This window comes from Gemmatimonadales bacterium (assembly GCA_036265815.1).
GTDB lineage: Bacteria > Gemmatimonadota > Gemmatimonadetes > Gemmatimonadales > GWC2-71-9 > CAVVWJ01.
Genome location: DATAOI010000092.1, coordinates 1 through 57,671, shown reverse-complemented (window position 1 = coordinate 57,671; position 57,671 = coordinate 1). Strand labels below are relative to the sequence as shown.

At 68.4% G+C, this 57,671-nt stretch carries 49 protein-coding genes and 2 tRNA genes (1 of these 51 running past the window's edge); 17 read left to right on the top strand and 34 right to left on the bottom strand.

Going from position 1 to position 57,671, the window contains the following annotated elements; genetic code table 11:
- Nucleotides 1–185 carry the start of a YceI family protein gene (locus tag VHR41_18520; protein ID HEX3236193.1) on the bottom strand. Its footprint begins 463 nt before the window's first position, so the window shows 185 of its 648 coding nt (coding positions 1–185); it begins with the start codon at nt 183–185; the stop codon falls past the left edge of the window.
- A gap of 58 nt (nt 186–243) precedes the next feature.
- Entirely contained in the window at nt 244–522 is a 279-nt protein-coding gene (locus VHR41_18515) for a hypothetical protein (protein HEX3236192.1), read from the bottom strand.
- 152 nt (nt 523–674) lie between these two features.
- Here VHR41_18515 and VHR41_18510 point away from each other — a divergent pair, with 152 nt between their 5' ends.
- Both VHR41_18510 and VHR41_18505 read left to right on the top strand, forming a co-directional pair.
- Entirely contained in the window at nt 675–1,190 is a 516-nt protein-coding gene (locus tag VHR41_18510) for a histidine phosphatase family protein (protein HEX3236191.1), read from the top strand.
- Nucleotides 1,187–2,653 (top strand): CHAD domain-containing protein, encoded by a 1,467-nt coding sequence (locus VHR41_18505; GenBank protein ID HEX3236190.1) that lies wholly within the window; start codon nt 1,187–1,189, stop codon nt 2,651–2,653. The genes VHR41_18510 and VHR41_18505 overlap by 4 nt, the downstream gene beginning before the upstream one ends.
- A gap of 212 nt (nt 2,654–2,865) precedes the next feature.
- Here VHR41_18505 and VHR41_18500 read toward each other — a convergent pair whose 3' ends face one another.
- The 10 genes from VHR41_18500 to VHR41_18455 all read right to left on the bottom strand — a co-directional run bounded on the left by VHR41_18500 (nt 2,866) and on the right by VHR41_18455 (nt 18,617).
- Entirely contained in the window at nt 2,866–3,549 is a 684-nt protein-coding gene (locus VHR41_18500; protein ID HEX3236189.1) for a hypothetical protein, read from the bottom strand.
- Entirely contained in the window at nt 3,546–5,504 is a 1,959-nt protein-coding gene (gene asnB / locus VHR41_18495; GenBank protein ID HEX3236188.1) for an asparagine synthase (glutamine-hydrolyzing), read from the bottom strand. The genes VHR41_18500 and asnB overlap by 4 nt, the downstream gene beginning before the upstream one ends.
- A 1-nt stretch (nt 5,505) precedes the next feature.
- A complete protein-coding gene (locus VHR41_18490) occupies nt 5,506–6,312 on the bottom strand; it encodes a class I SAM-dependent methyltransferase (protein HEX3236187.1) in 807 nt (268 codons plus the stop codon).
- A gap of 75 nt (nt 6,313–6,387) precedes the next feature.
- Complete coding sequence (locus tag VHR41_18485; protein HEX3236186.1) at nt 6,388–7,386, bottom strand: NAD(P)-dependent oxidoreductase; 999 nt, start codon at nt 7,384–7,386, stop codon at nt 6,388–6,390.
- Complete coding sequence (wecB, locus tag VHR41_18480) at nt 7,383–8,495, bottom strand: UDP-N-acetylglucosamine 2-epimerase (non-hydrolyzing) (protein HEX3236185.1); 1,113 nt, start codon at nt 8,493–8,495, stop codon at nt 7,383–7,385. The genes VHR41_18485 and wecB overlap by 4 nt, the downstream gene beginning before the upstream one ends.
- Nucleotides 8,492–9,349 carry a hypothetical protein gene (locus tag VHR41_18475; GenBank protein ID HEX3236184.1) on the bottom strand — a complete coding sequence of 286 codons (858 nt, stop codon included), beginning with the start codon at nt 9,347–9,349 and terminating at the stop codon, nt 8,492–8,494. Before VHR41_18475 ends, wecB begins: the two co-directional genes overlap by 4 nt.
- Nucleotides 9,346–10,569, bottom strand: a complete 1,224-nt coding sequence (locus VHR41_18470) for a glycosyltransferase (protein ID HEX3236183.1) — start codon at nt 10,567–10,569, stop codon at nt 9,346–9,348. The genes VHR41_18475 and VHR41_18470 overlap by 4 nt, the downstream gene beginning before the upstream one ends.
- Before the next feature lie 387 nt (nt 10,570–10,956).
- Complete coding sequence (locus VHR41_18465; protein ID HEX3236182.1) at nt 10,957–11,433, bottom strand: response regulator; 477 nt, start codon at nt 11,431–11,433, stop codon at nt 10,957–10,959.
- A 108-nt stretch (nt 11,434–11,541) separates the two neighbouring features.
- Complete coding sequence (locus VHR41_18460) at nt 11,542–12,762, bottom strand: response regulator (protein HEX3236181.1); 1,221 nt, start codon at nt 12,760–12,762, stop codon at nt 11,542–11,544.
- The gene (locus VHR41_18455; GenBank protein ID HEX3236180.1) at nt 12,759–18,617 is read right to left on the bottom strand and encodes a HAMP domain-containing protein; all 5,859 of its coding nucleotides are present in this window, start codon (nt 18,615–18,617) and stop codon (nt 12,759–12,761) included. Before VHR41_18455 ends, VHR41_18460 begins: the two co-directional genes overlap by 4 nt.
- A 225-nt stretch (nt 18,618–18,842) precedes the next feature.
- Between VHR41_18455 and VHR41_18450 the strand changes: the two genes are divergently transcribed.
- Complete coding sequence (locus tag VHR41_18450; GenBank protein ID HEX3236179.1) at nt 18,843–21,152, top strand: PAS domain S-box protein; 2,310 nt, start codon at nt 18,843–18,845, stop codon at nt 21,150–21,152.
- Between the two features lie 144 nt (nt 21,153–21,296).
- On the opposite strand, the gene VHR41_18445 is transcribed toward VHR41_18450, so the two are convergent.
- Entirely contained in the window at nt 21,297–21,524 is a 228-nt protein-coding gene (locus tag VHR41_18445) for a hypothetical protein (GenBank protein HEX3236178.1), read from the bottom strand.
- A gap of 182 nt (nt 21,525–21,706) precedes the next feature.
- Between VHR41_18445 and VHR41_18440 the strand changes: the two genes are divergently transcribed.
- Nucleotides 21,707–21,910, top strand: coding sequence for a hypothetical protein (locus tag VHR41_18440; GenBank protein HEX3236177.1), 204 nt, complete (start codon nt 21,707–21,709; stop codon nt 21,908–21,910).
- Between the two features lie 21 nt (nt 21,911–21,931).
- On the opposite strand, the gene VHR41_18435 is transcribed toward VHR41_18440, so the two are convergent.
- The 5 genes from VHR41_18435 to VHR41_18415 form a co-directional block, all read right to left on the bottom strand.
- Nucleotides 21,932–22,135 carry a hypothetical protein gene (locus VHR41_18435; GenBank protein HEX3236176.1) on the bottom strand — a complete coding sequence of 68 codons (204 nt, stop codon included), beginning with the start codon at nt 22,133–22,135 and terminating at the stop codon, nt 21,932–21,934.
- A 513-nt stretch (nt 22,136–22,648) separates the two neighbouring features.
- Nucleotides 22,649–23,086, bottom strand: a complete 438-nt coding sequence (locus VHR41_18430) for a hypothetical protein (GenBank protein ID HEX3236175.1) — start codon at nt 23,084–23,086, stop codon at nt 22,649–22,651.
- 41 nt (nt 23,087–23,127) lie between these two features.
- Nucleotides 23,128–23,553 (bottom strand): nuclear transport factor 2 family protein, encoded by a 426-nt coding sequence (locus tag VHR41_18425; protein ID HEX3236174.1) that lies wholly within the window; start codon nt 23,551–23,553, stop codon nt 23,128–23,130.
- A gap of 201 nt (nt 23,554–23,754) precedes the next feature.
- Nucleotides 23,755–24,042, bottom strand: a complete 288-nt coding sequence (locus VHR41_18420) for a hypothetical protein (protein HEX3236173.1) — start codon at nt 24,040–24,042, stop codon at nt 23,755–23,757.
- Nucleotides 24,042–24,179, bottom strand: a complete 138-nt coding sequence (locus VHR41_18415) for a hypothetical protein (GenBank protein ID HEX3236172.1) — start codon at nt 24,177–24,179, stop codon at nt 24,042–24,044. Before VHR41_18415 ends, VHR41_18420 begins: the two co-directional genes overlap by 1 nt.
- 180 nt (nt 24,180–24,359) lie before the next feature.
- On the opposite strand from VHR41_18415, the gene VHR41_18410 reads away from it, so the two are divergent.
- The 5 genes from VHR41_18410 (at nt 24,360) to VHR41_18390 (ending at nt 28,664) form a co-directional block, all read left to right on the top strand.
- Nucleotides 24,360–25,082: a hypothetical protein gene (locus tag VHR41_18410; GenBank protein ID HEX3236171.1), complete on the top strand. Its 723-nt coding sequence runs from the start codon at nt 24,360–24,362 to the stop codon at nt 25,080–25,082.
- A 127-nt stretch (nt 25,083–25,209) separates the two neighbouring features.
- Nucleotides 25,210–25,299, top strand: a tRNA-Ser gene (locus VHR41_18405).
- A gap of 67 nt (nt 25,300–25,366) precedes the next feature.
- Entirely contained in the window at nt 25,367–26,812 is a 1,446-nt protein-coding gene (gltX, locus tag VHR41_18400; protein HEX3236170.1) for a glutamate--tRNA ligase, read from the top strand.
- A complete protein-coding gene (locus tag VHR41_18395) occupies nt 26,812–28,026 on the top strand; it encodes a CapA family protein (GenBank protein ID HEX3236169.1) in 1,215 nt (404 codons plus the stop codon). Before gltX ends, VHR41_18395 begins: the two co-directional genes overlap by 1 nt.
- 59 nt (nt 28,027–28,085) lie before the next feature.
- Complete coding sequence (locus VHR41_18390) at nt 28,086–28,664, top strand: hypothetical protein (GenBank protein HEX3236168.1); 579 nt, start codon at nt 28,086–28,088, stop codon at nt 28,662–28,664.
- Here the strand turns inward: VHR41_18390 and VHR41_18385 are convergent.
- The 11 genes from VHR41_18385 to trxA all read right to left on the bottom strand — a co-directional run bounded on the left by VHR41_18385 (nt 28,661) and on the right by trxA (nt 42,519).
- Nucleotides 28,661–29,104, bottom strand: coding sequence for a hypothetical protein (locus VHR41_18385; protein HEX3236167.1), 444 nt, complete (start codon nt 29,102–29,104; stop codon nt 28,661–28,663). The two genes, VHR41_18390 and VHR41_18385, sit on opposite strands and share 4 nt — an antisense overlap.
- Nucleotides 29,105–29,129: 25 nt before the next feature.
- Nucleotides 29,130–30,005: a hypothetical protein gene (locus VHR41_18380; GenBank protein ID HEX3236166.1), complete on the bottom strand. Its 876-nt coding sequence runs from the start codon at nt 30,003–30,005 to the stop codon at nt 29,130–29,132.
- On the bottom strand, nt 29,989–31,185 hold the full coding sequence (locus VHR41_18375) for an aminotransferase class I/II-fold pyridoxal phosphate-dependent enzyme (protein HEX3236165.1): 1,197 nt from the start codon (nt 31,183–31,185) through the stop codon (nt 29,989–29,991). The genes VHR41_18380 and VHR41_18375 overlap by 17 nt, the downstream gene beginning before the upstream one ends.
- Complete coding sequence (locus VHR41_18370) at nt 31,182–31,799, bottom strand: fumarylacetoacetate hydrolase family protein (protein ID HEX3236164.1); 618 nt, start codon at nt 31,797–31,799, stop codon at nt 31,182–31,184. Before VHR41_18370 ends, VHR41_18375 begins: the two co-directional genes overlap by 4 nt.
- A gap of 5 nt (nt 31,800–31,804) precedes the next feature.
- A complete protein-coding gene (locus VHR41_18365) occupies nt 31,805–34,282 on the bottom strand; it encodes a helicase C-terminal domain-containing protein (GenBank protein ID HEX3236163.1) in 2,478 nt (825 codons plus the stop codon).
- Nucleotides 34,283–34,308: 26 nt separating this feature from the next.
- Nucleotides 34,309–35,598, bottom strand: a complete 1,290-nt coding sequence (locus tag VHR41_18360) for a hypothetical protein (protein ID HEX3236162.1) — start codon at nt 35,596–35,598, stop codon at nt 34,309–34,311.
- Nucleotides 35,595–37,325, bottom strand: a complete 1,731-nt coding sequence (locus VHR41_18355) for a hypothetical protein (GenBank protein ID HEX3236161.1) — start codon at nt 37,323–37,325, stop codon at nt 35,595–35,597. The genes VHR41_18360 and VHR41_18355 overlap by 4 nt, the downstream gene beginning before the upstream one ends.
- Before the next feature lies 1 nt (nt 37,326).
- Nucleotides 37,327–40,602, bottom strand: coding sequence for a DUF4175 family protein (locus VHR41_18350; GenBank protein ID HEX3236160.1), 3,276 nt, complete (start codon nt 40,600–40,602; stop codon nt 37,327–37,329).
- Nucleotides 40,599–41,252, bottom strand: coding sequence for a DUF4159 domain-containing protein (locus VHR41_18345; GenBank protein HEX3236159.1), 654 nt, complete (start codon nt 41,250–41,252; stop codon nt 40,599–40,601). Before VHR41_18345 ends, VHR41_18350 begins: the two co-directional genes overlap by 4 nt.
- Complete coding sequence (gene rsmI, locus VHR41_18340; GenBank protein HEX3236158.1) at nt 41,252–42,091, bottom strand: 16S rRNA (cytidine(1402)-2'-O)-methyltransferase; 840 nt, start codon at nt 42,089–42,091, stop codon at nt 41,252–41,254. Before rsmI ends, VHR41_18345 begins: the two co-directional genes overlap by 1 nt.
- A gap of 89 nt (nt 42,092–42,180) precedes the next feature.
- A complete protein-coding gene (gene trxA, locus VHR41_18335; protein ID HEX3236157.1) occupies nt 42,181–42,519 on the bottom strand; it encodes a thioredoxin in 339 nt (112 codons plus the stop codon).
- A gap of 56 nt (nt 42,520–42,575) precedes the next feature.
- Here trxA and mce point away from each other — a divergent pair, with 56 nt between their 5' ends.
- The gene (gene mce, locus VHR41_18330) at nt 42,576–42,971 is read left to right on the top strand and encodes a methylmalonyl-CoA epimerase (GenBank protein HEX3236156.1); all 396 of its coding nucleotides are present in this window, start codon (nt 42,576–42,578) and stop codon (nt 42,969–42,971) included.
- Between the two features lie 32 nt (nt 42,972–43,003).
- Here the strand turns inward: mce and VHR41_18325 are convergent, their stop codons facing one another.
- Nucleotides 43,004–43,474 (bottom strand): hypothetical protein, encoded by a 471-nt coding sequence (locus VHR41_18325; GenBank protein HEX3236155.1) that lies wholly within the window; start codon nt 43,472–43,474, stop codon nt 43,004–43,006.
- A gap of 59 nt (nt 43,475–43,533) precedes the next feature.
- On the opposite strand from VHR41_18325, the gene VHR41_18320 reads away from it, so the two are divergent.
- Genes VHR41_18320 through ispE form a run of 4 tightly spaced genes read left to right on the top strand, consistent with a single transcriptional unit; the run spans nt 43,534 to nt 47,920 of the window.
- A complete protein-coding gene (locus VHR41_18320; protein ID HEX3236154.1) occupies nt 43,534–44,256 on the top strand; it encodes a pyridoxine 5'-phosphate synthase in 723 nt (240 codons plus the stop codon).
- Nucleotides 44,257–44,269: 13 nt separating this feature from the next.
- Nucleotides 44,270–46,027, top strand: a complete 1,758-nt coding sequence (locus VHR41_18315; GenBank protein HEX3236153.1) for a hypothetical protein — start codon at nt 44,270–44,272, stop codon at nt 46,025–46,027.
- The gene (locus VHR41_18310; protein ID HEX3236152.1) at nt 46,014–47,048 is read left to right on the top strand and encodes a lysylphosphatidylglycerol synthase transmembrane domain-containing protein; all 1,035 of its coding nucleotides are present in this window, start codon (nt 46,014–46,016) and stop codon (nt 47,046–47,048) included. The genes VHR41_18315 and VHR41_18310 overlap by 14 nt, the downstream gene beginning before the upstream one ends.
- Nucleotides 47,045–47,920 carry a 4-(cytidine 5'-diphospho)-2-C-methyl-D-erythritol kinase gene (ispE, locus tag VHR41_18305; protein HEX3236151.1) on the top strand — a complete coding sequence of 292 codons (876 nt, stop codon included), beginning with the start codon at nt 47,045–47,047 and terminating at the stop codon, nt 47,918–47,920. Before VHR41_18310 ends, ispE begins: the two co-directional genes overlap by 4 nt.
- Here the strand turns inward: ispE and VHR41_18300 are convergent.
- On the bottom strand, nt 47,907–49,664 hold the full coding sequence (locus VHR41_18300) for a galactose oxidase-like domain-containing protein (GenBank protein HEX3236150.1): 1,758 nt from the start codon (nt 49,662–49,664) through the stop codon (nt 47,907–47,909). The genes ispE and VHR41_18300 overlap by 14 nt on opposite strands.
- Before the next feature lie 238 nt (nt 49,665–49,902).
- Here VHR41_18300 and VHR41_18295 point away from each other — a divergent pair.
- A tRNA-Gln gene (locus VHR41_18295) sits at nt 49,903–49,973 on the top strand.
- 26 nt (nt 49,974–49,999) lie between these two features.
- Here VHR41_18295 and VHR41_18290 read toward each other — a convergent pair.
- Complete coding sequence (locus VHR41_18290) at nt 50,000–52,108, bottom strand: galactose oxidase-like domain-containing protein (GenBank protein ID HEX3236149.1); 2,109 nt, start codon at nt 52,106–52,108, stop codon at nt 50,000–50,002.
- Nucleotides 52,109–52,403: 295 nt separating this feature from the next.
- Between VHR41_18290 and VHR41_18285 the strand changes: the two genes are divergently transcribed.
- Nucleotides 52,404–53,555 carry a glycosyltransferase family 1 protein gene (locus tag VHR41_18285; protein HEX3236148.1) on the top strand — a complete coding sequence of 384 codons (1,152 nt, stop codon included), beginning with the start codon at nt 52,404–52,406 and terminating at the stop codon, nt 53,553–53,555.
- A complete protein-coding gene (locus VHR41_18280; protein HEX3236147.1) occupies nt 53,552–54,685 on the top strand; it encodes a glycosyltransferase family 1 protein in 1,134 nt (377 codons plus the stop codon). The genes VHR41_18285 and VHR41_18280 overlap by 4 nt, the downstream gene beginning before the upstream one ends.
- Nucleotides 54,686–54,771: 86 nt before the next feature.
- Here the strand turns inward: VHR41_18280 and VHR41_18275 are convergent, their stop codons facing one another.
- Nucleotides 54,772–55,773, bottom strand: a complete 1,002-nt coding sequence (locus VHR41_18275) for a PKD domain-containing protein (protein HEX3236146.1) — start codon at nt 55,771–55,773, stop codon at nt 54,772–54,774.
- Nucleotides 55,774–55,988: 215 nt separating this feature from the next.
- Nucleotides 55,989–57,212, bottom strand: a complete 1,224-nt coding sequence (locus VHR41_18270; GenBank protein ID HEX3236145.1) for a PKD domain-containing protein — start codon at nt 57,210–57,212, stop codon at nt 55,989–55,991.
- Nucleotides 57,213–57,671 lie beyond the last annotated feature (459 nt).

Here is a 57,671-nt window from a genome sequence, read left to right as displayed (position 1 = left end):
GCCCGAATCACATGGCTGTGCCCCGCAAAGCCGAACAGCCCCGCCTTCCCGGTCTTGACCTCGAGGCGACTGCCGGGATCGAGGCGGTACACCACCGAGTCGCCCTCCGGCACCTGTTGGCCCTGAGCCAGTGCAGGCCGCACGACCAGGAGTGCCACGCACACCAGGAGCTGGATGTACCCCATATGCTCTTCCGACGAGGACCGAAGTAATCTGTGGATTGAGGGGAGGCCGGCGCCGTGCTCAGTACGAGGGAATGGCTCGGCGCGAGGCGGCCACCGGCGCAGGGTAATCCACCCACCGGGTCCGGGCGCGCCGGCGAAGGGCCATCTCCGGGGCGCCACCCCGAAACTCGAACACATCATCGGCCAGGAGACGCTGCCTCGACTGCGCCATCGCGCCTCCCGCCAGCGCCTGAGCCTCTGCCGCGATGCGGAATGCCGGGACCCATTCGCCGACGGGCACGCCTGGATACCGATCGGCGCCCTCGGGCCGGAGTCGAGCCTCGCGAATGCTCATCATTGCCAGCTCCAGGGAGAAGTCTTTCGAGAAGAAGGGGGCCTCAGTGCCAGGCGTCAAGAGCCGCGCCTGTCACAATCTCCGGCTCCGCCCGAGCGATCCTCAAGTATTTTACCGGTGGGACCAGACGACCAGATCGAGGACTCGAGACAGCCATGATGCGCCTGCTCATCGTGCGACATGCCATCGCGGAAGACCGGAAGACCTTCGCCCGGACCGGGAAGAAGGATGCGCTGAGACCGCTCACCCGATACGGGCGCACCCAGATGCGCCTGGGAGCCAGGGGCCTCTGCCGTATCCTTCCATCAGTCGATGTCGTGGGCACCAGCCCGCTCACGCGCACGGTCCAGACGGCAGAGATCCTTACCGAGGCCTATGACGATCCGCCGCTGATCAGCGTCCCCGCCCTCGACCATGCCCCCGACCCGCTCGAGTTCGTTCACTGGCTGCAGCGTCATCGGCGCGAGGAGGTCGTGGCCGCGGTGGGACACGAGATGCATCTGGTTTCGCTCATCAGCGTGCTGCTGAGCGGGCGGCGCGGCCAGTTCGTGCTCCTCAAAAAGGGCGGCGCGTGCCTCCTGCTGTTCGAAGGGACGGTGCGCCCCGGGCGAGCCAAGCTGATCTGGTCCCTCTCACCTGCGCACCTCCGCGCGCTGGGAGGTAGCCCATGAATCTGCCGGCGAGCGCGCTGCAGCACCCCGCCTCGGAGGTGGCCCGCCAGTTGGCCCTCGGGCTGCTGGCCGAAGCGGGGCAAGCACGCGATCGGCTCAACCAGCCAGGTGATACCGAGGCGCTGCATGATTTCCGGGTCGGCCTCCGCCGGGTGCGGAGCGTGCTGCGGGCCTACCGCCCCTGCGTCGAGGACAGCGTCGGCCGGAAATTGCGTCGCCGGCTCAAGCGGCTGGCGCAGGCCTCCGGTGCCAGCCGGGATCTCCAGGTGCACCTCGCCTGGCTGGCGCAGCAGAAACCCACCCTCCGCTATATGCAACGCGTCGGCCTCGCCTGGCTCATGCGCCGGCTCCGCACCGCCAAGCGTGCGGCCGACGCCGGGTTGTCCGACCAGGTCGCGCGCCGTTTTCCCGCGATCAGGCAGCGCCTGGAGCAACGGCTGACCAAGTATACCGTCACGGTCGGTATCGGCGGACTCGATCGGGAGCCGACCTACGCCGCCGTGACCACCGGACTCCTGCTGGAGCACGCCGAGGAGGTGAAGCGCCGGCTCGGGCAGGTGAAGTCGCTCGCCGATCAGACGGAGGCCCATCAGGCACGGATTCAGGCCAAGCGGTTGCGCTATCTGCTGGAGCCGGTAGTGGGCCTGTTCGCCGATGGCGAGGAGCTGCTGGCTCGGCTCAAGGCGCTGCAGGACACCCTGGGCGAGCTACACGACGCGCACGTCTTCTCTCAGGAGATCGGCAGCGCCATCGGGGACGCCGCCGCGGAGGACGCTCGCCGGCTTTCCGAGGCGGTGCTCGCGGGCGCGTCGACGCCGCAGGCGCTCCGGCGGCTGCGCCGCCGCGATCCCCGATCGGGAATGCTGGAGATCACCACCCGTCTGCGCGACCGCAGCGACCAGGCCTTCGCACGGCTGCAGGAGTCGGGCTGGCTGGCCGACGGCGCGGACGGCTTCTTCGAGCGATTGACGGCATTCGCCCATCGGTTGGCGAGCACGGGAGACGAGCACACCGAGATCGAGCGGAAGTACCTGCTCAGCGGGCTCCCCGCCACAGCGCTGGATCTGCCCTCCGACGAGATGGCGCAGGGCTACCTGCCGGGCGACCGGCTCACCGAACGCCTGCGCCACGTCACCTCGGCCGATGGCGAGCGCTGGTATCGCACCGTGAAGGCGGGAACTGGCGTGCGGCGCATCGAGATCGAGGAGGAGACGTCGCGCGAGCTGTTCGACGGGTTGTGGCCGTTCACGGTCGGGCATCGGCTGATGAAGAAACGGCGGCGGGTGGAGCAGGGCGGCGTGGCCTGGGAGATCGACGAGTTCTGCGACCGGGATCTGGTGCTGGCGGAGATCGAGCTCCCTTCCGAGAGCACGGTGGTGACGCCGCCCGACTGGCTCAAGCCGTACCTGGTGCGCGAAGTGACAGGAGAGCCGGAGTACCAGAACTACACGCTCGCTAGATAGCGAGCTTGATCGAGGGATATGTCGCTGCCGTTTCGAGAGGGCCGGCTTCGGCCGAGGTTCGCCGCGCTCTACCCCGACCTGACGCCAGGCGCGTGGGTGCCGGCGTGTACCTTGAGGGAGTTCGTTCTGGAGCGCGGGCTGTACCAGCGCCGGGTGAGCCGTCCTGGGGAGGACAGGATGACCGGCTCGGCGACCTGCCTCCCTGAGGTTCTCTATTTCTCCGTCCCGAGGGCTCGCCACTCCCGCCTGAGCGCCTCAGCCATCGCCGACGGAATGGGAATCTCCCGGTAGAGCTCCGCCGCGGCCCCCTCGATGGGCATGCCGAGCCGCCGGCGCGCCTCTTCAACCGGCAACTCCCAGAGCTGGTCGACCGGCATGGTGAAGAGATCGGTGAGGCGGGTGCGCTCAGCATAGCGATAGGCGCGGTTGAAGAGGCCCAGCCGGATCCCGCGAAAGACCTGCCGGAAAGACGCGATTCTCCGCGCGCATTCGAGGAACGCGCCCCCGTAGAACAGGACCCAGCCCACCCACCGGGGCACGCCGCGAGAAGCGAAGTAGAGGCCCTGCTCCACCGCTTCCCCGGCGAGCAGCACCAGCGGCGGCTCGTCATGGGTGAAGGTGGTGCCGGTGAGCACGTGCGAGGCGTCGTGGACCAGGTAGATCTGCTCCGGCGGCCGGGACCCGTTGATCAGCCGCCGAAAGACCTTGAGAAACGCCGGCTTGGCGGGAATCGGCAGCCCCACGTACCCGTTCACGTCGCGGAACCGCTGGACGGCCGTGCCGAGCGGCAGCTCGGCGCGATCCGCCTCCCAGGGGTAGGACGACAGCAGCAGCGTCGCAGCCGTGTCCGGACCGGACGCAGCGGTCGGGCGAACCGGCGCGAGCCGGGAGCTCATCCCGCGCTCCTGGCCAGCGCGCCTCCGGGCTCCGGGCGGCGGTCGGACAGCTCCGCCTCGAGATCCGCCGCGGACCGGCCGCCGATGTACCGGCGGTACCACACCTCGGCGCTCAGCAGCAGCCAGATCCGGTTGCCGTGATCCCGCCGGCGATTCAGGTGCTCATCCACCAGCTGCTGGACGCGCGACGCCTGGAGATAGCCGTCCCGCACCAGCTCGCTCCGGAAGAGGAGCCGCGGGGCGAGGGTGCGCACCTCTTCCTCCATGATGTACATGAGCGGCGACGCGAATCCCTGCTTCTTCCGCCGCAGCACCGCGGCCGGCAGATAGCGTTCCGCCAGTCGTCGCTCCAGATAACGAAGCCGGTTGCCCCGGACCTTGAGCTCGGTCGGGACCCGGGCCATGAACTCCGTCATCCGGGGATCGAGGAACGGCGACCGGGACTCCAGGCTGTACGCCATCGTCGCGCGGTCGAGGATCATGAGCGACTGGCCCGGCAGCCGCGACATGGTGTCCACGTACAGCATGCGGTCCAGCGGCGCGTCGGCCTGCGTCGTGGCGTACAGGTCCAGCAGGCAGGCGTCCGGGCGCCGGCTCCCCAAGGTCGCCCGGTACTCGGGCGTGTACAGCTCGGCCCGGTGCGCCTGGTTGAACCAGAAGAACTGCAGGCTCTCGGAGTACCGGTCGCCTCCGGTCTTCCTCGCCATCTGGTCCACCCAGCGCAGCTTGTGGGTCAGGCTCTTGAAGGTGAACTGGTCGGGCAGCCGGCGGAGGACTTGATCGGCCACCAGATCCCGCACCACCTCGGGCACGGCGCCGTAGGCGTCCAGCCAGCGGCCGGCCGCGTACCGGTCGTATCCGCCGAAGAGCTCGTCGCCGCCATCACCGCCCAGGACAACTTTCACCTCCCGCGCGGTCATCTGTGCCAGATGCAGCAGGCAGATCGACAGCGGATCGGCCGGCTCGTCGAGGGCGGAGATGAGGCGTGGGAGATCGTCCACGACGCTGGGGGTGACTTCCTGGGCGAAATGCCTCGTCTCGTAACGCGCCGCCACGGCCGCGGCGGCCGGGAGCTCGTTCAGGTCCCGGTAGGGGATGCCCATCGAGAAGGTGCGGAGCTCGGGCCCCAGGACCTTGGCCGCGTACGAGGCGATCAGCGTCGAGTCCAGCCCGCCGCTGAGGAAGGCCCCGACCGGCACGTCGCTGGTGAGGTGGAGCCGCACCGTCTCCGCCAGCAGTCCGTCGATCCGCTCGAGGATCTCCGCCTCGGAATAGGTCCACTTGGAGCCGTACGGCAGGTCCCAGTAGCGCTCGATGCGTGAGACGCCGTTCTCCCAGACCAGGAAATGCGCCGGCGGGAGCGACCGGACGCGCTGAAAGAACGTGTCCGGCGGCTGCACGAAGCGCAGCGTGAGATACTGGTCCAGCGCGAACGGGTCCAGCGCCGCGAGCCCGGGATCATCGGCCAGGAGCGCCTTGATCTCCGAGGCGAAGGTGATCCGTCCGCCGTCTTCGGTGTAGAACAGCGGTTTCTGGCCGAAGTGGTCCCGGGCGAGCAGCAGTCGGCGCCGGCGGCGGTCCCAGATCGCGAAGGCGAACATGCCGCGAAGCCGCTGCAGCATGCGCTCGCCTTCCTCCTCGTAGAGATGCACCAGCACTTCGGTGTCGGCTCGGCTGCGGAACTGGTGACCCCGTGCCGCGAGCTCCTGGTGCAGGCTCTCGTGGTTGTAGATCTCTCCGTTGAAGACCACCACCACGCTGCCATCCTCGTTGGTCAGCGGCTGGTGCCCGCCGGCGATATCGATGATGCTGAGCCGGCGCATCCCCAGCCCCACGCCGCCCTCGACGAAAGCGCCCCAGTCGTCGGGCCCCCGATGTGCGATCGCGTCGCACATCCGGATGATCTCCGCCTCGACGATGGGGTCCGGGCCGAGTTTGCCGGCGATGCCGCACATATCAGGCGGCCCGCTTGCCCCAGGCTACCATCATGTAGCCCGGGGAGAAGGGGATCAGGTTGTCCAGCAGGGTCCACGCACGGAGGGCCGGGTACACCGCCGAATAAACTTTATAGGCCGTGCCCACCCGATTCAGCGCCTCCGCCGACATCGGCGCGGTGTCGCCGTGGAAATCCTGCTCCTCGCTCTGCTTGCCTTTGGCCGATTTCCGGTGGTAGGCGTAGTTGAGCAGGTCCTCCAGCGACTCGGTAAAGAGGCGGCAGTAGTCGTCCTGGCCCTGGACCACGAGCCCGTGGCGCTGCATCAGGGCCCCGGCCGCCGCGGGCGGATAGCCGTCCCGCGCATGCCCGAATCCCTCCCGATCGGCGGTGAAGCCCAGCATGCGCTTGAGGGCGAATCCGGGGCGGCCGGTCTCTCCCTTGGGTGCCATGAAGAGGAAATCCCCGCCCGGCTTCAGCACCCGTACCATCTCGGCGAAGAAGGTCTCGTCATCCTCGATGTGCTCCAGGAAGTTGATCGCCGCGACCAGATCGAACGCCCCGCTCCGAAAGGGGAGCTCGCGCTCGGTGATCTGGAGCACGCGGTCTCCCACCAACTGGCGGGCGGAGCGGGCATGGTCCCGCTCGAAGTCGCAGCTGACCCAGGTGCCGCCGCGCTCCCGGAGGAAATGCGAGGTGAGCCCCGTCCCGCAGCCGAGCTCCAGGCAGAGCCGCCCCTGCACCGGCGGCAGGTGCCGCAGCAGGGCCTCGACCGTGAGCTTCTTCTTGAGGGACCGGCGGTACAGTTGCAACTGCCAAGGCTCAGCCACGCGCGACCTCTTGGTTGATCTCGAATGATAGCATGCCACCATGGCGGACCCCGCCCCGCCTCCCGAACCGCGCTCCTACCCCAACGCCCCCGATCGCCTGTAGTCCTCCAAGGTTCTCCGCACCCCGTCCGGCAGCTCCACCTTCGGCGCCCAGCCAAGCACTCGTCGCGCGCGCGAGGTGTCGAACTCCGAGTCGGAGCGGAAGAAATCCATGCGCCGCCGGTAGATCGGGGGATCCAGGTGAAGCAGCCGGCAGGCATCCTCGACCGCGGCCGACAATGCCAGCATCGGGGCGAGGGGCAGCCGGATGCCGAACCGCGCAACGCCGGTCTCCCGGCGCACCAGCTCGATCAGCTCCCGCAGGGTGCAGGGGTGCGGCCCGGCCAGAATGAGCGCCTCGCCCAGCGCCTCAGGCCGCTCGCACGCCAGGAAGAAAGCCGACACGACATCGTCCACGTAGATCATGTGACGGCGTCCGTCGCCCGAGCCGAAGAGCGGGAACCTGCCCCGGCTCACACCCCCGAAGAGCTTGAGCAGCCGGTGGTCCCGCGGGCCGTAGACATCGGCGGGCCGAAGGATCACGAACGGCAGACCGCGTGGCGGCGCCAGCTCGCGCACCATCCGCTCGGCGGCCACCTTGGTCCGCTCGTACACGTTGCCCGGGGCGAGCGGCGAGTCTTCCCGAGTGACGCCCGGCACCCGATGCCCGTAGATCCCGATCGTGCTGCAGTACACGAACCGCTCTACCCGCCCTTCCGCCGCGGCCCCCAGCAGCCGGCGGGTTCCCTCGAGATTCACCGCCTCGAAGAACTCGTCCGTCTTGCCGCCTTCCCGCATCGCGACGGCGAGATGGAAGATGTGGGTGGCCCCGCGGACCGCACGGCCGCAGAGCTCGGCGTCGGTGATGCTTCCCGGGATCACCTCGACGCCCTGCTTCGCAAGGCGGTCGGCGTTGGCGCGCTCTTCCGGGCGGTCGGTCAGACCGAGCACCGCCACCTCAGCCCCGCGTCGCCGCCCTTCCTCCGCCAGATGGGACCCGATGAATCCGGTGCCCCCGGTGACCAACAACCTCATCCGAACCGGTCCGCGAGTGCTTGGGTAATCCGCTCGCTGGCGTGGCCGTCCCCGTAGGGATTCACCGCGTTGGCCATCCGGTCGTAGGCGGCCGCCGAGGTCAGGAGCTCGCTCGCCACCGCGACGATGCGCGTCTGGTCGGTGCCCACCACCACGGCCGTTCCGGCCGCCACCCCCTCGGGACGCTCGGTCACCTCCCGAAGCACCAGGACGGGCTTTCCGAGCGTGGGGGCTTCCTCCTGGACGCCACCACTGTCGGTCAGGATCAGGTGGGACCGCGCCATCAGGTGAACGAACTCCACGTAGTCTACCGGATCGATCAGATGCATTCCGGGCACCTCGCGGAGCAGCTCCTCCACCGTCCCTTTGACCTCGGGATTGGGATGGACCGGAAGCACGAACTGCAGGTCGGGAAAGCGGCAGGCCAGCTCCCGGACGGCCGCACAGGTGGAGCGGAGCGGCGCGCCGAAGCTCTCGCGCCGGTGCGTCGTGATCAGCACCAGCCGCCGCCCGGAATCCAGCCCCTCGAGCGCCGGCGTCCGAAAGCGGTAGTCCGGCCGGACCGTCTGCAGCAGCGCGTCGATGACCGTGTTGCCCGTGAGGTGCACGTCATCCGCCGGCACGCCCTCCGCGAGCAGCTGGTCATGGGCCTGGGCCGTGGGGGCAAAGTGGATGCTCGCGAGACGGGTGGTGAGCACCCGGTTCATCTCTTCGGGAAACGGCTGCCAGCGGTCGCCCGTGCGGAGCCCCGCCTCCACGTGCCCGGAAGGGATCCGCTCGAGATACGCCGCGAACGCCCCGGCGAAGCTGGTCATGGTGTCGCCCTGGACCAGCAGAATGTCGGGGCGAACCCGGCGGAGCAGCCGCGGAAGGCCCTCGAGCACCCGTGCGGTGATCTCGGCCGGCGTCTGGCCGCGCGTCATCAGATCGAGGTCGTGATCGGCCTGGAGACCGAAGACGCTGAGCACCTGATCCAACATCTCGCGGTGCTGGGCCGACACGCAGACCAGGCTCTCGAACCGGCCGGGGGCCGCCTGGAGCGCGCGCACCACCGGCGCCATCTTGATGGCCTCCGGCCTGGTGCCGAAGACGCTCAAGACCCGGATCATCGGGTGGGGACGGCGACCTGCAATCGCTTGGCCAGCGCCTGCATGGTCACGAAACGGAAGCCTCGCTCGATCACCGTGGCGAAGACCTTGCGCAGGATCGCCTCACGCACGCCCTCATAGCAGGGGTGCCCGTAGAGGATGACCAGCTCGTTGGCGTCCAGGTGCTCGCTCAATTGGCGCAGCACCACGGCTTCCGGCGTTCCCTTGGCGCCGTGATACTCCAGGAAGGGGATGGTACGAGGGCCCGAGAGCGTCACCGGGATGGTCCAGTGGCGCAACGGACGACCGCCCGCCTCCGCCCGATGCGGCGCGCCCCCGATGCCGTCACCGTTATAGAGAAAGCCCAGGCGGTCGAGCAGCAGCATCACCCGCTCATCGGAATAGAAGCCGGGCGAGGAGAAGCCGGCCGGGCGTCCGAAGTGGCGCAGGAAGTGTTCGTACGACTCCTCCACGTCGGACTGGAGCACACGGTCCGGCAGCTCGCCGAATCGGCGGCTCCAGATCACATGGTCCATCCCGCCGTGCAGTCCGAGCTCGTGACCCTCCGCCTGGGTGGCGTGGAGCACGGGCACGAAGCTGAGGCCGACCGGACGGCTCAGGGCGGTCTCGACCAGGAATCGAGGCCATCCTGTCTTCTTTATGAGGTGCACCGCCTCGCGGTCGGCCAGTTTGGCCTTGGAGCGCGTGATCCCCGTCCCCAGCCATTCCCTGAGGTTGGTGGACCGGCCCATGTTGACGAAGAAGGTGTTGGACACACCGAAGTCGCGGCACACCGCGCGGATCCGAGGCAATCCATCAGTCACGCAGACCCGGTGGTCCACGTCCCAGCGAAACACGAAGAGGCGATCGCTCACCGGCGTGCCCCGGCTCCCACTTCACGATAGATCTCCTCGAACTGCGCCGCGGTGCGATCCCAGTCGAACAACCGCAACGCGCGCTCCCGTCCCGCCTGCCCCATTCGCATGCGGCGCTCCGGATCGGCCAGCAGCGAGCCGATGGCCGCGGCGAGCGCGGCGCTGTTGCCGCGGGGGACCACCAGGCCGGTGACCCCGTCCTCGACCACCTCGGGCAGGCCGCCGGCATCACTGGCGACGACCGGCGTCTCGCAGCCCATCGCCTCCGCCGCCGGAATACCGAAACCCTCCTCCAGCGAAGGTATCACCGACAGCGCCGCGGCCCGGTAGTAGCTGGGCAGCTCGGTGTTGGGGACCCAGCCGAGGAAGGTCACGTCGGCCGCGATCCCCAGCTCGGCCGCCAGCCGTACCAGCTCCGGCCGCTCGAAACCATCGCCGGCCACGACGACCTTGAGATCGGGGAACCGCGGCTTGAGCTGGGCCGCGGCCTCGATGAGAAACCGGATGCCCTTCCGGGGAAAGAGCTGCCGGCAGGCGAAGACCATGTGAGCGCCGAAGCGCGGGTCGGCCGCGCCGTTCCCATGCTCGACGGGGCTGAAGCGGCCCAGGTCGGTGCCGTTGAAGACCAGCCGGATCGAGCTTGCCGGCGCGCCGGCGCGGAGCGCATGCTGCCGGCAGTCCTCGGTGATCGCGGTGAGCGCGTCCGCCTTCCGGAGGGTCCAGCGCAACGCGGGGCGGACGTACCAGCGGGTGGGGAAATCGTACCCCTGCTCGGGGTTCACGTAGACATCCCCTCCGTGCATGGTGATCACCGAGGGAATCCGGAGCCGTTGCGCCACCCGGACGGCCGCCGGCCCGGTGGGAATCGCCCAATGCGCATGGATGACGTCGGCCTGGTGCTCCCGGGCGGCCGCCATGGTGGCGCGGTACTGCTCCTGGAGATAGTGACTCATCACCACGACGCGGGCGATCTTGCCGAGGTAGTTCACCCGGGTCTGGGCCACCCGGCCGTAGGTGAGATCGGCCGGGAGCTCCATGGGAAACCGGATGACCTTCACCCCGTCGAAGCTCTCGGAGGCGGGCAGCGACTGGTTGCCGGGGGTCACCACCGTGACCGAATGCCCCCGCCGAGCCAGGTGCCGGTTGATGTCGTGGACGTACGTGGCCTGCGTGTCCGTCGCGTGCTGCGGATACCAATAGGTCGGGCAGATGATACGCAACGCAGCTCCTGGGCCCCTGTCAGCACGCGAGGGCTTATCGGCCGCTGTGACCTCCAGCTCCCCAGTGATCATAGCGTGATTCCCACCGAACTCGCTGCGTGGAAGCCTAGAGGGTCGGCCACGAAAGATCAACATTTGTGCCACTTTAGCCCCTGTCCGGCACCCCGGTTTGGCCTGCGCCGCTCCCGCTCCCCGACGAACCTGCCGACAATGTGCAACACCACAGGTGATGCCCCCGAGCGCCATTCGACACGCCCCCTGCCGAAGGCGGAGCGGTCATGCCTGGCGCACCTCTGCGGAGCTGACGGCCGCGGAGGCGGCCGGATGCGTGGGAGAGCTGGTCAACATGGTGGGTGGCAACCTGAAGGCAGCCGGAGACCCGGCTGCTCAACCAGGTGACCTTCGCCTCTCAGGGCCATCGGATCCGGCTGAGCCGCCAGAGTTGACAGGACCCTCCAGCAGCTCCCGCACCTTGGCGGCGAGGTCTTCCTGGGTGAACGGCTTGGCGAGGAAGGGCGCGCCGGCCTCGAGCAGCCCGCCCTGAAACACCTCCGACGGGAAGCCGGACATGTAAAGGATGGGCTTGCCGGGCCAGCGTCGTTCGACGTGACGTCCGAGTTCCCGCCCGCTCATCCCCGGCATCTTGATGTCGGTGAGCACCAGGTGGATCGGCCCGTTGTGTTGCTCGATGGTGACCAGCGCCTCCCGCCCGTGCCGCGCTTCCAGCGCCTGATAGCCGGTCCAGGTCAGCATCCGGACCGCCAGCCGGCGCACCGCTTCCTCGTCGTCGACCACCAGCACCGTGTACCCGTCGACCGGACGTTCGGTACGGTGGAACTGGTTCACCGGGTCCGGCTGAGTCATGCCTGAATCCATCGAAGGAACGGGACGCGCGTAGGGCAGAGAAACTTTGTATGGTCCGCGACCCGCCGCAAGCTCCATCGCGTGTCTCGCCTCGGGGGGCGCGTCTGTTCAGGCGCGGGCGATGGTGAAGTAGAAGGTGGCGCCCTGCCCCACCAGCCCTTCGGCCCAGACCCGCCCGCCGTGCCGGTGGATGATCCGCTGCACCGTGGCAAGTCCGATGCCGGTGCCGGGAAACTCGCTGGTGCGGTGCAGGCGCTGGAACGGTGCGAACAGGCGATCGACGTACGCCATGTCGAAGCCCGCCCCGTTGTCGCGCACGAAGTACCCGGTTTCCCCACCCGCCTGCATGGTCCCGAACTCGACCCGCGGGGCCGGCACGTTCGCGGTGAACTTCCAGGCGTTCGTGAGCAGGTTCTCCAGCGCGATGCGCAGCAGCTGACCGTCTCCCCCCACCACGACGCCGGGCCGGATCTTCACCTCCACCGCTCGCGCGGGCTCCGCCTCCCGCATGCGGTCGAGCAGCAGCTCCACCAGGCCGCTGAGGTCCACCTCCTGCTCCCGGAGCTCGGTCCGAGTGACCCGGGAGAGGTAGAGCACGTCGTCGATCAGCTGCATCATCTGCTGGCTGGCCTCGCGGACCCGCCCCAGGAAATGGCGCCCGGCGTCGTCCAACCGCTCTCCCTGCGTCTCCTCCAGCGCCCGGCCGAAGGCGTCGATCCGCCGGAGCGGGGCGCGGAGGTCGTGGGACACCGCATAGCTGAAGCTCTCCAGCTCGCGGTTCTTGTGCTCCAGGTCGCGCACCAGCTCCGCCCGCGTCTCGGCCAGGTCGCGTGCCTCCTGCTCGCCCTGGCGGAGCAGCTGCGCCTGGCGCTGGAGTAGCGCGTTCTTCTTGGCCAGCTCCACGAACACGGCCACCTTGGACCGGACGAACTCGGGAACGACCGGCTTCACCAGGTAGTCCACCGCGCCAAGCGCGTAGCCTCGGACCGCCTGGGTCTGACTCCGGTCGGCCGCGGTGAGGAAGATGATGGGCGTGTCCCGCGACTTGTCCCGCTGCCGAATGAGGGTCGCGGTCTCGAACCCGTCCATCTCCGGCATCTTTACGTCCAGCAGAATGACGGCAAAGTCCTGGCTCAGGACGCACTTGAGTGCCTCCCGGCCGGAGCTGGCGTGGACCAGGTTCTGTCCCAGCTCCTGCAGCATGGCCTCGAGCGCCAGCAGGTTGGCCGGCTGGTCGTCCACCATCAGGATGTTCACCCGGTCCTCCGCCGGCGCCGGCGCGGGCGCCGGGGCCACGGGCAGGGCGGCCGGCGGGCGGAGAGCGCTCACCGGTAAAGCCAGACGCGGAGGAGGGAGAGGAGCTGCTCCATATCGACCGGCTTGGCGATGTAGTCCGACGCCCCGGCCTCGATGCACTTCTCCCGGTCGCCTTTCATCGCCTTGGCCGTGACCGCGATGATCGGGAGGTTCCGAACCTTGGGCATCTCCCGGATAGCTCGCATCGTCTCGTACCCGTCCATCTCCGGCATCATCACATCCATCAGCACTACGTCGATGTCGGGCGTCTCCTGCAGCCGCGCCAGACCGTCCCGCCCGCTCTCCGCGTGCAGCACCTGCATCTCGCTCCGCTCCAGGAAGGTGGTGAGGGCGAAGATGTTGCGCACGTCGTCGTCGACGATGAGCACCCGGCGGCCGGTGAGCATCGGGTCGGTCCGGTGGAGCTGCTCCAGCATGCGGCGCTTCCCCTCGGGTAGGTTGGCGGTGACCCGGTGCAGGAACAGTGAAGTCTCGTCCAGCAGCCGCTCGGGCGAGTTGGCGTCCTTGATGACCACCGATTCCGCCAGCCGCCGCAATTCCGCGTCCTCCCGCCGGGTGAGCTGTTTGCCGGTGTACACGACGGTCGGCAGCTTGCGGAGCCCGATCTCGCCTTTGACCCGGGTGATCAGCTGGAACCCGGTCATGTCGGGCAGACCGAGGTCGAGCACCATGCAGTCGAACCGGCCGGCCTGCAGTGCCGCCAGGGCCTCCTCCCCGCTGCTCGCCGTGGTGGTCTGCACGTCGGTATCGCCGATCAGCTCCACGATACTCTGCTGCGCCGCCTGGTCGTCTTCGACCACCAGCAGCCGCTTCACCGGGCGATCGACGAACTCGTGCAGGGTGGTCAGCGCGTCGGAGAGCGAGTCCCTGGTGGCCGGCTTGGTGAGGAAGTCGATGGCGCCGAGCCGGAGACCCCGTTGCCAGTTCTCCTCGACCGAGATGATGTGGACCGGGATGTGGCGGGTGGCCGGATCGTGCTTGAGCCGGTCCAGAATGGTCCATCCGTCCGCATCGGGGAGGCGGAGGTCGAGCGTGACCGCCGTCGGCTGGTACTCGCGGGCCAACGAGAGCGCGCGGTCGGCGCGCTGGGCCACCAGTCCCTTGAACCCCCGTTCCCGCGCGAGGTCGAGCAAAATCTGGGCGAAGTTGGCGTCGTCCTCGGCGATCAGCAGGATCCGATCGCCGTCCTCGATGACGGCCCGGTCATCGGGAATGGCCCGCTCCACCACGGGGGCGAGCGGGATGCGAGCGGGAGCGGAGGCCACCCCCTTGAACCCCTCGCTGTCCGTCGGGACGACGGCGCCGACGCCCTCCCCGTCCAGCGACGGCGCCTGCACCGGCTGCGCCGGATAGATCAACGGCAGGTACAGGGTGAAGGTGCTTCCAGCGCCCGGGGTGCTCTCGATCCGGATCTCACCACCCAGGAGCCGGGTGATCTGCCGGCTGATCGAGAGTCCGAGGCCGGTGCCGCCGTACTTCCGGCTGGTGCCGGTATCACCCTGCTGGAACGCCTCGAAGATGACTCCGTGCTTCTCCTTGGGGATGCCGATGCCGGTATCGGTGACCGAGAACGCCACCACCGCATTGGCCCCGTTGAGCATCTCCTGCTCCGGATTCCACCCACCGGTGGCGAGGCTGGCGCGGAGGGTCACCCCGCCCCGCTCGGTGAATTTGAAGGCGTTGGAGAGCAGGTTCTTGAGCACCTGCTGCAGCCGCTTGGTGTCGGTCTGGATGGCGGCCGGCAGGCCGGGCTCGAGCTCGACGGTGAACTGCAACCCCTTCAAGTCCGCCACCTGGCGGAAGGTGCTCTCGACGAACCGGCGGACCTCGCCGAATGGAACGGCGGTCACGTCCACCGCCATGGTGCCGGACTCGATCTTGGAGAGGTCCAGGATGTCGTTGATCAGATCCAGCAGGTCGGACCCGGAGCTGTGGATGGTCTGGGCGAAGCCGACCTGCTTGGTCGTCAGATTGCCGTCGGCGTTCTCGCTGAGGATCTGGGAGAGGATGAGCAGGCTGTTGAGCGGGGTCCGGAGCTCGTGCGACATGTTGGCCAGGAACTCGGACTTGTACTTCGAGATGAGGGCCAGCTGCTCGGCCTTCTCCTCCAGCGCCACCTTGGCCTGCTCGACCTCCTTGTTCTTGAGCTCCACCTCGGTCTTGCCCCGGGAGAGCAGCTGGGCTTTCTCCTCCAGCTCCGCGTTGGTCTTCTGCAGCTCGTCCTGCTGCTTCTTGAGCAGCTCCTCGGACTTCTGCAGCGAGCGGGTCTGCTGCTCCAGCCGCTTGTTGGTCTCGGTGAGCGCCTCCTGCTGCGCCTGCAGGCTCTCGGTGAGGGCCTGGGACTGCTTGAGCAGCTCCTCGGTCCGCATGTTGGCGCCGATGGTGTTGAGCACGATCCCGATGGTCTCGGCCAGCTGCTCCAGGAAGGTGAGCCGGATCTCGTCGAACTCGTCGAAGGTGGCCAGCTCCAGCACGGCGCGGACCTCGCCCTCGAACAGCACCGGCAGCACCACGATGTTGCGGGGAGGCGCCTCGCCCAGGCCGGAGCTGATCTGGACGTAGTCGGGCGGCACCCGGCCGATCATCAGCATGCGCCGGTCCACGGCGCACTGGCCCACCAGCCCCTCGCCCAGGCGGAACTCGGTGGACGCCTGCTTCCGATCCTTGTACGCGTAGTTGGCCAGGAGCTTGAGCGTCGGCTGCTCGCCGGCGGTGTCGACCACGTAGAAGGCCCCATGGTGCGCGGTGACCAGCGGCGCCAGGTCGGAGAGGATGAGCTGCGACACGGCCCCCAGGTCTCGCTGACCCTGCAGCATGCGGCTGAACTTGGCCAGGTTGGTCTTGAGCCAGTCCTGCTCCATGTTCTTCCGGGTCGTGTCGCGCAGGTTGCGGATCATCTCGTTGATGTTGTCCTTGAGCTCCGCCACCTCGCCCAGGGCCTCCACCGCGATCGACCGGGTCAGGTCACCCTTGGTGACAGCGGTGGCCACGTCGGCGATGGCCCGCACCTGGGTCGTCAGGTTGGCGGCGAGCTGATTGACGTTGGCGGTGAGATCCCGCCAGATGCCCGCGGTCCCGGGCACCCGCGCCTGGCCGCCCAGCTTGCCCTCCACCCCGACCTCACGAGCGACATTGGTCACCTGGTCGGCGAAGGTGGCCAGCGTGTTGGTCATGCCGTTGATGGTGTCGGCCAGGGTGGCGATCTCGCCTTTCACCTCCACCCGAAGCTCCTGCTTGAGGTCGCCGTTGGCCACCGCCGTCACCACCTTGGCGATGCCGCGGACCTGGGAGGTGAGGTTGCTCGCCATCCAGTTCACGTTGTCGGTGAGGTCCTTCCAGACACCGGCCACGCCCACCACCTGCGCCTGCCCGCCCAGCTTGCCCTCGGTGCCCACCTCGCGCGCCACCCGGGTGACTTCCGAGGCGAACGAGTTGAGCTGGTCGACCATGGTGTTCACCGTGTTCTTGAGCTCCAGGATCTCACCCTGCACGTCCACCGTGATCTTCTTGTTGAGCTCGCCACGGGCCACCGCCGTGGTCACGTCGGCGATGTTGCGGACCTGGGCCGTCAGATTGCCGGCCATCGAGTTCACGTTGTCGGTCAGGTCTTTCCAGGTGCCGGCCACGCCCTTGACGTACGCCTGGCCGCCCAGCTTGCCCTCGGTCCCCACCTCGCGCGCCACCCGGGTCACCTCCGAGGCGAAGGAGTTGAGCTGGTCCACCATCGTGTTGATGGTGTCCTTGAGCTCGAGGATCTCGCCCCGGACGTCCACCGTGATCTTCTTCGAGAGATCGCCGTTGGCCACGGCGGTCGTCACCTGGGCGATGTTGCGGACCTGCGCGGTGAGGTTGCCCGCCATCGAGTTCACATTATCGGTCAGGTCCTTCCACACCCCGGCGACACCGGTCACCTGTGCCTGGCCCCCCAGCTTGCCTTCGGTGCCGACTTCTCGCGCCACCCGAGTGACTTCCGAGGCGAAGGAGTTGAGCTGGTCCACCATCGTGTTGATGGTGTTCTTGAGCTCCAGGATCTCGCCCTTCACGTCCACCGTGATCTTCTTGTTGAGCTCGCCCCGGGCCACTGCCGTGGTCACCTCGGCGATGTTGCGCACCTGGGAGGTGAGGTTCCCGGCCATCGAGTTCACGTTGTCCGTGAGGTCTTTCCACGTGCCGCCCACGCCGCGCACCTGGGCCTGGCCACCGAGCTTGCCTTCGGTGCCGACTTCTCGCGCCACCCGGGTGACTTCCGAGGCGAAGGAGTTGAGCTGGTCCACCATCGTGTTGATGGTGTTCTTGAGCTCGAGGATCTCGCCCTTCACATCCACCGTGATCTTCTTGTTGAGCTCGCCTCGGGCCACCGCGGTCGTCACCTCGGCGATGTTGCGGACCTGCGCGGTGAGGTTGCCGGCCATCGAGTTCACGTTGTCGGTCAGGTCTTTCCAGGTACCCGCGACGCCCTTTACTTGTGCCTGTCCGCCCAGCTTGCCCTCGGTCCCCACCTCGCGCGCCACCCGGGTGACCTCGGATGCGAACGAGCTCAACTGATCCACCATGGTATTGATGGTGTTCTTGAGCTCGAGAATCTCGCCCTTCACGTCGACCGTGATCTTCTTCGACAGGTCGCCGTTCGCCACCGCCGTGGTGACCTCGGCGATGTTGCGGACCTGCGCGGTGAGGTTGCCGGCCATCGAGTTCACATTGTCCGTCAGGTCCTTCCACGTTCCGCCGACTCCCCGAACCTCGGCCTGCCCGCCCAGCTTGCCCTCGGTGCCCACCTCGCGCGCCACCCGGGTGACCTCCGACGCGAACGAGTTGAGCTGGTCCACCATCGTGTTGATCGTGTTCTTGAGCTCCAGGATCTCGCCCTTCACGTCCACGGTGATCTTCTTCGAGAGATCCCCGTTGGCCACCGCCGTCGTCACCTCGGCGATGTTCCGCACCTGCCCGGTCAGGTTCCCCGCCATCGAGTTGACGCTGTCCGTGAGGTCTTTCCAGGTGCCACCCACGCCCTTGACCTGCGCCTGGCCGCCTAGCTTGCCCTCGGTCCCCACCTCGCGCGCCACGCGAGTCACTTCCGATGCGAACGAGTTGAGCTGATCCACCATCGTGTTGATGGTGTTCTTGAGCTCCAGGATCTCGCCTTTCACGTCGACCGTGATCTTCTTCGACAGGTCGCCGTTGGCCACCGCCGTCGTCACCTGGGCGATGTTGCGGACCTGTGCGGTGAGGTTGCCCGCCATCGAGTTCACGTTGTCGGTCAGGTCCTTCCAGGTGCCGCCCACGCCCTTCACCCGTGCCTGTCCGCCGAGCTTGCCCTCGGTGCCCACCTCGCGGGCGACGCGGGTGACCTCGGAGGCGAACGAGCTGAGCTGGTCCACCATCGAGTTCACCGTCTTGCCAATCCGGAGGAACTCTCCCATGAGGGGCCGGCCCTCGATGTCCAGGCCCATGGTCTGGGAGAGGTCTCCCTTGGCCACCGCCCCAATGACCCGGGCCACCTCGCTGGTGGGCTGCACCAGGTCGCCGATGAGAGTGTTGACCGAGGTGACCGACGCGGCCCAGGACCCGCTCGCGCCCGACAGGTGGGCCCGCTGGGTGATCCGCCCCTCCTTGCCCACGGCGAGGCTGACCCGCTCGAACTCCCGGGCCATCTCCTGATTGAGCTCGACGATCTCGTTCAGGGTGTCCGCGATCTTGCCCGCGACCCCGGTCTTGGAGACCGGCATCCGCACCGAGAAGTCGCCCTTGCGCACCGCGGTGAGGACGATCAGCAGGGCTTCGAGCTCGATGCCGTCGGTGGACATCTTGGGGCGGGAGGACGAGCGCTTCGAGCTACGACCGTTGGGAGCCGACGGCGTGGTTCGCATGAACACTCCGTTTGAACTGGGACGTCTGTGGCTGGTGAGATTGCCAAAGATCGCGTGGTGCTTGGACTTAGCGCTGTGACTAGGGTCACACGATCAGCCGGCACGTGCGAGCCCTATCGACCGGCGCGGTTGTCGCTCATACTTACGACGCTTGACGCGATCTTTCCAGTGGGAGCATCCTGTGTTCCGGTCCACCCTCCAGCATCCACGACCAGAGGCACGCGCATGCTGACGGACCCGCTGCGGATCCTGATTCTCGAGGATGTTCCGATGGACGCCGAGCTCGTGGAATACGAGCTCGCCCGCGCCCGTATTCCTTTCACCTCTCGGTGCGTCGACACCCGCGAGTCCTTCGTGCAGGAGCTCGCGGATTTCCGGCCCGACGTGATCCTCTCGGACTATACCCTCCCCCGGTTCGACGGCATGTCGGCCCTCGCGGTGGCGCGCCAGCGTGCGCCGAGCGTTCCCTTCCTCATCGTCACCGGCTCGGTCAATGAGGAGACGGCGGTCGGCTGCATGAAAGCCGGTGCCACCGACTACCTGCTCAAGAGCAATCTGGCGCGGATCGGCCCGGCGATCGAAGGAGCCCTGGAGCGGGTGCACCTCCAGACCGAGCAGGCCCGGGCCGAAGCCGCCCTGCGCCGTTCGGAGGCCAACCTGCGCGCAATCTTCAACAACAGCCTGCAGTGCTTCGTGCTGGTCGACCGGGACGGCACCATTCAGGCGCTGAACCGCACCGCCGGGGAGTGGTCGGAGCGCATCCTGGGTCGCCGGCCCCGGGAAGGCGACGAGGTCCGGCAGTTCGTGCCCCAGGCGGTGCCGTTGCTTCAGGCCGCCCTCCGGGGTGAGACGTCCACCGTCGAGCTGAGTCTCCGGGATGTCGACCAGGTCGAGCGCTGGTTCGAGATCACCACCACGCCGGTGATCGACGAGCGCGGCGACGTGATCGGGATCTGCCTCGACGCGCGTGACGTGAGCGAGCGGAAAGGCGCCGAGCAGTTGCTGCGCGCCAGCGAGGAGCGCTATCGCGACCTGTTCGACAATGCCAGCGATCTGGTCTGCATGACCGCGCCCGATGGGACGTTCCGCTATGTCAACCATGCCTGGCAGCAGCGGGTCGGATACTCCGGGGAGGAGATCCGCCGGCTCGCCCTGCTGGACGTGATCCACCCCGAAAGCCGCGACCGCTACCGCGAGCTCATCGAGCGGGTGCTCGGCGGCGAGACGCTGACCCACGTGGAGCTGGTCTTTCTCACCCGCGAGGGCGGCAGCATTACGGTCGAAGGGAACCTGAGCTGCACCAGTGCCAACGGCCGCCCCGTGATGATCCGGGGGATCTATCGCGACGTCACCGAGCGGAAACGGGTGGAGGAGCACCTCCGCCGGACGGAACGCCTGCAGGCCGCAGGACGGCTCGCCGGCGGCATGGCCCACGAGGTCAACAACATGATGACCGGCGTGATCGGGTTCAGCCGGTTCCTGCTGCAGACTCTCGATCCCACCGATGATCGTCGCGGCGACCTGGAGGAGATCATCCGGGCCGGCAGCCGCGCCGCCGACGTGACCCGGCAACTGCTCGCCTTCACCCGCCAGCAGATGCTGCGGCCGCAGCTGCTCGACCTGAACGCCGTGGTTCTGGGGATGGAGAAGATGCTGCGCCGCTCGCTGTCCGAGCAGCACCTCCTCGAGCTGCGGCTCTCGCCTACCATCGGACAGATCCGGGCGGACGGAGCCCAGCTCGAGCAGGTCCTCATGAACCTGGTGCTCAACGCGCGCGACGCCCTGGGTGAGCAGGGACGAGTCACCATCGCCACCGGCACGGCATCGCTCGACGAGGTGTACGCCCAACGGCACAATGAAGCGAACATCGCCTCCGGCCCGTACGTCCTGCTCACCGTGAGCGACGATGGATGCGGCATGGATCGGGAGCTGCAGACTCGCATCTTCGAGCCATTCTACACCACCAAGCCCGTGGGCCAGGGCTCCGGTCTCGGCCTTTCGACCGTGTATGGCATCGTCAAGCAGAGCGAGGGCTTCGTCTGGGTGTACAGCGAGCCGGGCCACGGGACCACGTTCAAGGTCTACCTTCCCCAGCTCTCGACTGCGCTTCCCGACCGCCCGGTGCCGGCGCCCCCGCCCGCGCCCTGCCTGGGTACGGAGACCATCCTGGTGGTGGAAGACGAAGCGCTGGTGCGTGGGATGGCGTCACGCGGACTGCGGGAGTACGGCTACTGCGTGGTCGAAGCGGCCAACGGGGTCCTGGCTCTGGCGCTGCTCGAGGAGGGAGCCCTGCGGGTCGATCTCATGATCTCCGACGTCGTCATGCCCGAGATGGGTGGCCGGGAGCTGGGACGGCGGGTCGCCCTGATAAATCCGAGCCTGCCGGTGCTCTACATGTCGGGGTACACCGGTGACGATGTCGTGCAGCGGGGCCTGCTCGACCCTGGGCTGCCCTTTCAGCAGAAGCCGTTCATGCCGGAAGAGCTGGCACGCAAGGTCCGGGAGATGCTCGACGGAAAGGTCGTGGCATCGTAGGCCGCGGCCTCATGGCCACCGGTTCCTCACTGTTCCCGCTTGGCCCTCGCCGCGCGCTTCATCAGGTATACTGCGGCGATCAATACGCCTGCGGCCACTCCCACGATGATCTCGAGACCCATGGTCCGCTCCGGTAAATAGCCGCTACTCCCCGCTCTCCTCCGTCCGGATGTGAAAGTGCCTGGCCCAGACCTGACGGGGCTCACCGTCCACCTCGATCCAGAGATAGCCCGACCGCGCCACCGGCTCCGAGGACTCCGGGTTACGCTCGAGGATGGGATACCAGACGCGCGGATTCAACCCGAGGGCGCGGCGGGCGTGCTCCGCTCGAACGCGCGCCTCTCCGATGACCCGTGGTGACGGAACTGGCAAGAGATCGACCTCCTGACTCGAGGCGGCCGGCGCGGCGCGTTCCCTCGAACATTTGTCCCCGTCATTCTAGATTCGCCTCATGGACCCCACGACGCGGCGTGTGGCCCCGCTCTACTGGCGGGCGATACGGCTCCGCTGCCCCAACTGCGGCGGCGGGGGACTCTAGCGGAGCTGGTTCAAGAGTGGCCGAGCTGGTGTTCGCGGCTATTTTTGTCGCGGTTCTGGTAGCCACACTGCCGGATGCGCCCTGGACCCTCCTCCAGTATGGCGGCGTGGCGCTGATGGGGGTCCTGCCGGTGCTCTTCTATCCATTCTCCAAGACCACGTTTCTGGCCTTCGACTTGAGTTTCCGACCGCCAGGGCCGGAGGACTTCACGGCTCCCTAAGGCTGGTCTCCGGCTCCCGGCTTACTCCGGCCGGTTGGCGCGCTGCCACAGCCATTTTCGCCAGAAGTGCAGCACCGCGACCAATGCGAAGGCGACTGCGGCCACGAAGAGCAGGCTACTGAGCCAGAGCGCAGAGAGCATCGCTGCCATCGCAAGGAGGAGCGCGACCGCGGCCAGCAGCAGTGCGGGACGGTAGGGCCACCTGGCTTTGGTCGGGAGAGTCATCGCTGCAGCTCACTCTCGGTAGGTGGTTCGGCTCGCTAGACGAGCACATCCAGACTGCCTTGAAGCCGACCCTGAGGCAGGTAGCACCCGACCGCCCGCGGCGTGCCCGGGGTCAGGGTTGAGGCCGTTTACGATTCGCTGCTATCCGTGTGCCCTGCCCAGAACATTCAAGAAAAGCAGCAGCAGGAACTCGCCGATAAGGGTGGCCCAGAGCAGCGCCCTGCGCCGATTGATACGAATGAGACTTGCCTGACAGAGTGGACAGGTGGATGCGGCATACGTAATCGCTAGCCCGCAGTCCGGACATTGAGTGAAGGACATCGCGACCTACCTGCATCTCAGGGGGCGTTGCGGTGGGCATTGCTCCCCGGCCGGCCGGACCGGGGAGGGCGAACCTTGACCGAATAACTCGACATGCAGCCTATCTTAACGTGTAGAGGGGCTCTGGGACAATCAATGATAGTCCAGCCCAGGCCCCAATCCAGAGTGCGCGGGCGATTGGCGCTTGCGTTCCTAGCGAGTGGCTGTCCAAGCGCCTGAGACCGAGCCCGAGCTCTCAGAGAGAGTATGATGCCCGTCTACGATGGAGGGTCCAGAGAGCGTTCCCGTGAAGGTCCAGGTTGATCCCCCCTCACCCATCGTGTAGGTCACGACGCCATTCGCCGAAACGGTGGCGGCGGACAGACTGTCCTCAGTGAAGTCATAACTCTGGGTCCCGATGATCACCGTGTATGCCGCGCTCCCGCCAAGTGTGCCAGTCTCCCGGGAGATCTGGGTAAGCGTGAGAGCACCGCTGAAGTGTGCATCCGAGGTGGAGATTCCGTCGAAGCTGCCGTTGACCTCATAGACGCCCTTGGCCTCGGGGAACACATCCTTCGGACCAGTCGAGTCGCCGCCACACGCGGCGAGCGCCAAACCCGTCACGATTGACAGGGACGAGATGCGCATCATAAGGAGCCTGTCCGCCTCCGTCCTGCTGCACCCAGGGCCTATCAGTGTCCCGCCGAATCGCTGGCGTTCCCTTTTTTGGTTTCTGGCACCTGCGCGATGCTGCTGACCTTCCACTCCTTGATTCCACGCCGAAGGACGACCAGATAGTGGCTGACGTCCTCGCCCCCGCCCTTGTGCGAGATGCGCGCGGTTCCAATGTCATAGGCAGTGTTCCCAAAAACTCGCACGGTATCCGAGTCGATCGACAGGGTCCCCCATGGACCGGCCTCGATCCTCTTCCGTATCGCGTCCTTGCCGGTCAGCATCGTACCGTCAGCGTCGATCATGGTGGCATCCGGCGCATATACGTCCACCAGCGTCGCCGCGTCCTGTTTGTTGAACGCTTCGGCGTATTCCGCGCGTAAGACTCTGATCTCATCGAGGGCTTTCCGTACCGGGACGTGGGGTTGCTCGACTCCCTGGCCCATAGCTACGGTCGGGAGGAGCAGTGCGAGAGACAGCGTGAGCGGAAGCCAAGCGCGAACGCGACCGGCGAGTGTCATAGCAGCCTCACATGTTCGGGGAGAGAACCCAAACCGCAGCACGAAAGTACCGCTCGATGCTTCCCTGCGATAGAGATGATCCGGCCCCGGTTCATTCTCGCGTCCGGAGGCAGCGCCTGCGTGGGCTCACTCCCCAAAGGACTTGAGCCCTTCCCGCCCGAGATCCGTGCAGCGCGCCAGAGCTGCCCGATACTTTCGCTGATAGCCCCCCACCAGCGATCTGGACGGCGAGACCTCGAGCTCGATCCATCCTTCTTGCTGCATCCGCTTCAACAATTCCACACGCACGTCGAACGCCTCCGCCTCAGCGATGCTCCGACCAGTTGGGAAGAACGGGTGGAAGGTGGTCTCCCGAACCGCTTTCAGGATCTTGAGCTCCTCGGCGGTCGGCCGCTGCAGTACCCGTACTGTCATCACTTAGCCTTGCGTCGGATGGCGGTGACGAGGGCGGCGACCAGCCAGACGACCGTGAGGGCAGCCCCGAGGGCGAGTACAATGCCCTGGTGGCCGATGAGGCCGCCGATTACGTAGCGGAGCGGGATGGTCTGCATGTCTCAACTTATGGTCTGCGGAATCAGTCTGCCATGGGGCATTCCGCAGCGGGTGGACTCGCCTGGAATCTGGTATCGATATATGCAGGCGCCAGTGGCCTACTCTGGCGCCTGCATATACCGCGACACATATTCTGCCGGATCACCTCACCCATCGGCACTCCGCCCTCAAGGCGTTCTATGGCCGTCAGCCTGCCCGCACCGCTGGTCCGTCGCCGGCACCACCGTTTCTACAGTGGCATGTCGCTCCTGATCGCCGCGATCGTCTTCGCCGGCTTCTACCGCACCTTCTACCTCTCGCCCTGGTTGCACGGCCCGGCCCTGACGCCGCTGCGGATTGTGCACGGTGTCGCCTTCTCCGCCTGGATTCTGCTGTTCGTGGCGCAGACGACCCTGGTCGCCGCCGGCCGGACGTACATTCATCGCCGGCTTGGCGTTGCGGGCGTCATACTGGCGGTGGGGATGGTCGTATTGGGCACTGTTCTGGCCATTGGGAATGCGCGCGAGGGGCGGGCGCCGCCGGGCATTCCGCCTCTCGTCTTTCTGATCATCCCACTGTTCGACATGCTGGTCTTCGCACCCCTGGTTGCCGCCGCGGTATGGTACCGTCGCCGGCCGGAGACGCACAAGCGCCTCATGCTGCTGGCGACGATCAGCCTGCTTGCGGCGGCCGTCGCGCGGCTCCCGACGGCGCTCGCCGCGGCGGGGCCGCCGTTCTACTTCGGGGTGGTGGATCTCCTGATACTGACGGGCGTGCTGTACGATTTCATCACCCGACGTAAGGTGCACCCGGTGTACGTCTGGGGTGGCCTGGCAATCCTGGCCTCACAGGTCATCCGGCTTGCGCTCAGCGGAACGGGCGCGTGGCTGACCGTGGCGGCGTGGTTGACCAGCGTGGGGTAGACGTGGCTCACCCCGACCCCTTCCCCAGCTCGCGGACACGGTTGATCCTGGGGAGCGGACGGGGGGTACGGTTTGAGCAACCAGCCCTTGCCTATCTCCGCGCCACCCACGATTTTCCAGCCTCGCTGGAGTGGTGGCCGAGTGGCTGAAGGCACCGGTTTGCTAAACCGGCATAGGGGGTCAACCTCTATCGAGGGTTCGAATCCCTCCCGCTCCGTCCCAGCCCACCAAAGGTGAAAGGTGAGTCCTCTCACCTTTCACCTTTGACGCTTCGCCCAGGACCCATGAGCTCACCGCGCGTTCGCTTCGCCCCGTCCCCCACCGGCTATCTCCACGTCGGTGGCGCCCGCACCGCGCTGTTCAACTGGCTCTTCGCTCGGCACACGGCTGGCACCCTGATCCTGCGGATCGAAGACACCGATCGGGAGCGGAGCACCGAGGAGCACACCCGTGTGATCCTGGAGGGGCTGACCTGGCTCGGGATCACCTGGGACGAAGGCCCGCTCTTCCAGGGCGAGTACGCCGCCCGCCACCAGGCCAGCGCCGAGCGCCTGCTGGCCGAAGGCAAGGCGTATCGCTGCTTCTGTACCCGGGAGGAGCTGGACGCGCAGCGCGCCGCGGCCGCAGCGGCCGGTGCCGCCTTTCGCTACGACCGCCGCTGCCTCCGGCTCGCCCCCGCGGAAATCGAAGCCCGCATCCGCGCGGGCACACCCTCGACCATTCGCTTCCTGCTGCAGGACGAGGAGATCGCCTGGGACGATGCGGTACACGGGCGGATCAGCTTCCAGGGTCGGGACCTCGACGATTTCGTCATTCTCCGGAGCGACCACAGCGCGATCTACAATCTGGCCGTGGTGAGCGACGACATCGCCATGGACATCACTCACGTGATTCGGGGCGACGACCACATCTCCAACACGCCCAAACAGATCGCCCTGTACCGGGCCCTCGGTCACCCGCTCCCGGTCTTCGCCCATGTCCCCATGATCCTCGGCGCCGACGGGAAGAAGCTGTCCAAGCGCCACGGCGCCACCGCCGTGGGCGACTACCAGAAACAGGGGATCCTCCCCGCGGCGATGCGCAACTTCCTGGCGCTGCTCGGCTGGTCGCCCGGCGGTGATCGCGAGATCGTGGCCGGGGAGGAGATGATCCGCCTCTTCACCCTGGAGGGGATCCAGAAGAAGGCCGCCGTCTTCGATACCACGAAGCTCGAGTGGATGAACGGCCAGTATCTCTCCGCGCTTCCCGCCGAAGAGCTCGTCCCCGCGGTTCGCCGGCAACTGGAGCACATCGGGGTGAATCCCGGCGGCGGGGATCTCGCGCCGCTCATCGACGCCGTGAAGGCCCGTTCCCGGACCATCATTCATGTCGCGGAGCAGATCGCAGTGCGGCTCGATCCGGCGCGCGCGCCGCTCGATGCCAAGGGTGAGGCGCTGATCCGGAAGATGGGGCCTGCCTTCGCGGCGAACCTGGAGACCGCGGCGAGCGCCCTGGAGCAGCTCCCCGCCAATGGTTGGGCGCCGGAGCGCATCGTGGAGTGTCTCAAGAGCGTGGCCGAAGCGCACGGGTTCAAGCTGGGTGACACGATGCAGCCGATCCGGGTGGCCCTCACCGGCTCGACCGTCTCCGAGCCAGTGAACGAGCTCCTGGCCGTGGTCGGCCGCCAGCGGGCCATCGAGCGCATGCGCGCCGTCGCCCGGCGCTGGAGCAACCCCCAGTCCGCGGCCTGATGCGGCGAGTGGGCCGGCTGGCGATCCTGGCGGCAGCGGCGGCCTGTGGCCGCGCCCCGCCGCCATCCCCACCGCGCCCTCTTCCCGACACCACCACACCTCCGCCGCCGGCGCCCGCGGCACCTCTCGCGCCGGGGCCTCCGGCCCGGCTCTACGCCCCGGTTCGCCTCGCCTTCGTCGGGGACATCAACCTCGGCACCAGCACGTTCTCCGACGGGGTGCCGCCGGATGAGGGGCGCGGTCTCCTCGACCGGGCCCGCCCGTCGCTGGTCGGCGACCTGGTGGTGGGAAACTTCGAAGGAGTACTGGCGGACACCGGATCATCGGTCAAGTGCGAGTGGCTCCGCGAGCGCATCGCCCGCCGCGAGCGGGAGCTCCGCCGTCGCCGGCGGCGGCACCTGCCGGCGCCCATCGACAGCACCTCGGATGAGGCCGGCTGCTTCGCCTTCCGCACTCCCACGGCACTCGCCCCCCGATTGCGGGAGGCGGGCTTCACCCATCTCAACCTGGCGAACAACCACGCCAACGACTATGGCCCGGCCGGACGGGTGTCGACCGAGGCGCTGCTCGACAGCCTCGGAATCGATTTCTACGGTCCCATCGGACGCATCGCCATCGACAGCGTCCGACGAGGGGACAGCCTCACGATCGTCGGGCTGATCGGCTTCAGCACCTACCCGTTCGCCTACGATCTGCTGGACATCCAGCGCAGCACCGCGGTGATCGATTCGCTGCGCCCGCTGGTGGACCTGCTCCTTGTCACCTTCCATGGCGGGAGCGAAGGAATCCGAGCCGTTCACACGCCGGAGCAGGCCGAGTCGCTGGGACATGAGCCGCGCGGCGAGTTGCGGCGGTGGGCCCACGCGGTGATCGATGCCGGAGCTGACGGGGTGGTGGGCCACGGACCGCACGTGCTCCGCGGCATCGAGCTCTATCGAGGGAAACCGATCGTCTACTCGCTGGGGAATTTCCTGACCTACCGAGGCTTCAGCCTGGCCGGGCCGCTGGGAATCACCGGTGTGCTGCAGCTGGAGTACGCCCCGGATCGCCGGCTGAGTGGCGCCCGGTTCGTGCCGATGCGCCAGTTCCCCCGGCAGGGACCGGCTCCCGACCCCGACGGCCGGGCGCTGGAGCTCCTCCGCCAGCTCTCCGCCGAGGATTTCGGAGATGCTGGTGCGCGTCTGGCGCCGGACGGCAAGATTTCGCTGGAGTGACGGGCCTCACGGGCTCCAACGAGCTTGCCCAGCCGAAGGGACTGCTCTACTGATTCTCAATGAATCCTGACCTGCCGGAACCCACCGAACCCGACTCTACGCCCTCCCCGGCGGCGATTGCGGCCACCGAGCGGCCGGTCCCGCTCAGCGTGCAGCTGGTCAATGACGAGCGGGTGCCGGACGGGATGGTGTGCATGGGGTGTTTCCGGAACGGCCGCCTCATCTCGCGCTCGGTCATGCCCCCGGAGGCCTGGGCCCAGATCTACGAGCTCGGGATCTTCGATGAGCCAGTGCAAGTCGTGCTGGTGGCCCGGACCGCTCCGCCCGGTCTGCAATGTCAGCTGTACGCCATGGTACCACTTCCCGAGACCGACGATGAGGCGGAGGAGCCCTGGTCGGCCAGCGTGCCGGGTTCGAGCTACGAAGCATCGATCGCGGACGAGGATGTCGATGGAGAGGAGAGTGGGGATGATCCGCAGGTCGCGCCGATTCCGCTGGGCAACATCGTCCGCTACGACCGCGACCGGATCCACCCCGAGAGTCTGCCGCTCGAGGCGGTGGACGTGCTGCGCAAGATCATCGATGGAGAGACGTCGGAGCTGATCGACCGGGCGCTGGCGGACCTGCTGGGCCTCTAGACGAACGTCCCCACCCGAAACCGCCAGATGCGGCCGAGCAGATCGTCCAGATACCCCCGGGTGGTGAACACGTCCACGGCCGTGGCGGTGAATCCGGCGTTCACGCCCCAGAGCGCTGCCCGCTTGAGCTCGCCCTCGAAATCGATCTGCACGAAGACCTGCTCCTCGTCGTTGTAGACCGTGGGCAGCACACCGGAGAACTCCTGTGCCACCCCGTTCGCCCCCGGCCCGCCGATGGCGATGGTCGGATTGAGCTGGAAGATGCGGTTGTCGAGGTACCAGAGATCGCCGACGACCACCGCGCGGCGGTAGGCGTGCCCCGCCCCTCGTTGGTCGATCTCGGCCTTGAGCCGATAGGCGAGGGGCCGGTCGCGCTCCTCGGAGCTCACGGAGGTGCCCGTCACCAGCACCACGGTCTCCTCGGTATCCACCAGCTTCATGCGTGTGCTTCCCTTCCAGGAACGGTCATGGGGTCGCCGCCGTGTCCGGTGGCGGCGCCGTCCGCTGATTCCGCTGGAACTCCTCCTCCCGCTCTTTCCGCAGCCGGATCTCCCGGATCGTCTCCTTGAACTCCTCCATGTTGGCCGAGCGCTGGGCCGCGTACTGCAGATCGGCCCGCATGTCCATCAGATGATTGTAGGCCCGGTTCTGGTCGATGTTCCCAGCGGGAATCGGAAGCAGCGCCAGCACCGCCGCCGGGATCTTGAGCCCGGCGATGTAGATGTTCTTGCTGTCGACGCCGAACTTCTTGCCGGCGATCTCCTTGGTCCAGCTCGGAAGCGCCGCGTTGCGCGAGGCGGGATCGGCCGCGATGGAATCCAGGTACGCCTGCACGATGGCCGTGACCGCGCTGTCAACCAGCTGGGCGTGGCTTTTGGTGAGTCGCTGGGCCAGCTCCTTGGGTGGCAGTGGCAACGGACGCACCCAGAGACGGCCCTGCGCCAGCTCTGGGCCGATCAGGCCGACAGTCGGCCGGCGCCGTGCCACCGGCGTGCTGCCGGTATCGGTCCGCACCGGCGAAGGTTTCCGTTCTGGCTCCGGCAAGGCGGCGATGACTTCCGCTTGCCGGCGCGGGAGCGCGGGCCGGACTGGCCGCGGGCCCGCCGTCCCACGCCCGGCCGGACCGACCGGGTTGGGGACTCGATACGGCATCGGCACCACCAGCCGGCCCTCCGCCGGCGGCAGCAGCACGATCAGTGCACCCGGCCGGTGGGGAAGCACCGGCTCCCGCCCCTCGATCCAGCCGAATAGCAGCAGGCTGTGCACCAGCACGCTGGCGACAATCGCCAGGGCCGGCCAGCGTGGTGCGCGCGGCAGTCGGAGCTCAGGCGGTGGTCGCAAGCTCCCCTCGCGACATGGCCTGGAGCGTGCGCCCCAGCCGTTCGGCCGCGCTCCCCAGCCGCCCACTTCCCACCGTCAGCGCGATCCGGAAGAATCCTTCGCCGGCCGGCCCGAAGGCACTACCCGGCAGCACCAGCGCTCCGGTTTCTTCCAGCGCGCGGGTGGCGAACTCGGCGGACGCGATGCCCGCCGGCAACGCGATCCAGAGATACATCGCGGCCCGGGGCGCTTCCAGGGCAAACCCGGCCTTCCTGAGCGCGGTCACAGCCGCATCCCGCCGGCGCTGCAGCTCGCTGCGGATCGGCGCCACCAGCTCCTCCGCGCGGTCGAGCGCGGCCGCGCCCGCCTGCTGAACGGCCAGGAACGGCCCCGTGTCCACGTACGACTTGACCCGTGTCAGCGCCCCGATCAGCTCCGGCCTGCCGGCAGCGAAACCGAGCCGCCAGCCGGCCATCGAGAAGCTCTTGGAGAGCGAGAAGAACTCGATGGCCACGTCCCGGCTCCCGGGGATCTCGAAAATGCTGGGCGCGCGGTAGCCGTCGAACGTCAGATCGCAGTAGGCGTTGTCATAGGCCAGCACGATTCCGTGCTTGCGGCAGACTGCTACGGCCCGCTCCAGATACTCCGGCGTGGCAACCGCCGCGGTGGGATTGTTGGGATAGTTGAGGAAGACGAGCTTGGCCCGTCTCAAGACTGCCTCGGGCACCCGCTCCAGCTCGAGGAGGAATCCGTTCTCCGGCCTGAGCGGCACGATGTACGGCTCCGCTCCCGCCAGCAGCGCGCCCCCGAGATACGCCTGGTAGCCCGGCTCGGGCACGATGGCGACGTCCCCCGGGTCGACCACCGCGAACGGCAGGTGCGAGAGACCTTCCTTGGACCCAATCAGCGGCAGCGTCTCCGCCGCGGGGTCGAAGCGGATGCCAAATCGCCGCTCTATCCAGCGGGAGGCCGCCTGCCGGAATGCGGGCAGTCCCTGCTGGAACCCATACTTGCTGAACGCCGGGTCGTGCAGCGCCGCGGCCATGGCTTCGACCGCCACCGCGGGAGGTGGCGCGTCGTTGTCGCCGGCGCCCAGGTCGATCACGTCGACCCCCGCCTCGATCAGCCGCCGCTTGATGGTCGGGATCTGGGCCAGGGGATAGCCGGGAAGAGACTGCACGCGGGTGCTCAGCTCGATCATCGGTGGTCGCCGTCGCGGACGGGGTTGGAGAGGATGCCGACGCCGGGAATCTCCACCTCCACGACGTCGCCATCGTGCAGCTGTCCGGTGCCGGCGGGTGTGCCGGTCGCGATCAGGTCGCCCGGTTCCAGGGTCATGATCCCGCTCAGGTAGGAGAGCAGGAACGGTATGGAGAACTGCATGGCGGTGGCCGGCGCGCGTTGCCGTTCCACCCCGTTCACCCGGCAGATCACTTCCAACGCGCGCCAGTCGAGGCCGCCCCGGACCTCCGGACCCACCGGGCAGAAGCTGTCGAAGCCCTTGGCCCGCCCCCACTGTCCGTCGCGCTTCTGCAGGTCGCGACAGGTCACGTCGTTCACGCAAACGTATCCCGCGATCCCCCGCTCCGCCGCCGCCTCGTCGGCCCCCGCAAGCCGGCTGCCTACGACGACGCCGATCTCCGCCTCGAACTCCACTTGCCGGGAGACGTGCGGCAGCCGGATGGGGGCACCGGGCCCGATGAGGGAGGAGGGGGGCTTGAAGAACAGGATCGGCACGTCGGGGACCTCGTTGCCCAGCTCGCGCGCGTGCGCCGCGTAGTTCCGTCCGATGCCGATGATCTTGGAGGGCCGCACGGGAATCATGCGATGGCCCCGATACCCCGTCGGGCGAAGAAGTCTTCGCACTTGGTTCGGACCTGGGCCCAGCTCCCCACGATCCGCTCGGCTCGCGGCAGGCCGCTCAGCAGCAACGGCCCGTACCGCCGGGTGACGACCCGGCTATCCAGCAGCACCACGACGCCCATGTCCTGCCGGCTCCGAATGAGCCGCCCGAAACCTTGCTTCAGCTTGAGCGCCGCATGGGGCAGGAGGTAGTTCATGAAGCCGTCCATTCCCTCCTCCGCCAGGCGCTCGAGCCGCGCCGCCGTGACCGGCTCCGAGGGCACCTTGAAAGGTAGCTTGTTGATCACCAGGGCGCGGAGCGCGTGTCCGGGCACGTCTACGCCCTCCCAGAACGAGTCGGTCCCGAGCAGGATGGCGTTCTCCGCCTCCCGGAAGCGGCGCAGCAGGAGGTCACGCGGCCCCTCGCCCTGGACCAGGATCGGCCAGCGCGTGCCGAGCACGCCTCGAAGCTCCTGGGCCGCGCGCCGGAGCGATGCGTGGCTGGTGAACAACACGAACATGCCGCCGTCGCTGGCGTAGGCCAGGTCAGTGACCACCTGAATCACCGCGGTGGCATGCGCGTGCTCGTCTTCCCGCGGCTCCGGTATGTCGTTCGGGATGCCGAACACGCACTGCGACGGAAAATCGAAGGGGGACGGGAATGCCTCCCGCACCGTCACCGGCGAATCCTCGCCCGCCAGCCCCAGCCGCGACTCCAGGAACTCGAACTCGCCGCCGGCAGCCAGCGTGGCGCTGGTGAGCACCACGGTATCGAGCCGGTCGAACAGCAGCTCCCGGAGCACGGGCGCCAGATCGAGTGGCACCGCCGACAGTGCCACATGCTGTCCCCGGGGCGTGCGCTCCATCCAGCGGACCGTCGGCGGCCCGCCGGACAGGGGCCGGAGCGACCGGTTGAGCCCGTCCGAGATCGCGTCCAGCCGGCGGATCACTGCCCGAAGCTCCTGCAGGATCGCGCCGCGGCGCTCGGTCTCTTCCGATTCCGCCAGTCGATCCGCGATGGTCTCGACGCTCTCCTGCAGCGCCCGGAACGCGGTCAGGGTCGCATCCAGCTCGACCGCCAGGCCTTCGGTCCAGATCGGGTCGGCGCCGAAATCGTCGTCCAGCCGAAGCTGTCCCGCGGCGGCATCGTCCAGCCGGCCGTGCAGGCGGAGGAAGAGCGCGTCGGTGGCCCGGCGCGCATCGGCAATGGCGGGCAGCAGGCGCTGCCTCAGGAGATCGAGACTCGCCCGGCTCAGCAGGTCGCCCCGGCTCATGAGCTCCTGCGCCAGCGTCGGCGCGAGCCCGCGGCCGTTGCGCTCGAATCGGGCCAGCAGCCGGCGGACCGCTCGGCTGGTCACGGAGATGCCGAGGTGGTTGGCCGCCACATCCTCCAGGTGGTGCGCCTCATCCAGCACCAGCCGCCGGTACGGAGGCAGCACCGCGGCCTCTTCCCAGTTGTCCTGCGCCTGTCGAACGGAAAGGTCGGCCGCCAGCAGGTGATGGTTCACCACCACGACATCCGCCTCCGCGGCGCGCCGTCTCGCGCGAAACAGGAAGCACCGGTCGAAGTGACTGCACTTGAGCCGGGTACACAGATCCGCCTCGGCGCTGACCTCGTCCCAGACTTCCGGCGTCGGCGTGACCGGCAGATCGCTCAGGGTACCGTCGGCCGTGTGCCCCGCCCATTCCGCAATGGCGATCAGCTCGTCCAGCTTGTCCTGCTCCAGCAGGGTGCGTTGCGACGCCACCGCCTGGTGCATCCGGGAGAGGCACAGGTAGTTCCGCCAACCCTTGAGCAGGGCGAAGGTGGGCGTGTAATCCGCCGTGGCCAGCGCCCGCCGGAGCAGCGGGAGATCCTTCCCCACCAGCTGCTCCTGCAGGTTGATGGTGTTGGTGCTGACCACGGTGCGCTCGCCATTGGCGCGGGCCCAGTGCAGCGCCGGAACCAGATAGGCGAACGACTTGCCGACGCCGGTCCCGGCCTCGAGCAGCTGCACCCCGCCATCGTTGTAACCGTCCGCGATGTAGGCCGCCATATCCCGCTGGCAGCGCCGGTCCTCGTACTGCCCCAGCTCGCCGGCCACTGGGCCGCCTTCGCCGAGCGCCTCGATCACCTCGAATGGATCGAGCCGCACCACCTCGCGGTCTCGGGGCACCTCCACCACTACATACAGCGCGTCCGCGGTGTTGGTGATGATCCCGAAGCCGACGCCGCCGTCGTGCAGCCGGGCGGCCACGTTGAGGTCCGCGCCCGAGGGCTCCAGATGTCCGCTGGGGTGATTGTGCAGCAGCATCTCGCCCCGGCGGGCTGCCCCCGGGAGCGCCAGCACCATCTCGACGGTGCCGCGCGCCACGGCGCGCGCGCTGGTGATCACGCCATCGCGATCCACCTGGGCGACAAACGAGACCTCCCGCCCGCCGGCCGCGCCAATCTCGGCGGCGAGCGCGGCCCGCACGCCTGGAGCAATCCGATCGGCGCCGCTCAGGTCTTGAGCTCCTTCTTCTTTGCCGCGGGGAAGAGGACGTTGTTGAGGATGAGCCGGTAGCCGGGCGAGTGCGGGTGCAACGAGAGATCGGTGGGCACGTCGCCGATCTGATGCTGCGGATCCTCCGGATCGTGGCCCCCGAAGAAGGTCCAGGTGCCCTGCCCATGCTCGCCGTGGATGTACTTGACCCACGGGGCACCCGGCTCGTCGGCCAGGACCGTGACGCTGGGCTTGAGGGTCTTTCGGGTGAAGGAGGTCGTGAGCCCGTAGAAATCGGGAATCACCTGTCGGTGGTTCTGCACCAGCATGGTGGCCACTGGATCGATCTTCGCGCTGAAGTTGAACAGCGTGAAGGAGCCGAGCTGCTGCCGCCGATCCGGGGAGTTGACCTGATGGCCATCGATGTCGGAGTACACCGGAATCGTCGGGCTCAGCTCCAGCTGCGCGTTCTGAAACGCCAGGGCCAGCTCCCAGTGCATCCGGCGGGAGGCGTCCGGATCCATCGGAGTTCCGTCGGCGTACGCCGCCGCGATGTCGACGTGGTCGGCGGCGAGCGCCAGATCGAGCGTCTCGGTGGCCGTGCACATGGCGAACAGAAAGCCGCCCCGACCCACGAACTCGGCGATCGCCACCGCCACCCCCCGCTTCTCCGCCGGGACCGAGGGGAACCCGAGCTGCTTGGCGATCGCCCGGTTGCGATCCACCATCTCCACCAGCCAGGGCGCCCCGGCGTAGTTGAGAAAAAACTTGGAGTACTGGCCGGTGAAATCCTCGTGGTGCAGGTGAAGCCAGTCGTAGGTCTTGAGCTTGCCGCCGACGACCTCGGCGTCCCACACCTTGTCGAACGAGATCCCCGCGTAGTTGAGCGCCATCGTGACCGCGTCGTCCCAGGGAGCCGCGTTGGGCGGCGCGTAGACCGCCACCTTGGGCGCCTTCTCCAGGGGCACCGCGTCCATGTTCCCGCCTTGCAGCGATCCACGGAGTTGAACCACCTGGCCATCATCGAGCGGCTCCACCGCCACGCCGGCCAGCGCCGCGTCCCGCGCGGTGGCCGCGTCGCCCGGTAACAGGAAGGAGCCGTTCCGATAGTTGAGGAACCACTCCGCCCGGCTGCCCCGCTCCAGCACTCGGAATGCCACGCCGTACGCCTTCAGGTGATCGGATTGCGCGTCGTCCATCGGGACCAGCAGCCATGGCGCGGCGCTGAAGAGCCCGACCCGGCCGAGCCGGGGTGACAGCGCGACCAGGCCGGCCGTCCCGCTGATGAGGAAGTCTCGCCGTTTCATGTTTTCGGCACCGCGCCGCGAGCCTGATCCAACCGGCGCCGAGCCTGGGGCACCAGCGCGCTCTCAGGATAGGTGAGAATCAGATGCTCCAGCCGCGGAATCGCGTCGGCCGTGCGGCCCTGCTCGATCAGCAGCTCGGCCAGGGCGAGCTCCGCCGCCGGCGCGGTGCCCGGCGCGTCGGGTCCCGCGGCGGCGAGAAAAAGCCGCTCGGCCTCGCTCGACTTCCCCGCCTGGCCGTACAAGCGTCCGGCCAGGAGCCGGACCTCGGCGCCTCCCTTGTCGGGCGGCAGGTCGGCCGCCACCCGCTCGAGCCGGGCCGCGGCGTCGGTGGTGTCGCCCCGGGCCAGGACCAGAAGCGCGTGACCCAGGGCGGGAAGACTCTCCGCCTCCATCGGCTGCAGCAGGGCGAGCAGCGCGGTCCGCTGAGTGGCCTCGGCGCGCTCTCCCGCATAGGGACCGGCGGCCTTGAAGCCTTCGATCGCCCCCGCCACATCACCGCGGTAGAGCCGGATCTCGCCGCGCAGTGCGGATCCCTCGATCGTGCTGTCGGACCCGAGCGTCGAATCGGCGCGGGTCAACTCACCGGCCCGTATCCAGCCGAGAACCAGGCGGCGCCGAAGCATGGCGAGCTCGTCGGCGGTGGTAGTCGACTGGATCTCCTTGAGCCGGCGGCCCGCCTCGTCCAGCTTGCCTTCGGCGATCAGCACGCTCACCAGCGTGGTGGCGGCGCCCGCGGACACGGCATTCGGGGCGCCGTGGTCGTCGGCCAGTCCGGCCAGCATGCGCCGCGCCGCCTCGCGGTCGCCCGCGGCGGAGTAGATCTGGGCCGCCTCCAGCCGAAGCCGGGACCCTTCCGGGTCGGGGGTGCGTCCGGCGAGCTCCTCCAGCGCCTGGCCCTGCGCCAGTTTGCCCTCCCGGGTCTGGAGCGGTCGGAGCTGGTCGAGCACGCCCCGGAGCGCCTCCACCGCCATCGTGCGGCTCTCCGGCAGGGCGCGCTGCAGCACCTGCAGACCTCCGAGCGGATCGCCCCAGCGGACCCTGAGCTCGGCCTCGAGCCGCCGGACGGGCAGCTCGGCGCCTTGCCGTTGCAACTCCGCCAGGAGCGCGGGCCGTGCGGCTTCGGGCACTTGTCCCAAAGTGGCGATGGCAGTGGCCCGGTATCCCGGCGCCCGGCGGACGGCGGCGAGCCACTCCCTGAGCGAGCCCGCGTAATCACCGTCGGCGTAGGCCAGCTGAGCCATCTCGGCGGCGAGCGCGTCCGAACGGTGAAGTTCCTCACGGCCTCGGGTATACGCCTCCACGGCACCGCGCCGATCGTGTCGGCCCAGCGCCGCGCCGCCCCATTCCCGGTACGGCGTCTCGTCGCCCGGGGCGATCGCCGCCCAGCGCTCGGCGATCGCCCGGATGCTGTCGGGCCGGTCCGCGGCGGCCCAGGCGCGGAGCGCGATGCCGTAGAGCGGTCCGCTCCGCGGGTTCGCCGCCAGCCCGGCGCGCACGGCAGGCAGGATCTCGGCACTCCGGTCCAGCGGCAGCAGCACCCGCTCGAGGCCTAGCAGCGCAGCCGGGTCGCCCGGCGAGCCAACCAGAACTGACCGGTAGGCCTCGGCGGCCGCTGGATAGTTGCCCCGGCGCTCCAGGTCGAACGCGCGCGACATCGCCTGCTGCTGCGCCGGCAGCGCGCTGGACAGTACGCCGAGCCAGCCGAGGACCGCCGCGAGTGTCCGCACGCTATCGTGCACCCGGCTCGGAAAGCCGGCGGAAGTAATCCACGACCAGCCTGCGCTCCTCCGGGGAGAGCTGCTGCAGCTCGTCCCAGGTCGGCACCCGCAACCCGTCCTCGCCCTGGAGCCGCGCCCGGAGCGCCGGCGGCAGGTGGACACTGTCATCGGTGGCCACGGTGCTCTGCCGCTCCTTCCGCTCGTCTTCCTCCCGACCCTGCAGGGTGCGTCCGGCATCCAGCATCCGGCGGAACAGCCGCTCCTGGCGCTCCACCATCTGGCGGTCCAGCCGCCCGGCCTCGAGGCGTTTGGCCAGCTCCTTGGCTTCGTCGCCCATCTCACCCGCGCCCGGCATGTTTCCCTGCCCTTTCAGCTTCTGCAGCTCCTCGGCCAGCGCCCGCTGTTGCGCGCCCAGCCGTCGGAGCTGCTCCTGAATGGCGCCGGAGCCAGCCATCGGCAACAGGCCAGCCGACTGCTGGCCCAGGCCGCCCTGCTGCTGCGCCAGCTGCGCCATCCGTTCCATCGCCTCCTGGAGTCCGGACCCGGACTCCGAGCCCGCGACATCGCTCCGGGCGCGCAGCAGCTGGTACGCCGCCGCGTTCAAGGCGTCCACCGCGCCGCCCGCCGCTTCCGCGCCTTCCCGTGAGTTGGGCGTGGTGTTGCTGATGGCTTCCCGGGTTCGCTGCATCTGCTCCTGCGCCCCGCCGAGCGCCTTGCCGATGGCCGGAGGCACCAGGGCATTCTTCCCGGCCGTCCTGCGCACCTGCTCCAGCACCCGTTGGAGCCCCTCCTCGATGGCGCCTTGCTCCGCCCGCAGCGAGCCACCGGCATCGCCTTCGGTACGGAGCGACTCCGCCAGCGTCAGCTCGCGTTGCGCCAGCCGGCTGGTTTCGGCGAGCGCCTGATCCAGACCCTTCGCCACCTCCTCGCGCCACTCCCGCTGCATGTCCTGACGCTCACTCTGGAGCTGGTCGGACAGGGGCTCCAGGGATTGGGCCGCCTTCTCGCCGGACTTCTGCGCCTGCTGCCGACGTCCGGCGCGACTCTCCTTGCTCGCCTGCTGCATCTGCCGCGCGGCCCGACTCGCCTGCTGCCCCGCCGAATCGAGCCGCTCCTGCCGCGCCGGCGCATCCATCGATTTGGCGATGCGGTCCAGTGCCGATCCCAGGGAGTCGGCCCGGGTGGCGAGCTGCTGTTCGGCGGCTGCCGCGCGCGTGCTGTCGGCCGAGGGGACCTGCGCGTTCCATTGTCGCTGTTCCTGGGCCAGATCCTTCGATTCCTTGCTCAGGTTGGCCAGGTCCCCTTCGAGGGCAGCGCGGCGGAACAGCTCCTTGCTCCGCTCCAAGGCATCCCGCAACTCCTTCTGGGACTCGGCCAGGCGCTCGAGGGCGTCCTTGGCGCGATCCGCATCGAGGTTCTTGAGCGCCTGCTGCAGTGCGGCCAGCCGCTCGCGCAGCTCCGGCGAGAGCGCACGATCGATCTGCTCCCGGATCTCGGAGAGTTCCCGTTGCCAGGCCGTATCTGCCAGGCCGGCCGCCTCCGCGCTCTTCCGCAACGCGTCCAACGACTGCTTGAGCCGCTCAGCCTGCTTCATGAGCTCCTGCTGGGACTGCGCGACCGTTTCGGCCCGCTTGGCCTCCTCGAAGGTGAGCGACTCGCCCTGCTTCTCTCCTGCGCTTTCCACCGGCCGCGAGCGCTCCTGGGCCAGGTCGCCGGTCTGGCGCTCGAGCCGTTTGCTCGCCGCCGTCACCGAGTCGAGCTGGCTTGCCACCGTGGCGCTTGCCAGCCGCTCGGCCGCGCGCACCTCGCTCATCGTGGGCAGGCGCAGCACGAACTGGCGCGACCGGCCGGTCTGCCGTTGCGGGGTATTGTCCGCCGCGACCGCGTAGTAGCGCACCGTATCCCCAGGCAGGAGACCCCGCCGGTTGAGATCGAGGGTATAGGTGAGGATGGCGCGGTCCGGCTTCTCCGCCGGGAGTGGAATGGTTTCCCGGCGGAAGGAGTCCGTCACGCCGAGATAGCTGATCCGGCGGCTCAGCAGCGTCACCTCGGTGATCTGGTGATCATCCCGGACATCCAACACCAGCGGGACCTGGAGACTCACTGGCGCCAGGGTGTCCACGCCGGGCACCGGAACGTCCACCCGTGGGGCGCTGTCGGCGACGACGCGGACCGGCAATCGTACGGTGTCGCCGGCTAGCGGGGCCCCGCTTCTGGTGGTCAGTGAGAGGCGATACTCTCCGGAGCTCGGGGGAACGAAGCTGCCGCGGAACCGTCCATCCTCGACCGCGAGTGATGCCACGAGACGTCCCGCCGACCAGGCCGCGCGGGCCAGGGGTGCCGTCGCCTCGCCTCGAGTCTCCAGGCGAGTGCCGGCCGGAAGCAGCAGCGTGTCACCGCTGGTCGGAACCGGCTCGGCCTCGAGTCCCAGATAGGCGGGGTAGTGGGCGGTGACCGTGACTGAGCCCAGGAAGACCGGCAGGCGCACCCGGACCAGCACCGTGTCCGACCCACGGCTCCCGCTGGTGATGCGGGCGAAGAGGTCGCTCTCGAGCGGGCCCGTGCTGATGCGGGCGCGGCCGGTGGAGTCGAGTGCCACGCTGCGCGGACGCCATGCTTCCCCGGGAGACCTGAGCCAGAGCGTGGCGTCCCGCCGCCCGAACGCCAGGAGCTCGAGGTCCACCGAATCTCCCCGGTCGACCACGCCACGCGCCGGGCGGATGCGGAGCGGAGCGATGGTCGCTTCCCAGGCACGACGCGGGTGCCAGAGCGCGGCAGCGGCGCCTCGAATCGGCCCGGCGGAGGTGAAGGCCGTGAGCCCGAGCACCAGGAGCCCCGCCCCCGCCAGCATGATGACTCGGACCACGCGGGCGAGCGGCGCCACCGCCGCGGGCCCACGGCGCTCGAGATCGGCGGCCTGCGCCCGGTCGGCCAGCTCGAAGAGCGCCTCGCTGGTGCCCGGCGCGATCACGCCCAGGAGCGCGGTCAAGGTCCCGGAGCGCCAGGCGCCCAGCTCCTCGAGTCGGCCGGCCACCCGTAACGGCGCCAGCCGTGCCTGTGCCACCCAGGCGAAGCAGGCCACCAGGATCAGCGCCGCGATCGCCACGCCCCACGCGACCAGGACCCAGTACGGCGCGTCGATCCACCCCAGCCGTGCCGACCACGCCGCCACGCCGAGGAGCAATCCGCCCAGGCCGAGCCCAAGCGTGCTCCAACCGATCCACGATCGGGCTCTGAGCGGAGAGGCGAGGCGTGCCAGGGCCTCCCCGGTTGCGGGAGCGCTCACCCGCCGTACCCCACGGCGTAGGCGAAGAGGTTCACGCCCATCCGGAGCGCCGCCTCGTGCTTCTCCGGCGGATCGTGATGCACTTCGGCGTCCTCCCAGCCGTCGCCCAGGTCGCACTGATAGTCATAGAACACGGCGAGCCGCCCATCCAGGAAGATGCCGAACCCCTGGGCCGGCTTGCCGTCGTGCACGTGGATCTTGGGCAGTCCCTTGGGAAAGTCGTACACCAGGTGGTAGATCGGATGGTCCAGCGGGACCTCCACCAGGGGGTGATCGGGAAAGAGCCGGGCCAGCTCGCGCCGGAGCGAGGCATCCATCCCGTAATTGTCGCTGGCGTGGAGGAACCCGCCCTGGAGCAGCCAGGCTCGCAGGTTGGCCAGATCCGAATCGCTGAAGTGGACGTTGCCGTGGCCGGTCATGTGGAGGTACGGCATCGACCAGAGCCGGTCGTCGCTCAGCGTGACCACGACCTCGGTATCGGCCACCGGCAGGGTGGTACGCTCACGGATCGCCCGCAGCAGGTTCGGCAGGCTGGAGGGATTGGCGTACCAGTCGCCGCCGCCCTCGTAATGCAGCCGGCCGATGGTCATGACGGGCGCCGGCCTGGGAGCCAAAAGCGCGACCAGCGCGAGCAGGGCGGCACGGACCATCAGGGCAACTCCATCACCAGCCGGTAGGCGTCGTTCCGTGGCAGCCCGAGGGTTTCGGTCAGCCGCCGCACCACCTCGCGCCGGGTGAGACCCTGGGCCAGGAGCACGGTGGCCTGTTCGACAGCGTCCTCCGTGCGATCCGAGGGCGCCGCCGGGCCGCCCGTGCCCTGCAGCACGATGGTGAGCTCGCCACGCGGGGGGACCTCAGAATAATAGTTCATCAGCTCGCCCAGCGTGTCGGCCCGAAACTCCTCGTGCAGCTTGGTCAGCTCACGCGCGACTACCGCCGGACGGCCCGCCCCCGCCGCCGCGCCGAGATCTCGGAGCAATGCCACCAGTCGGGACGGCGCCTCGAACAGGACGACGCTCCATTCCTCCGACGCCGCACGGGCCAGGAGCCGGGTCCGCTCGCTCCCTTTACGAGGCACGAATCCCAGGAAGACGTAGCGGTCCGCGGGAAGCCCCGAGGCGGACAGTGCCGTCGCCACCGCCGAAGGGCCCGGGACCGGGATGACGGTGATCCCCCCGGCGCGGGCGGCCGAGACCAGGCCGGCGCCAGGGTCACTGACGCCTGGGGTGCCCGCGTCGGAGACCAGCGCGACGTCCCGGCCCTCTGCGAGGATCTCCAGCAGCGCCTCCAGCCGGCGGTCCTCCGAGTGCGCGTGGTAGCTGAGCACGGTCGGTGACGCGCCGAGGTGAGCCAGGAGACCGCGGGTGCGGCGGGTATCCTCCGCGGCCACCACCGGCACGGACCGGAGCACCTCGCTGGCACGTGCCGTGAGGTCGTTCAGGTTGCCCAGCGGAGTCGCCACGACGTAGAGTGTGCCGGGATCGCTCATGGTGCCGGAATGATAGCCCGGACCGGAAAGACGAAAGGAGTGGAGGGGCCGGCGACGGCCCCTCCACTCCTTTCCGTGAGATCACCGTCTCAGGCGAGGTGCTGCTTGATCTTGCCTTCCAGCGTGGCCTTGGGAACGGCGCCGATCACGGTGTCGACGTGCTGGCCGTTCTTGAAGAAGAGGATGCTGGGAATCGAGCGCACGTTGAACCGCATCGCGGTCCGCTGGTTGGCGTCGACGTCCACCTTGGCCACCTTGGCGCGACCGGCGTACTCACCCGCGAGCTGCTCCAGTATGGGAGCGACGATGAGGCACGGCCCGCACCAGGTCGCCCAGAAATCGACCAGAATGAGTCCGTTCGCCTGCTCGATTTCGGCGGCGAACGAGGCGTCGGTCACGTGGACACTGGGAGCATTCGGCGCGGCCATGATGTTATTCTCCTGTAGTTGATACCTGCTCGACTCAAATCCGTCGGAGGGACCGCGTGCCTGATCGCCCCCGCATCGCGCATGTCGGCGTTGCCGTGCCCGACCTCGACGTGGCCCTTGCCTTCTACCGCGACGTGCTGGGCCTCGAACCCCATGCCCCTGAGACCGCCGACGGTGCCGCCATCGTGGCCCTGCCCTTCGGTGATGCCGAGGTGGAGCTGCTGGCACCACTCCAGCCAGACAGTCCCATCGGCCGGTTCCTCACCCGGCGCGGCCCCGGCATTCATCACATCTGCTATCGGGTGACCGACCTGGATGCCGCCCTCGACGCGTGTCGTGCGGCCGGCTACCGGTTGATCGACGAGGTTCCCCGGCTGGGCGCTGGCGGGCGCCGCATCGCCTTCGTCCATCCCTCGGCGACGGCGGGGATCCTGCTCGAGTTAACCGAATAAGATAACAAGGACCGGCGTGAGAGGTTCCCGGGTCACTGCTGGCCGGTGCTGTCTTTCTCCGAGGGGTTGCACGGACGCGCGGGGTTGCCGGCCGCGGCAATGTCCACCTGGTTGACCAGCCAGCTCCCGTCTGCCAGCTGGATCACCACGAACGGCACGATCCAGGTGCAGGCGGCGCGACGGATCTCGACCTGCACGGCGTGCTTGGTGGGAGGGTTCTGCGGGGTGTCGGACGCGATCCGCGAGTCGTCGCTGCGGAGGTACGCCTGCATGATGGTGACCCGGCGCTCGTAGTCCGACGGCTGGTGGGTCTTGGACGCCGGGCCCGCGGCGGTGCCCCAGAGGGACGCCATCTTGGCCACATTGCTGTCCACTACGGCCTTCATGAAGCTCTGCACCGCCTCGGCCGCGGTGCCGGCCGGCCGGACCGGCGCTGTCCCGGCGCCGGCACCACCGCACGCAGCCAGCGCAAGCCCGGCCGCGAACCCTAGTCGCTGAATCACAACTCTCTCACTGGTGGGATGTTGGCTGGCGAACTTAACCGGCTCTGGAGCCCCGGGCAATGACACCGATCCGGCTGTACATCAACGTCGATCACGTCGCGACCGTGCGGGAGGCGCGGCGGACCGACGAGCCCGACCCGGTCGAGGCCGCCCTTCTCTGCGAGGCTGCCGGAGCAGACGGAATCACTGTCCACCTTCGGGAAGACCGCCGCCACATCCAGGATCACGATGTCGAGCGCCTGGCCCCCAGGGTGAAGGTCCTCAACCTCGAGCTCGCCACCAGCTCGGATGTGGTCGAGCTCGCCTGCCGCCTGCGACCCTACCAGGCCACCATCGTTCCCGAGCGGCGGGAAGAAGTGACGACTGAGGGCGGGCTCGACCTGGCCCGGCCCAATCCGCGGCTTCGGGAGACGATTCGCCGGCTGGACGAGGTCGGGGCCCGGGTGAGCCTGTTCGTGGATCCCGACGCCGCCGCGCTCGACGCCGCCAAAGACCTGGGCGTCCCCGCGGTCGAGCTGCACACCGGACGCTACGCCCATGGCTGGCGCCAAGGTGATGCGGCCCTGGAGGAGCTCCGCCGGGCGGCGCGTCACGCGGCCGACATGGGCTTGTTCGTGCACGCGGGCCATGGTCTCACCTACCAGAATGTCGTGCCGGTCGCCGCCATAATGGAGATCGAGGAGCTCAACATCGGCCACAGCGTGGTGAGCCGCGCCGCAATGGTCGGGATGCGCTCCGCGGTCAGCGAGATGGGCCACTTGGTGCGCGGCGCGAGGCGCTGATAGCTTAGTGGCTATGACCAATCCCCTGGCCAGCGCCGACTTCTTCGCCCTCGAGGCGGGCGAGTGCCTCGACCGCCTCGAGTCCGAGGTCGATCGGGAGCAGGCGCCGCCTGCCGATGAGTTCCTGCGCAACGCACGGGTGCTCCGGGGCTCAGCGTTGATGGCCGGTCAACATGCGATCGCCCGCGCGGCGGCCGGGCTCGAGGCACTGGCCCGGGCGCATCGAGACCAGCCCCGCGACTGGGACGCGGCGCTCCGGGCGCATCTGGTACAGGCGGTGGAGGAGTTTCGGCTGCTCATCCGCCGGGTGCGCGACTGGACCGAGGCGGACTCGGCGCGCGCGTCCCGCCTGGCCTTGGGTCTCGAGTCGCTCGCCGGACGCGCCGAAGCGGAGGAGCAGCAGCACCACGCCGAGCGCGGCGAGCTCAACACCGGTGTGCGCGCCTTCGTGGCCCGCGAAGGGGCGCTCATCGCCAGCGCGCTCGATCGGGCGGCGCGCTCGCTCCGCAGCGCGCCCGGCGATCGCGAGCCGTTGTATACCGTCATCCGGCGGATGCAGTCGCTGCGCGGACTCGCCGAACTGGGCGAGCTCGTCCCCCTGCCCGAGATCCTGGATGGCATCGAGCTCGCGGTCGGCGATCTCACCCGGCTCTTCGCTCCGCCACCCGGCGTGGACGAGGTGATGGGCGCGGCGTCCCAGGCGCTGACCCGGATGTCGCGCGACATCGCGGAGCGCGGCCGCCCCGACCCGGAGGCGCCGGAGGCCCGGCGCTTCACCGATCTGCTGCTCCGAGCCTTCGCGGTGGAGCGCGACGTCGTGCCGATCGAGTCGCTCTTCTTCGCCGGTGATCCGGAGCCGGTCACTCCACCGCTGGCACAACCGCAGTTCGCCGCCCCTGCCCCGCTGGGGCCCCTGGAGCTGGTGAGTCACGGCGAGCACCTCTGCCAGAGCGCCGATCTCATCGCCAACGCCCGCTCGGCCACGGAGCGCGACCTCCGGCTCTACCACCTGCTCGGCGTGCTGCGCTCGGCGGGCTCCCCCGGGCCCGATCCGGTGGCCAGCGGCCTGGCGGTCTTCGCCCGCTCGGCACGTGAGGCCCTCGCGGTTGGCGTGGCGGCTAGCGCAACCGCGGCGCTGGTGGGCTGCTTGCGCGAGGGCGGCGAGCTGCTTCGCGCTGTGGCCGACGCGGACGACCGGATGCTGATCTCGCGCCGTATCCTCGATGTGGCGTATCGGCTGGACGGACTCCGTCTCGCGGAACAGCCCCCGCAGGCGGCGACGACGCTGGCAGCCACACCGGCTCCCCGCGCTCGGCCACACGCGGAGACAGCCCTATCGCCCCGCGGGGCCACCGGATTGATCAATGGCGAGACCGACGTCGTCTCCATCGATTCCCTGCTCTACGACGAGGAGCCGGTATCGATCCTGAGTCTCGCCCCCGACGAAGCCTCCGATGACGTGATACCAATCGCCGCTCTTGCGCCCGATCCCCCGGAGTGGGGACTGGAAGCGAGCTTCCGCACCTATGACCGGCTGCGGCGCGAGGCGGCGGGCTCACCTGCATCCGAGCCGGCCATCGCTCCGGTGCCTGATCTGCAGACCGTGGAGATCGCTGCCCTCTGCTACCGCGGCCGCGCGGCGCTGGAGCGCGCCGGTCTGGTGCGCCAGCAGCTGGCCGACGAGCTCACCCGTCACGGCGGGCTCGACGCCATTCAGCCACTGCTGCAGGAGTTGCTCGACCTCGTGCCGCTCGCGCTTGCCGAAGCCTGAGACGGGCTCGCGCGGAGAGACGGCGCGCCGCGCCGTTGCCGCCCTGCTCGGCATCGCGCTCGCCGTGGCCCTCCTGTTCTGGGCGCTTCGGGGTGTGCACCTCTCCGAGGTCCTCCTTCATCTCCGCGCGGCACGATCGGTTCCCTTGGCCGTGGCGGTTGTCCTCGCCACCTCCACCTTCCCGCTTCGGCTGGTGCGCTGGCGGCTCCTGCTCCGCGACGAGCGGGGCGGTCCGCTGCCGGCCTGGCCGCTCTGGCACGCGGTCGCCATCGGCTTCATGGCCAACAACCTGCTGCCCTTCCGCGCCGGTGAGCTGGTCCGCACTTTCGCGGCGACCCGTCTGGCCGGTGCCCGCTTCAGTGCGGTGCTCTCTTCCATCGCGGTGGAGCGCATCTTCGATGGCCTGGCCGTGGTGGCTCTACTCATCATCGCCCTGCTGGCGTCCGACTTCCCGCCCGACATCGCCGTCGGCGGTGTCTCGCTCCGCCATGCGGCTCAGGCCGCGGGCACGATGGGTCTGGCGGCCCTGGTGGCCGCCGTGCTCATGGTGGCGTTCCCGCTGGCCACCGAGCGGCTGGTGCGGCGAGCGCTACCGGCGGGCCGGGTGACCGACAAGATCGTGACGTTACTCGAAGGCATCCGCCAGGGACTCGCCGTGCTCCGCTCGCCTGCCCGGCTGGCCGGCGTCGTGTTCTGGTCGTTCGCGGTCTGGCTGACCAACGCCGCCGCCTTTTACGTGGGCTTCGAGGCGTTCGGCATCCCGGTGAGCTTCGTCGGCGCGCTCCTGCTTCAGGGCGTGCTGATCTTCGGCATCACCGTGCAGTTCACCCCCGGCTTTGTGGGGCAGTTCGAGGCCGCCATCGTGGCCGCGCTGGCGCTGTATGAAGTGCCCAATGCACTGGCGTCGTCCTACGCGATCGCCTTCCACGCCACCACCTTTCTCCCGATCATCCTGCTGGGCGCCTGGTCGCTCGCCCGGACGCCGATCGGCCTTGGGGACCTCCGCCGACCGGTGGTATGAGCGAGTCCGTCACCCTCTCCGCACCCGCCAAGATCAACCTCTTCCTGCGGGTCCTGGCGCGGGAATCAGACGGATTCCACGGCCTGGAGACGCTGTTCTGTCTGGTGAGCCTGGCGGACCAGATACGGCTCGAGCGGCGGGAAGGTCGGGGTGTCACGATCGAGGTCGAGGGCGCGGACGTGGGCCCGCCGGAGCAGAACCTGGCCCTGCGGGCCGCGGCGATGGTCCTCGAATCGACCGGCAACCGCTTCGCGGCTCACCTGACTCTGACCAAGCGGATTCCGGTGCGCGCGGGTCTGGGGGGCGGCTCCAGCGACGCGGCGGCGGCCTTACGGGGTGCCAATCAGCTGGCGGGAAACGCTGTGCCCCGCCATGAGCTGCTGCAGCTCGCCGCCCGGCTGGGCAGCGACGTACCGTTCTTCCTGACCGGGGCCCCGCTCGCTCTAGCCTGGGGTCATGGCGAGCGGCTGCTCCGACTTCCTCCGCTTCCCGCCGCGCCCCTCCTGCTGCTGACGCCACCCGTGGCCATTGCGACCGCGGAGGCCTACGGCTGGGTCGATGCGGCGCGGCAGTCGGCTGGCCGGCGCGGCGCCGTCGCGCTGGACCTCGACGCGCTTTCTCGCTGGGGTGACATCGGGCGGATGGCGGGGAACGACTTCGAGTCCGCGGTGTTCGGCCGGCACCCGGAGGTGCGCGCCGCGTTCGAGGCGCTGGTGGCCACCCATCCACTGGTCTGCCGGATGAGCGGATCCGGATCGACGCTCTTCGCCGTCTATCGCTCCGCCCGGGAGCGCGACGATGCCCGCATGATGCTCGGCCGCAAGCACGGAGCCGTGGCGGCGGCCGAGACTCTCGCGTCTACTGCAGCTTGACGATCCTGGCGACCGACGGGACCCGCGCCGTACTCACGATGAACAGCATGTAGTGCCCCGGAGGCGCGATGCTCCGGCTGGTCGGCGCCGTCAGAGTGAGGCCGCCGCTCACGCTGGTGAACGACAACGGAACGAATCGCTGGTTCTGGTCGAAGGCGTGCGTGGTCGAGCCCAGCCGGATGAGCGCAACACTGCCGATCGGCGTCCCGTCCGTCTGGCCGACAAAGAATGTCCCCATATAGCCGATCGTCGCAGGGGCGCTGGTGATGACCGGACGGGTGCCGTTGAATAGGTAGGGCGGTGAGTAGAGCTCCGCGTTGAGCTGCGCGGTGGCCACGCCCCCATCCCCGCTGCCCGCATTCAGCACCCGGCCGTCCGGCAGCAGAATCGATGTCCCGTGATAGCCTCGGACGGAGGTGTTGCTGGCCAGAGTGGTCCACTGGCCGTTGGAGCCCGCCTGCGGGTTCCAGAGCTCGGCCGCGTGCACCGCCTTGGACTCGTCGGTGAATCCGCTGCCGGCGGTGCCGCCGGTGGCCAGCACATCGCCGGTCGGCAGGACGGTGGCGTTGAGGTGCCGCCGCGCGAAGGCCATCGAGCCGGTCCAGTGCCATGCGGGAGTGGCTGGATTGAGATCAATGATCTCCGCCGTGTTGGTGGTACGGCCGCCACCGGCGTAGAGGATCTTCCCCGGCTGGTACATCACGGCCGAGCCGTAGTCCCGCGTTCCGTACAATCGGTACCCCACGCTGCTCCAGGATCCCGTGCCGGAGGTCTTGAGGTAGAGCGTCTTCTGCTTCTCGCCGGCCAGAAAGACGCGCCCGTTCGGCGCCAGAAACATTCGCGGGTAGTACGGGAGCGTCCGGCTGGCCGAGCTCAGCGCACGCCAGGCGCTGCCGGTCCACACCTCCGGGATCAACACGTTGGTGGAGGTCTGGTCGCGACCCGCGATCGTCAGCACCTCGCCGGTACCCAGGGTGGTGGTCGTTGGGTACCACCGGCCCTTGGCCATCGGCGGGCCGGAGGACCACGTTTCGCTCACGGGGTCGAACAGGTTGAGGTCCGGGAGCCCACGATCGTCATCGATGTGACCGCCCGCCACGAAGACCCGACCATCAGGCAGCAGCGTCTCTCCGGCGCAGAATAGCAGGGAAGGGCTCGGGACCGAGGTGAAGACACCGGTGCCTGGGTCCCACACCGTTGGCACGCCGTTGTGTCCCCAGCTCAACACCTTCCCGGTGGGCAACAGGGTGAGATGGACGGCCACGATGGGCCAGGCGAACGGTGGCGTCCACTGTCCCCCGGAGGCGGGGTCCGTCGCGACTCCAGCGACCGTCGCCGCAATAGCGGGTGCCCCGCACGCCAGACCTCCGTTCGCCCGCCGGGCCACTCGCTCGTCGTTGCGGTAGAGCTCGACCACTCCGGCGTGCCTCGTCTCGATCTCCGTCTCGCTGTGCGCCGGGTCCTCGTTCGGCGCCTCGACCAGCGATACCTGGCCCGATTCCGAGGTCCCAGCCACCCGGTACGTCAGGTCCAGCCGCGCCGGCGTCCCGTTGGTGGCGAGAAACTTGTTGCCGCAGACGTAGACCAGATCGATGGGGGCGAGGGTACTGCCATCGGTCTCCTGGTCGAGGGGAACGTCGGGCCTTGCTGCTGGTGCAGAATCCTGCGTCTCTCGGCAGCCGGTGAGGAGCAACCCCACCAGCATGGCACACGAAGCTGCGCCGAGCGACCCGCGTGCGCGCATGGTGCTCTCCGACGAGCGAGAAAAATCGAGTTATGGTGGAGATCAGAATGGCCCGCTCAGGCGATATGCACGATGCGGGCCATGGAAGGTACCCCGTTTCCGGCGAGAAAGAACACCGTGTAGTCACCCGCTAGGAGGATCGATTCCCTCGGGCGTGACCGGGATGGCACGGATTTCAGCGGGGCAACCCCGTGGCGCAGTTTACCGTGTCAGCGTTCAGGTGTACGTTCCCCCGCACTGGCCCTTCGTCCAACGGCAGGACAGCGGACTTTGGATCCGTTAATGGTGGTTCGAATCCACCAGGGCCAATTTTCCTTCGCCCGACCCGCAGCGCCTCATTGCAGCTGAATGATCTTTCCCTTCGAAGGCACCCCGTTCCGATTCAGGATGAACAGCATGTAGTGGCCTGGGGGCGCGAGATTGTGGTCCGCTGGCGCGGTCACGCTCACTCCCGTCGATGTCGCGGTGAAGCCCAGCGTGTTGGCGCGCTGGCCCGCGTCGAAGGCGTGGGTCACCGAGCCGATCCGGATCCAGCGCACGTCGGTGACCTGCGCGGCATTGGGTGTCTCGACGGTGAAATTGTCCCCGATGCCCACCGTTGCCGGAGCGCTCGTGATCGTCGGCCGCGCGCCCTTGAACAGGTAGGGCGGTGAGAAGATCTCGTGGTTCTTCTGGTCCGGCACCGGAACGATTCCGCCGCCGGGCTGGGCGGCCAGCGCGTTGCCGCTGGCGCCGTGGAGCACCGTGCCGTCCGGGAGGAGCAGCGACACGGAATGGTAGACTCGCATCACTCTGTTGGCCGCGAGCTGGGTCCACTGCGTGGGGTGCTTCGGGTCCCAGAGCTCGGCCGTCTTCACGGCGTCCCCGGTATTGATATCCACGAAGCCACCTCCACTGGTGCCTCCCGTCACGAGCACCGTCCCATCCGGCAGGACGGTGGAATTGAGGTGCCGGCGGGCGAAGTGCATCGGGGCGATGTTGGTCCAGTGGGGACTCCCCGACGGCGTGATCAGATCGATGATCTCCGCGGTGGCCGTGGGCGCCGACGCCCTCGGGTCTGGCGTCGGCCAGTTGGGGTCGCCGCCGCCACCCGCGTAGAGGATCTTGCCGGCATCGTACATCACAGCCGTCCCATAGTCCCTGTTCTTCTGATAGAGGTGACTCGGGCCGTCGATCCAGTGCCCGCGTTGGCCTCCGGTCGAGCCGTCCACGTCGAACCAGCGCGACTTGATGCGCTCCCCGGCCATGAAGATGAGCCCGTTCTTCGGGTCCACGAAGTTGCGAGGGTAATAGGGAATCACGGTATCGACGGCGCCGGGGAGCTTGACCCAGTGGTCGCTTTCCCAGATTTCCGGTATCGTCACCACGTTGCCCGCTGAATCCCGCCCGGCCATGGTCAGCATGCGCCCGTCGGGCAGCTCGGTGACGGTGGGATACCATCGGCCGAAGGCCATCTTCGGCCCGGAGGTGAAGCTCCCGCTGCCCGGGTCGAAGATGTTGGTGACGTCGATTCCCTTGTCGTCGTCCTTGTGCCCACCCGATACCATGAGCTTGCCGTCCGGCATGAACGCGTGTCCGGAGCAGAACAGCATCGTATCGACCTGGACCATCTGCGCGGTGGAGAGCGGGTCCCCGCTGGCCGGATCCCAGAGCCTCGGCCTGCCGCCCATCGTGCCGGTGGCGCCGTTGTCGTACTTGCCCCAGCCCAGGATTTTCCCGTTGGGCAGCAGATGCATGTGCAGCGGCACGATATCCCAGGGGACCAGCGGCCCCCAGGAGCCGCTCGTGGCCTCAGGGGGGAGCGCCGAGACGTCGATGGAGGAGGAGGTCACGCTGTTCGAGCCGGCGGTGAACTCGAGCGTGTGGGAACCGGTACCGTTGATCCCGAGGTCGGCAAAGGCGGCCTTTCCGTCCGCGCCGGAGACGGCGCTGGTCACGCCCTCGAGCGTGCCCCCGCCAGACTTGATCGCCGCAGTGACCGTCACGCCATTGGCGAGGGCACCCTGTGCGTCCCGCACCAGCAGCACCGGCTGCCGATCCGGCGCCAGCACTTCCTTGTCCAGTGCCGAGTCGGGCGGCTGGACCACGATGGCCAGCGGAACCGGCGCCTCCGCCGTCGCTGTGAAGGCAACCGCCGGCAGATCGCCCGCCGTGGCCGACGCCGACTGCGCTCCCGCCGTATTTCCCAGCGTCCACCGAACCGCCGCATGGCCATCCGCCCCGCTGGTCACGCTCGAGCTGCTCACGCTGCCGTTCGCGCTCCAGTCCACCGCGACGCCTTTGAGCGGTTGTCCCTGGGAATCCTTGACGATGACGACCAGCGAATCCGGCAGCGCGACACCCACGGGTCCGTTCTGGCCGTTGCCGGACACCATCGCGAGTGAGGCCGGCTGGACGTCCTGCGGACCCGTATCTCCGCCGCATCGGAGCGAGGCCGCTCCCAAGGCCGCACCCAAAATCCAAGTTCGGAGGCTGCGCGTAGCAATCATTCGGGCTTCCAGGACGTAAGCGGTCAAGAGCGCCGGTGGTCGCACCTTTCACGCCACCATGAACGCCCGACGAGGGATCGTAAGTTACTCGAAATCAGCCAATTACCTATCCTGCTGGGGCCCGTGACGCAGAAGCGCCACGGGCAGAACGGCAGGAGCGCAACACTTCGGGGCTGGGTGGCCGGCCGCTGGCCCGTCCCGCCCGCGTCTGTTTAGGTTATCCTGGAACGCCTCCGGAAGGAATCGAATCGTGCGCGTTGGTGTCATGCTGCGCCACTACGACCAGCACAACGGCGGCGTCCGGGTGTACACCCGGAGGCTGCTGCAGGCGTTGTTCGAGCTCCGTAGCGGGCACGAATTCGTCCTCCTGTACCGAGACCCGGCGCTGATCGGTGCCTACACCGGAGAGCCCGGGGTGGAGGAAGTCGCCCTCTCCGCGGGCTCCTTCCTCGCGTGGGACCAGCTGGCCGTTCCGGCGGCGGTACGGCGGCATGGTGTCGACGTCCTGTTCAATCCCAAATACTCGATTCCGCTCCGGGCCGGCTGTCCATCGGTCTGGGTCTGCCACGGGCTCGACTGGTACGTCATGCCCTGGGCGTCACGCTTTCTCGATCGTCTGAGCCATCGGTTCCTGGTTCCCCGCTATGCTGCCCGGGCCGACGCCATCATCGCGGTGTCGGAGATCACCCGGCGGCACGTCATGGAGTTTCTCCACGTCCCCGAGGACCGGGTGATCACCGTGTACTCCGGCGTGGACGACCTGTTCCGGCGGCCACTCGACCCCGCGCGATTGCGGGAGATCCGCGCCAAGTATTCTCTGCCCGACCGCTTCCTGCTGTACGCCGGCGCAATCTACCCTCCCAAGAACTTCGCGCGGCTGGTCCAGGCCTACGCGCAGGTCGGGCCGGAGCGCGGGCTGCCGTTGGTCGTGGCCGGGGGAGAGAACCGCTTCCTCTCCGAGCGCGAGATCCGGGAGCCGGAAGCTCTCGGCATCGCTCAGTGGGTCCACCGGCCGGGATGGGTGGAGCAGGAGGAGCTTGCCGGGCTCTATGCCCTGGCGGACGCGCTGCTGCTGCCGTCGCTCTTCGAGTCCTGCGGCCTGCCGGTACTCGAGGCCATGGCGGCCGGGTGCCCCGTCGTGACGGCGGATCGCTACGGCACCAAGGAGCTGGCCGAGGGCGCGGCCGTGCTGGTCGATCCCGAGTCGGTCGACAGCATCGCTGCGGGTATCCGGCGGGTGCTGGACGATGGGAGCCTGCGGGTGAAGCTCATCGCGGCGGGCCGGGAGCGGAGCCGCGATTTCCGCTGGAGCCGGACGGCAAGCGAGACGCTCCGGGTGCTGGAACAGGTCGTCCCCGCGTCGCGGCGGATCCCAGCCGCCGCACCCGGCCCTTCCCGGTGACCCCGGCCGGGCCGGCGGATCCAGTGGAGCTGGTGGTCAACGTCCGGCACCTGGCTGGCGTCCGCACCGGGATCGAGATCTACATGGAGGAGCTGCTCGGCGCGCTGGCGAGCACCGGCCAGGTACGGATCACGGCACTCACCTGGGCACCGCTGCACCTCGAGCTCCCCGGCGTGCAGGAGGTCATCCCAACCCGGCGACCCGAGATGCGCGCCGGATCGGTGCGCGCGACGCTCTGGAAGCTCTGGTTCGACCAGTGGGCGTGCCTCCGCACCATCCCTCGCCGTGGCGGCATCCTGATCCACGGCATGGATGGCTTCCTGCCCTATGCGGTTCGCTCTCGCGACCGCTGCGTGGCGACGGTGCACGACCTCGGCTGGCAAGCGCATCCCGAACTGTACGCCAACCGGGTGCGCTGGATGTACTCCGCCCTGTTCCCCTGGTCGGTCCGCCGGGCCGACCGCTTCATAGCCGTGTCCCGCTACACGGCCGACGACCTGATGCGCCGCGCCGGCGTGCCCGCGTCCAAGATCGAGGTGATCTATCACGGGCTCGACCCTGCATTTCACGCCAGCCCCGCGGGTTTCACCGCCGATGATCCGCCCTATCTCCTCGCAGTGGGCGGGGTGTCGCCCCGCAAGAATACCCGCCGGCTGATCGAGGCGTTTACCCGCTGGCGGAGCCGCGGCGGCCATCGAGCGGCGCACCGGCTGCTCATCACGGGTACCTCCCTCGACAGTGATTTCGGCCACAACGGAGCGGGGCTGCCCGAGGGTGTCTCCCTGCTCGGGTATGTGGAGAAGGCCGAGCTCGCGCGGCTGTACGCCGGCGCCGCCGCGTTCATGTATCCTGGGATCTACGAGGGGTTTGGGCTGCCCATCATCGAGGCGATGGCCTGCGGCGCACCGGTCGTAACTTCCTCCACCGGCGCCGCGCCGGAGATCGCCGGCGGCGCCGCGCTGCTGGTCGATCCATTCGACGTGGCGAGCATCGAGTACGGGCTGGAGCGGGTGACCATCTCCGCGGAGGCGGACCGGCTCCGCTCGGCCGGACACGAGCGGGCCCGGCAGTTCCAGTGGAACGATGCTGCGATGGCTACGGTCGAGGTGTACCGGCGGCTGGTGGCCTGAGGCGCAGGAGAAACGGCGACAGCCCGCCGGCGGCATGCCGCCGGCGGGCTGCTCCATTTCATCCCGGATCGAACTTCCGCCAGGGTTTACGGTACCGCTGTGGCGTCGACCGACAAGATGATGTCATTAAAATCTGGCTCACCCGGCCCCGTCGGATCACCTCCATCGTCGATCTTGATGACCCAGTGGGGGAAAGTCCCAGTGAGCTGGATGGCGGGCGTCCCCCGAGGGGGATCAGTCGGTTTACCAGCACCTTGGGTGAATTCGGCCTGAATCTGGGTACCTGCGTCGAACGGCAGGTCGTTGTTGATGTGGAACACGGTGCCATCCGATACCACGCACCCGTTGGTGAAAACCGTCTCCTGGATTGGTTCGGTGATGGCGAAGCGGTTTCCCGCAAACTCGCAGCGTGCGCTGTCCACCGTGACCGTCAGCGTGGCCTTATTGGTAACATCTAGCGTGCAAGTCACGCCGCTGCACTGCAAACCGGCCGGAGGTGTGACGGTGATGTCATCGCTAGCCGAGTCCGTAGCTGCCTGGTCATCGGTGACCGTCAGGGTCACCGTGAATGTGCTGATGGTGTCGGCGACATCATACGTGTGCGTCGGGTTCTGAGTGGTGGCATGGGCGGAATCGTCGCCGAAGTCCCAATCCCAGGACGCGATCGTCCGACCGGTAGCCGCGGTGCTGGTGTCGGTAAAGGTGCAGACCGGCCCGTCGCAGGCCACCGTGAAGCCAGCGATCGGGCCGCCCGGCGGCGGCGGCGTGGTCGTCGACACCGTCACCACGCTGTCGGCCACCGCACTGGCGGCCCCGGCCGAATCCGTGACGGTGAGCTTCACATGATAGGAGCCGGCGGCCGCATAGGTGTGGCTCGGGCTCGTGACGGTGGCGGTGTCGTTGGTCCCCGAGGTGGGTTCGCCGAAGGTCCACAGGTAGGTCAGAGGATCGTTCTCGGGATCGCTGCTGGCGTCGGTGAAGGTGCAGGCCAGGCCGGTGCATGCATGGCTGAACGCGGCCGTCGGGGCCGTGTTGGACGGCCCGCCGCCGTCGCCGCCGCAGGCGGTCCCGGCTGCCGCCGCGCCCACCAGCAGGGCGCACAGATGGAGAGGTCGCATAGGTGTTTGGTCCCCTGCCCCGTTTGAGTAGCGTACTGTGGTCACTGAAGAACGCCGAACAGTACAATCCTGCCACAGTCGGGTCTGTGACGCCAATCGCGCCGGCCAGGACAGGCGTGGGAGCCAAAAGCACTGCCGCCGGGCAACATCGCCCGGCGGCAGTGTCTCGCTGCTCCTGGTGAGGTCTACTCCGGTGTGGCCTTGACCGTGATCACCAGGTCATTGAAGTCCGGCTCTCCCGGGCCGACGAAGCCATCGTCGAACTCCAGGGTCCAGCCGTCGGCGAAGGTGCCGGTGACCCGCAGCTTCGGGTTCTGCGCCCCGGCCACGCCGGTCAGCACTTCGGCGTCGAGCTGGGTGCCGGCCGGGAAGGCTGCCCCGCCGTTGAGGGTGAACGGACTGTTGACGTCGGCGAAGCACCCGTCGGTGAACAGGGTATCGACCACCGGTGCGGTGATCACGAAGGTGTTGCCGTGCGCCTCGCAGTCCCGGCTCGTGAGCGTCACCACGACCGTGGCTGCCTGGTCGAGGCCCAGCGTACAGGCCACGTCGCCGCAGGTCAGGCTGGCCGCCGGGGTCGGCGTCACCTGCTTCGTCGCCTGACTGGTGGCACCGTCGCTGGTGACCACCAGCGTGATGGTGAACGTGGTCAGCGTGGTGATGTCGTAGTGCACCGGCGGGGGATTCTGCACGTTACTGTGCGGGCTGCCGTCGCCGAAGTCCCAGTCCCAGGTCACGACGCTCCCCGTCCCGGTGGTGGTGTTGGTGATGGTGCAGTCGAGCGAGGTGCAGGACACATCGAAGCTGGCCTTGAGCCCGCCTGCCGCCGGCGCGGTCACGGTCACGTCGTTGGTGGTCGAGCCGCTCGCGCCACCGTCGTCCCTCACCGACAGGCTTACGGTATAGGTGCCGGCGGCCGCGAACGTCCGGCTGGCGGCCTGGGTGGTGACGTGGCTGCTGCCGTCGCCGAAGTCCCAGTCGTAGGACGCGACGGTCCCATCGCCATCCGAGCTGTGGTCAGTGAAGGTGCAGACCAGATCGCTGCACTCGGAGGTGAAACTGGCGGTGGGCGGAAGGTTGGGCACCTTCACCTGCTTGGTCGCCGCGTTGGTGGCGCCCTCGTTGTCGGTGACAGTCAGGGTGACGGTGTAGGTGTTGGCGGAGCCGAAGGTGTGGTCCGGATTGGTCTCGGTGACCGCGGCGGTCTGATCGCCGAAGTCCCAGCTCCGCGACGCGATACTACCATCGGCGTCGGTGCTCCCGTCGGTGAACGTACAGGCGAGGTCGCTACAGGCAACGGTGAACGCCGCCGCCGGTGCGGTGTTGTCCGACGGATTGTTCGAGTCTCCGCCGCAGGCCGCAAGCAGCGCAGCCCCAAGGGCGACGGTCAGGACAGGCGAGAAGCGCATAGTGTTGGTCTCGAGCCCCAGGGTGAAGGTGCATTGTGGCAAAGGAACCAAGCCGTGGTGCGCGGTTCGGCTGTCCGCGCAGGAGCCAGACCTGTGCCATCCTGGGGTGTCGATTTTCCAGACAGCAGACCTGTTCTCAAATCTCGACAGCGTGAACACCTAGCTTGCGGGGTGCTAAAAAATGACACCGAGGTGCGCCCACCTCAGTTGTGGCGCACATGCCATAAAGGATCGCAAAAACCCCGCTGCCAGCATCGGCATCCCGCAACGGGGGGTCGGAAAGGCCTTGAGAAACCCGCTCCCGGAGACCGGCGCGACGCCACTGACCCGCCGTTGACTCGCGCCCGGGCCCCTAACTATTTTTGCGGGCTGTAATTATGACGGACCTCTCGCTGTCACGCAGCCAGATGCTGCTCCTGAGCGGGTCGGCCAACCGTGCCCTCGCCGAAGAGGTGGCCA

Excerpts from the sequence above, each read along its gene's own strand:
- VHR41_18515 (HEX3236192.1), bottom strand. The coding sequence starts at position 522 with ATGATGAGCATTCGCGAGGCTCGACTCCGGCCCGAGGGCGCCGATCGG.
- VHR41_18425 (HEX3236174.1), bottom strand. The coding sequence starts at position 23,553 with ATGGGCCAGGGAGTCGAGCAACCCCACGTCCCGGTACGGAAAGCCCTC.
- VHR41_18510 (HEX3236191.1), top strand. The coding sequence starts at position 675 with ATGATGCGCCTGCTCATCGTGCGACATGCCATCGCGGAAGACCGGAAG.
- VHR41_18390 (HEX3236168.1), top strand. The coding sequence starts at position 28,086 with ATGAATCCTGACCTGCCGGAACCCACCGAACCCGACTCTACGCCCTCC.
- trxA (HEX3236157.1), bottom strand. The coding sequence starts at position 42,519 with ATGGCCGCGCCGAATGCTCCCAGTGTCCACGTGACCGACGCCTCGTTC.
- VHR41_18270 (HEX3236145.1), bottom strand. The coding sequence starts at position 57,212 with ATGCGCTTCTCGCCTGTCCTGACCGTCGCCCTTGGGGCTGCGCTGCTT.
- rsmI (HEX3236158.1), bottom strand. The coding sequence starts at position 42,091 with ATGAGCGATCCCGGCACACTCTACGTCGTGGCGACTCCGCTGGGCAAC.
- ispE (HEX3236151.1), top strand. The coding sequence starts at position 47,045 with ATGAGCGAGTCCGTCACCCTCTCCGCACCCGCCAAGATCAACCTCTTC.
- VHR41_18420 (HEX3236173.1), bottom strand. The coding sequence starts at position 24,042 with ATGACAGTACGGGTACTGCAGCGGCCGACCGCCGAGGAGCTCAAGATC.
- VHR41_18375 (HEX3236165.1), bottom strand. The coding sequence starts at position 31,185 with ATGATCGAGCTGAGCACCCGCGTGCAGTCTCTTCCCGGCTATCCCCTG.
- VHR41_18505 (HEX3236190.1), top strand. The coding sequence starts at position 1,187 with ATGAATCTGCCGGCGAGCGCGCTGCAGCACCCCGCCTCGGAGGTGGCC.
- VHR41_18485 (HEX3236186.1), bottom strand. The coding sequence starts at position 7,386 with ATGAGGTTGTTGGTCACCGGGGGCACCGGATTCATCGGGTCCCATCTG.
- VHR41_18500 (HEX3236189.1), bottom strand. The coding sequence starts at position 3,549 with ATGAGCTCCCGGCTCGCGCCGGTTCGCCCGACCGCTGCGTCCGGTCCG.
- VHR41_18435 (HEX3236176.1), bottom strand. The coding sequence starts at position 22,135 with ATGACTCTCCCGACCAAAGCCAGGTGGCCCTACCGTCCCGCACTGCTG.
- VHR41_18455 (HEX3236180.1), bottom strand. The coding sequence starts at position 18,617 with ATGCGAACCACGCCGTCGGCTCCCAACGGTCGTAGCTCGAAGCGCTCG.
- VHR41_18345 (HEX3236159.1), bottom strand. The coding sequence starts at position 41,252 with ATGGTCCGTGCCGCCCTGCTCGCGCTGGTCGCGCTTTTGGCTCCCAGG.
- VHR41_18315 (HEX3236153.1), top strand. The coding sequence starts at position 44,270 with ATGACCAATCCCCTGGCCAGCGCCGACTTCTTCGCCCTCGAGGCGGGC.
- VHR41_18385 (HEX3236167.1), bottom strand. The coding sequence starts at position 29,104 with ATGAAGCTGGTGGATACCGAGGAGACCGTGGTGCTGGTGACGGGCACC.
- gltX (HEX3236170.1), top strand. The coding sequence starts at position 25,367 with ATGAGCTCACCGCGCGTTCGCTTCGCCCCGTCCCCCACCGGCTATCTC.
- VHR41_18360 (HEX3236162.1), bottom strand. The coding sequence starts at position 35,598 with ATGAAACGGCGAGACTTCCTCATCAGCGGGACGGCCGGCCTGGTCGCG.
- VHR41_18430 (HEX3236175.1), bottom strand. The coding sequence starts at position 23,086 with ATGATGCGCATCTCGTCCCTGTCAATCGTGACGGGTTTGGCGCTCGCC.
- VHR41_18465 (HEX3236182.1), bottom strand. The coding sequence starts at position 11,433 with ATGACTCAGCCGGACCCGGTGAACCAGTTCCACCGTACCGAACGTCCG.
- VHR41_18395 (HEX3236169.1), top strand. The coding sequence starts at position 26,812 with ATGCGGCGAGTGGGCCGGCTGGCGATCCTGGCGGCAGCGGCGGCCTGT.
- wecB (HEX3236185.1), bottom strand. The coding sequence starts at position 8,495 with ATGATCCGGGTCTTGAGCGTCTTCGGCACCAGGCCGGAGGCCATCAAG.
- VHR41_18410 (HEX3236171.1), top strand. The coding sequence starts at position 24,360 with ATGGCCGTCAGCCTGCCCGCACCGCTGGTCCGTCGCCGGCACCACCGT.
- VHR41_18320 (HEX3236154.1), top strand. The coding sequence starts at position 43,534 with ATGACACCGATCCGGCTGTACATCAACGTCGATCACGTCGCGACCGTG.
- VHR41_18415 (HEX3236172.1), bottom strand. The coding sequence starts at position 24,179 with ATGCAGACCATCCCGCTCCGCTACGTAATCGGCGGCCTCATCGGCCAC.
- asnB (HEX3236188.1), bottom strand. The coding sequence starts at position 5,504 with ATGTGCGGCATCGCCGGCAAACTCGGCCCGGACCCCATCGTCGAGGCG.
- VHR41_18450 (HEX3236179.1), top strand. The coding sequence starts at position 18,843 with ATGCTGACGGACCCGCTGCGGATCCTGATTCTCGAGGATGTTCCGATG.
- VHR41_18300 (HEX3236150.1), bottom strand. The coding sequence starts at position 49,664 with ATGCGCGCACGCGGGTCGCTCGGCGCAGCTTCGTGTGCCATGCTGGTG.